Genomic DNA, 55939 nt, shown 5'->3' on the forward strand with positions numbered 1-55939 from the left:
CGCGCGGCGCATCGCGAGCTGCGCTCGCTCCTACGTTTGTTTCGGGCCAGTTAGGCCTGTGCCATTGGCGTGCTTGCCGTCACTTCACACTTTTCTGAACTGATTATTTGCCATCAGGGATTTTTCACGTCGCTGCGCCCCACCAGAATCGCCTGACCACAATCACAATAACCGTGAGGCCACTTCCGTGGACCATAACGCCCAGGTGCGGCAAGCCGCCGCCAACCTCGTTGCCGCGTTCGCCAGCAACGACACCGATCGCTACTTCGCCTGCTTCAGCGAAGACGCCACGTTTCTGTTCCATACCCTCCCCCACCCGCTGCTCAGCCGCCATGCCTATCAGACGCTGTGGGCCCAGTGGCAGGCTGAAGGTTTTGCCGTCCTCCGTTGTGAGTCGAGCAACACCCAGGTCAGCCTGCAGGGTGAGGTGGCAATCTTCATGCACGATGTTGCCACGCATATACGAATCGCCAACGAGGAGCACGCCCTGAGTGAACGGGAAACCATCGTCTTTCGCCGCCAGGACGAAGCATGGCTGGCCTGCCACGAACACCTGTCGGTGATCACGCCCAGCTGATTTTTTTGCGGCGCTGCCGCACTGCCATCGCACCCACAAAAAGGCCCGCGCACTGCGCCGGCCCACAACAACCGCGCTGGAGCACCACCATGAGCCACACGACCGGGATAGAAACCAACGGTGTCGAACAGATACCCGACGATCAACGCCACGCAACACCGCTGGACCTGTTCCGCCTGATCTTCGGCGGCGCCAATACCTTTGCCACTGCCGTGCTGGGCAGTTTCCCGGTGCTTTTCGGGCTGTCGTTCCAGGCGGGGTTATGGGCGATTTTGCTGGGTGTTGGGGTGGGTGCGCTGATCCTGGCCCCCATGGGCCTGTTTGGTGCGCTGAACGGCACCAACAACGCGGTATCGTCGGGTGCGCACTTTGGCGTGCACGGGCGTATCGTCGGCTCGTTTCTGTCGCTGCTCACCGCAGTCGCGTTCTTTTCGCTGTCGGTGTGGAGTTCGGGCGATGCCCTGGTGGGCGGCGCCAAACGCCTGGTGGGCCTGCCCGAGAACGACCTGACCCTGGGCCTGGCCTATGGCCTGTTCGCCGTGCTGGTGCTGGTGGTGTGCATCTTCGGCTTCCGCTTCATGTTGTGGGTGAACAAGGTGGCGGTATGGGCCTCCAGCCTGCTGTTCCTGCTGGGTATCGTCGCCTTCGCCGGGCCGTTCGACGCGGGCTATGCCGGTAGCGTCAACCAGGGCCAGGCAGGCTTCTGGGCGGCGTTCGTCGGGGCGGCGATCCTGGCCATGAGCAACCCGGTGTCGTTCGGGGCGTTTCTGGGGGACTGGTCGCGCTACATTCCCCGCCAAACGCCCAAGGCACGCATCATGCTGGCGGTGATCGCGGCCCAGGCAGCCACATTGATTCCGTTTCTGTTCGGCCTGTGTACCGCCACCCTGGTGGCAACCCAGGCGCCGGACTACATCACCGCCAACAACTACGTGGGCGGCCTGCTGGCGGTGGCGCCGGGCTGGTTCTTCCTGCCGGTGTGCCTGATTGCGGTGATCGGCGGCATGTCCACCGGCACCACGGCCTTGTATGGCACCGGCCTGGACATGTCCAGCGTGTTTCCGCGCCTGCTCAGCCGCGCAGCGGCCACGCTGCTGATCGGTGTACTGGCCATCGGTTTCATCTTCGTCGGCCGTTTCACCTTCAACCTGGTGCAAAGCGTGTCCACTTTCGCCGTGCTGATCATTACCTGCACCAGCCCTTGGATGGTGATCATGATCCTCGGCCTGATCACGCGTCGCGGCTTCTACCACGCAGACGATCTACAGGTATTCACCCGCGGGCAACGCGGCGGCCACTACTGGTTTTTGCATGGCTGGAACTGGCGCGGCATGGGTGCCTGGCTGCCCAGTGCTGCCGTTGGCCTGTGCTTTGTGAACCTGCCGGGGCAGTTCGTCGGGCCGCTGGGTGAACTGGCCGGCGGCATCGACCTGAGCTTGCCGGTAACGCTGGGGCTGGCAGCCGTGTTGTACCTGCTGCTGCTCAACCTGTTCCCTGAACCTGCGGGCGTATACGGCCCCAATGGCCCGCGCTGGGTGCGTTGCAAGACCGCCCCGCCCACCCCTGTAACCCACGCCAAAATGGCCTGACTGGATACCGAACATGACCGCTTCCAACTACATCGCCGGCCAGTGGGTCGCAGGCCAGGGCAGTGAATGCCTGCACGTCTATGAGCCGGCCTTGGGCCAACCGTTCGATGAACTGACGGCCGCCAGCGTGGCACAGGTGGACGCGGCCGTTGCCGCCGCCCGCCGCGCCCTGCCCGCCTGGAAATGCACCGACGCAAATGCCCGCGCGGCCTACCTGCGCGGCTTCGCCCGCGAACTCGGTACCCGCCGTGAGGCGCTCATCGGCCTGCAGATGCGCAACAACGGCAAGCCGCGGCACGAGGCAGAAATCGACCTGGATGATGCCATCGCCACCTTCGAGTACTACGCCGAACTGGCGCAGCAGTTGCCAACCCGGCAACAGGATGTGCCGCTGGCAGCTGCCGGCTTCACGTCACGCACGCGCCTGGAGCCGGTCGGTGTAGTTGGCTTGATCGTGCCGTGGAACTTCCCGCTGGTCACCAGTGCATGGAAGCTCGCACCGGCCCTGGCAGCAGGCTGCACCGTGGTGCTCAAACCCTCGGAAGTGACACCCTTGGTGGAACAGGCCTATGGCCATATCGCCGAGGCCCTGGGCCTGCCAGCGGGCGTGCTGAACATCGTCAACGGCAAGGCAGAAACCGGTGCAGCCCTCAGCAGCCATGCTGGCCTGGACAAAGTCTCGTTCACCGGCAGCAACGGCGTGGGCAGCCAGGTGATGCGCAGTGCAGCAGCGCAGTGCCGGCCTGTGACCCTGGAGCTGGGCGGCAAGTCGGCCATCGTGGTGTTCGACGATTGTGACCCGGACCAGGCGGTGGCGTGGATCATCGCCGGCATCACCTGGAACGCCGGGCAGATGTGTTCAGCCACATCACGTTTGCTGGTGCAGGAAGGCATTGCCGATACGCTGCTGCACCGCCTGCAGAGGGCGCTGCAAGCGCTGCGGGTCGGCAACCCGCTAGGCGAAGACGTGGACATGGGCCCGCTGACCAGCCAGGCGCAATGGTTGAAGGTAGCGGGCTACTTTGCCACCGCCCGGGAAGAAGGGCTGGCCTGCCTTGCCGGCGGCGAGGTGCTGGGCCGGGAGGGCTGGTTCGTCAGCCCGACGCTGTACACCGATGTGCCGGTGGAAAGCCGCCTGTGGACCGAGGAGATTTTCGGCCCGGTGCTGTGCGCCCGCCGCTTCGTCAGCGAGGCCCAGGCCATCGCCGAAGCCAACGACAGCCGTTTCGGCCTGGTGGGCACGGTGTGCTCGGCGGACCTGGCGCGGGCAGAACGGGTGGCCGATGCCCTGGAAGTTGGCCATGTGTGGATCAACTCGGTACAGGCGGTGTTCGTCGAAACGTCCTGGGGCGGCACCAAGGCCAGCGGCATCGGCCGCGAGCTGGGGCCGTGGGGGCTGGCGGGGTACCAGTCGGTCAAGCACGTGACGCGTTGCCTGGGCTGATGGCTGCCTGCACTTGGGGCCGAGCGTCGCAGGCGCGGCGTTCAGCCCCAAGGTCAACCATCAGGCCGGCTCGTTGGCCTGCCGCCCAGCCTCCTGCAGCAACACCATGCTTTGCGGCGACGACAGCGCGATACCTTCATCGCGCAACCGCCCAAGGATGGTGAACAGCAGGTCACTGCGCGCCCCGGACACCTGCCGCGGGCCCGCCACGTAGCCACTCACCCCGATCACCATGCCGCTGCTGGTCAGGTCCTTGAACGACACCGACGGCGCCGGTGCATCCAGAATGCCTTCGTGCTCCTGGTACGCCGTCAGCAGCAGCTCGCGCACGCGGTTGGCATCGGTGTCCAGTGGCAAGGTCAGGGTAATGCCGACAACGCCCAGCGCATTGCCCATGGTGACGTTGCGCACGTTCTGGGAAATGAACTGCGAGTTGGGCACGATCACCGTCGAGCGGTCAGACATCTGGATCTCGGTGGCGCGCACATTGATACGGCGGATGTCGCCCTCGACCCCAGCCAAGCTCACCCAGTCCCCCACCTTCACCGGGCGTTCGGTGAGCAGAATCAGGCCGGAGATAAAGTTCTGCACGATCTGTTGCAGGCCAAAACCGATACCCACCGACAACGCACTGACTACCCAGGTCAGGCTGGTGAGGTTGATGTGCAGGGTGGACATCACCAGCATGGCCAGGAACAGGAAGCCCAGGTAACCCACCAGCGTGACCAGCGAGGCCCGCATGCCGGCATCCATGTCGGTTTCCGGCAACAGGCGCTCACTGAGCCAGCGCTTGACCACGCGAATGGCCAGCATGCCGCACACCAGCATGGCCAGCGCCAGCAGGATGTCCTGGGGCACGATGTTCAGGTTGCCCAGCAGCTTGCCACCGGTACCGTCCCAGTCACCCAGGCTAAGCAGCAGCTCACTGGGGCTGGTGCCCGACGGCATCAGTGCCAGCAGCAAGGCCAGGAACAGCACCACGGTGCGCCCGATACCCGCCAGCACGGTGCTGGCCTGGGCCTGGTGACGCGGCGCCAGGCCCAGGCTGGCGGCCAGCGCCAGGCCACCCGGCTGACGGGGGGACAGCAGGGTTTCACACAGGTCGCCGAGGAAGGTGGTCAGCAGGTAGGCGCAGGTGACCACCATACTCACCCACAGCAACTTGGCGGTGAGGAAGTAGGCCAAGGTCAGGTAACCAGCCAACAACGCCAGCAGGATCGACGCCAGCCACACCACCATCACGAACGGGATCAACCCGGCCAGGCCAGTCGGGCGCTCCAGGCCATGTTCGCGCAAGGTGCGACGGTACGAAAGCAACGCGCCGCCGAAGATCATGGCCACCACCAGCGCGGTGAGGCCGTTGACCGCCACGGTCAGCGCCAGGCTCACACCAATCACGCTGTTGATACGCTCCATGGTCATCATGACCATCAGCGCCAATGCCAGCACTTTCGGGAACCAGCCCAGGGCACTGGCGACTTCGTCATGAATGGCTGGCAGCCGCCACGACGGGCGCTGCAGCATCAGCATGGCGCGGCCCAGGCCGGTGATGAAGGCGCTGAACACCACCAGGGCCAGCACGTGGTTAGTCAGGCTGGCCAGGTCGGTACCCAGCTCGGCGCTGCTCTCCAGCCCCCAGCGCAACAGCGACACGGAACCGGCAATGGTGCCCAGCGTGGCCAAGCTCACACCCAGCGCCAGGGCACTGCGACGTAGCCGGCCTTCAGGCAACCCACTGACCATGGCCCTGGCCAGCAGGCGCTCCAGCAGCCCGCGTACCAAGGTCCACACCAGGATCGCCGCCACCAGGCTGGTGATGAACAGCCAGCGGTGTTCGGCACTGAATGCGCTGCCCAGGGCGTCTGCAGCCTCCCCGCGCAGGTCGCGCAGGCGGGCCACGTCGTCCTGGGTGGGGCGGATGATGCTTTGCCAGAACGCCGGGCTGAGCGGTGAGGCGGCCCGGCTGGTGATCTGCGAGTTGAACAGGCTGCGCCGCAGGTTGACGATCTGGGTAGACAGGTCGCGGGCCGACTGGGTGAGCTTGGTCGCCTGATCCCTCTCGGCAACCAGCGCCTTTTTCTCAGCCTCCAGCGCTTTGCGCTGCTGGGTCAGGGTGGCGGCTTCGTCCGGTTGCACCGGGCCGATCACCTTGAGCTTGTCGTCGACCTTCTCGGCATCCGTGGTGCGCTGGGTGCTCAATGCATCGGCCTGGCGCTGGACCTGCACGGCGGCCATGCGCAACTGGGCCAGCAGGTCGTCGTTGGCGTCGCTGGTGACACCCTGGCGGATCTGGTCCAGGCGGTCGCTCAGTTGATCGACGCTTGCATTTTCATCCAGGGCCGGGGCGTCCGTGGCGGACAGGCTGGCGGCAGGCGCAGGCGCGGCAGGGGCCGACCAAGCCGGGCCGGCAAGGGCCAGCATCAACGCCAGCATGGCCATCAGGCCAGGGCAAAAACGGGCAAGGCTGACACGCCTCATCGAATATTCCTCTTTCAATTCGATCTGGCGGGGCATTCTACGCCGCTTGCAGCCTTCAGGAGAGTGCCGTTTCTCGTGCCAGCAACTGGCGCTTGCGCTCCACCCCCCAGCGGTAGCCGCTGATATCGCCATCCCGGCGTATCACCCGATGGCAGGGGATGGCCACCGCAATGCGGTTGGCCGCGCAGGCCATGGCTACGGCGCGCACCGCCTTGGGTGCGCCAATACGCTCGGCGATATCGCTGTAGCTGACCCGCGCACCTGCCGGCACCTCGCGCAGGGCCTGCCACACCCGTTCCTGGAACGCCGTGCCCTGCACGTCCAGCGGCAGGCCCAGGCCCAGTGCCGGTGCTTCAACAAAGCCGATCACCTCGGCGACCACCCGTTCATAGGCGCGGTCGCCACCGATCAGCTCAGCCTTGGGAAACTGGTCTTCGAGTGCGTGCAACAAGGCCTGCGGGTCGTCACCCAGCAGAATCGCGCAGATACCCTTGGCGCTCTGGGCCACCAGGATCGCCCCCAGCGAACACTGGCCGATGGCGAAGCGAATGCTGGCGCCTGCGCCCCCGGCGCGAAACTGCCCCGGGCGCATGCCCAGGCGCAGATCGGCACTTTGGTAGAAGCGGCTGTTGGAGTTGTAGCCGGCCTGGTAGATGGCATCGGTAACCGTGCACTGCCCCTGGCCCAGGCCAGTGCGCAGGCGCTGTGCGCGAAAGGCGCTGGCGTAGGCCTTGGGGGTCAGCCCGGTTTCGGCCTTGAACAGGCGGTGCAGGTGATAGGGACTCACCGCCAGCGCCTGGCCCAGCTGCTCCAGGCCAGGGGGCGGGTCACCCGCTTCGATCAGGCGGCAGGCGCGGGTAATCAGCTGGCGGATGCGCCCGGCACTGGCTGATGCCGCCAGGCAGCGTTTACAGGGGCGATAGCCGGCAGTTTCAGCAGCGAGCGGGGTGTCGAAGAACTCAACGTTGCCGCGCTTGGCCAGCCGAGAACGGCAGCCGGGGCGGCAATAGATGCCCGTGGTACGCACGGCGTAGAAAAACTGGCCGTCAGCCTCGCTATCACGGGTTTCCACGGCCTGCCAACGCTGTTCGGGGGTGTCGTAGGGTTTCATGATGTGTTCCCAGGTTAGGCTTCAGGCGCGCCACAGGTACCAGGCGGCCACCGTTCGGTAGGGGTGCCATGCCTGGCCCAGCACGCGCATCTGCCCGGGCGTCGGCGCCTTGGCCAGCCCCTTGAGCCGCCGATACCCCTCCCTGATGCCAAAGTCGTCGACCGGCAGGATGTCGGACCGTGCCAGGCTGTAGATCAGCAACATCTCCACCGTCCACCGCCCTACCCCACGCAATGTGATCAACTGTTCGATCAACGCGTCATCGGCCATACCCAAGGCTTCTGCCTGGGTGGGGACTACACCGTCCAGCCGGCCTTGCGCGATGCCCTGGACAGTCGCCAGTTTGCTGGCCGAAAAGCCGCATTCGCGCAGGGCAACCGGGCTCAGCGCCAGCAACTGGTGCGGCTGCGGAAATGCCTGATGCGGGAACAGTGCCAGCAGGCGCCCCAGAATCGCTTCGGCGGCGCGGGCGTGCAGTTGCTGGTAGGCAATGGCGCGCACCAGTGCCTCATAGGGCTCGCGCCCTGGCGTGGCGTGGTGCAGGCACGGGCCCACCGCAGCAATGTGCGCGGCCCAGTCAGCGTCCAGCGCCCGAAGGTGCTCGGCGGCTTCCCGGTAGGCCTGAGGGGAAAGATCGGCCAGGATCATGGCGCCTCCTAGGGGTTAGTGAAAGCCAGCTTAGCGCAGCCGTTCATCGGGCGAACGCCGGTTCTTGCGCAGGTAATTCCTGGTATGCCATTGCCGGCCGTAGGCACGCGCGAATAGAATTGAGAAATATTCACAATCACATCCATCATGGAACCGGGCCTTGGCGACGATGCAGTCCAACGACACGCTGAAACCGACCGAGGTCGCCCTGCTGTATCAATCCCACCACGCCTGGCTACGAGCCTGGCTAAACAGCCGGGTGGGTTGCAGCGAGCACGCTGCCGACCTGGCCCAGGACACGTTCGTGCGCCTGCTGCGGGCCCGCCAGGTATCACCGCTGCGCGAGCCCCGCGCCTACCTGAGCAGCATTGCCCGTGGCCTGATGATCGACCAGTTCCGCCGCCGGGCGCTGGAGCGTGCCTACCAGGAGAGCCTGGCGCACCTGCCCGAGGCCGAAATACCCAGTGAGGAACACCGCCTGGTGATTCTCGACAGCCTTGAACGGCTCGACCGCGCCCTGCATCAGCTCAAGCCACGCGCACGGCAGGCCTTTCTGCTCGCCCAGCTCGACGGTTTGAGCCTGGTGCAGATCAGCCAATGCCTGCACGTGTCCCGTGCCACCGTCGAGCGAGACCTGGCCAAGGCATTTCAGGTTTGCTACCGGTTGCGCTATGCCGATGCATGAGCACAAGCCTGCGCAGGCGCAGGTCGACCAGGCCATCGACTGGCTGGTGAAGCTGCGGTTCGGCAGCCCCAGCCCGCATGCGCAGGAACAGTTCCGGCAGTGGCTGGCCAGCCACCCGCACAACCCGCTGGCCTGGCAGCGGGTGAGCCACCTGGATGAAGAATGGGCGCAATTGCCCAAAGACCTCAGCCGGCGCACGTTGCAGGGCAGCCAACGCCAGCGCATCAGCCGCCGCGACCAACTGAAGTTGCTGGCGCTACTGGCAGTGGGCGGCAGCCTGGGCTGGGCGGCACGAGAGCCACTGGGGTTGCCGCAACTGCTGGCCGACAGCAGCACCGGCACCGGCGAGCGCCGCCAGCTGCAGAGCAGCGACGGCAGCCACATCCAGTTGAACACCGCCAGCGCCATCGACCTGCGATTCAGTGCCGGGCTGCGACAATTGGCGTTGATCCGCGGTGAGGTGAGCCTGGCCAGCAACCCGGACGACACCCGGCCCTTTCGCATCGATACACGCATCGGCCCGCTGCTTACCCTCGATGGCCAGTTGGTGCTCCGGGAAAACGACCAGGGCCTGCTGGTGGCGATACGCCGCGGCGAGGTGACGCTGTTCCCCGGATCGCCCGCGCAACTGCAGGTGCCCCCAGGGGAAACCTGGCAAGTCTGGGCCAACGGTCGCCATCAGGCCGTGCAGCCGCACAACGACCCCTGGGGCTGGACCGACGGGGTACTCAGCGTGCAGCAGATGGCGCTGGGCGAATTCATTACCGAGCTCGCCCGCTACCGCCCCGGTCTGCTGCGCTGCGCACCGCAGGTGGCGCAACTGAGGGTGTCCGGGACCTATCAACTGGCCGACACCGAGCAGATCCTGCGGCTGCTGGCCAGCAGCCTGCCTATTCGCGTGCACCACCGCACCCGTTACTGGGTGAATATCGACGCAGCCTGACTGCACGGGCAAAAAATAAATGAGGTGTAATCTCATTCTCGTTCGGCCTGAAGAAACACAGCCTTAAAAGTGGCCTTCGCAACCTTCAGGAGCGCTCATGATTGCCCCGTGTTTTTCCAGCCCCCACACGCTGCGCCGTGCAGTCGGCACCGCCGTATTGGGCCTTGGCCTGGCCGCCAGCAGCCTGTGCCCGGCCCTCGCCCTGGCAGCGGTGGCCAGCCAGAGCCCGCAAACCGAGTGGGCGATCCCAGCCGGCCCCCTGGCCCCGGCGCTGGACCAGTTGGCCCGCCAGGGCGGCCTGAACCTTGCCTTCCACGCCAACGCCTTGCAAGGCAAGACCACCCACGGCGTTCAGGGCCGGCATGACAGCGCCAGCGCGCTGGCGATCATGTTGCAAGGCAGCGACGTGCAGGCTCAGCAACAGGGCGACAACAGCTTCTTGCTGATGCCCGTGATGGATGCCGGCAATGCCCTGGAGCTGGGCGCCACCAGTATTTCCAGCGACCGGCTGGGCGAAACCACCGAACACAGCGGTTCCTACACCACTGGCGCCGTGACCATCGGCAAGATGCCACAGACCCTGCGGGGCACGCCGCAGTCGGTGAGCGTGGTGACGCGCCAGCGCATCGAGGACCAGAACATCACCAACCTCACCAGCCTGCTGGAGCAGACGCCCGGTGTGGTAGTGAACTACACCGACAGCGAGCGGGTGCAGTACTACTCGCGTGGCTTCCAGATAGACGCCATCCAGTATGACGGCGCCACCGTGGTGCAAAGCAGCGGCGGCGGCGCGTTCATCCAGTCCGATGCAGCCTTCATCGACCGTGCTGAAGTGCTGCGCGGGGCCACCGGCATGCTGCGCGGGGCGGGTAACCCTTCGGGCACGGTGAACCTGGTGCGCAAACGCCCCACCCACAGCTTCCAGGCTTCAGGCACCGCTACCCTGGGGTCCTGGAACGCCCAGCGTTACGTGGCGGATATCTCGGGCCCGCTGACCGACACCGGCAATGTACGTGGGCGGGTGATCGCCGTGCACGACGACCGCGACCTGTTCCAGCATTCGCGCAGCGAGCGCAAGGAGGCGTTCGGGGGTTCGCTGGCCTTCGACCTGGATGAGCGCACCACCCTGACCACCGGGCTGGAATGGACCAAGCTGGATGCCACCGGTGCCTGGGGCAACTTGCCCGCCGATGCCACGGGCGCGCCGTTGCCGTTTGGCCGCAGCACCTACCTGGGCGCCGACTGGAACCGCTGGAACCGCAGTAACCTGAATACCTTCGCCGAGCTGGAACACCGCTTCGACAATGACTGGACGCTGAAGCTGATGGCCCTGCGCTCACATTTCGAACTGGACGACCATGGCTTCAAGCAGACTTTCATGGAACGTGCCCCAGCCAGTCTCAACCCAACCGGTAACCCCTACCTGATGCAATACCAGGTTACCGAAGGTGATGGCGGTGAGAGCCTGCAAAACAACCTCAGCGCCACCTTGAACGGCCCCTTCAGCCTGCTGGGCCGTAGCCACGAACTGATGCTGGGGGTGGAGCGCATCCGCAACGACTCGTATGCCTCGGCCACCAACCGGGTGATCTCCGGGCTGTACGACATCCGCTACTGGAACCCGAAAACCAGCCTGGCCGAACCGGACATTGCCATCACCGCCCACCCCGTGCGCACCCGCACAACCCAGGAGGCGGCGCATGCCACCTGGCGCATTTCGCTGACCGACCCGCTGACCGCGATCATTGGCGCGCGGGCCAACTGGTACGACTACGAGCAGGAAAACAACACAGGGGCCAGCGGCCGTTTCAGCGTCGATCAGAAGATCGTGCCCTATGCAGCGCTGATCTACGACCTGAACGACAACTTCAGCGTCTACGCCAGCTACACCGAAATCTTCAACCCGCAAACCGTGGTGGACAAAACCAACTCGGTGCTCGACCCGGTGGTCGGCGAAGCCTACGAAACCGGCATCAAAGGTGAATTCTACGAAGGCCGCTTGAATACATCCCTGGCGTTCTTCCGCATCAACCAGGTGGGCACCCCGGTGGACGACCTCACGTCGGTCCCAGGCCAGTGCAGCACCTCGGCCCTGTGCAAGATCGCCTCGGGCAAGAGCCGCAGCGAAGGCATCGACCTGGAGGTTTCCGGCGAAATCCTGCCGGGCTGGCAGTTGACCGGCGGCTACACCTACAACACCACCGAGTACGTGAAGAACACCGCTGCCACCAATGGCAATGCGATCCGCACCACCGACCCGCAGCACATGCTGCGCCTGTTCACCCACTATCGGCTGCCCGGCGCACTGGATGCCTGGACCATCGGCGGTGGGGTGCAGGCGCAGAGCGATATCTACGCGCGCAGCGGCCAGGCCAAAGCCACCCAGGCGGGCTATGCGGTGTACAACGCCATGCTCAAGTACGATATCGACCGCAACTATTCGGTGCAGCTCAACGCCAACAACCTGTTCGACAAGGCGTACTACCGGCAGATCAACACCACCGCAACCGGCTACTACTGGGGTGAGCCGCGCAACGTCGCGGTGACCCTGCGCGCAAGCTTTTGACCGCAGCGCCCGTGCGGCCGGGACAGGTCAGTCGGCAACCGCCGACACCTGCCCTGCCCGCCGGTATGCCTGCCTGGCAAAGCACACGAACAACCCGGCCATAAGCGCCAGCGCCATGGGCAGGCCATGGGGCGCCACATCCATGGCCGCACCACTGACCAACGGCCCCACCAGGCTGCCTACCCCCCACAGCAGCCCGACGCTGGCATTGGCGGTGACCAGGTCCTGCCCCTTGAACCGTTGCCCGATCAGCACCAGCGCCAGGGTGTAGATCCCCCCCGCAACCGCCCCCAGCAGCGCCAGCAACGGCCACAGCAGCCAGACCATGTTGAGCAACCAGGGCAGGCCAATACCGATGGCCATCGCCACCAGCCCGCACAACAGATGCAGGCCGGTACGTTCCACGCGATCGGCCAGCCAGCCCAGTGGCAGCTGGAACAGCATGTCGCCGGCAAACACGACCGTCACCATCAGCGCCGCCACGCCCACGGCAAAGCCGTGGCTGGTGGCATACACCGGCAGCAGCGACAACACCACCGCATCGAAGAACGAGAAGAACAGCACGGCCACGCACAAGGCCGGCGCCACCCGGAAGAACCCGGCCAGGCCAAAACTCTTGTCGCCCTCTTCATGGGCCACGTAATCATTAGGCACAGTGAACAGGATGCACAGCAGTGCCAGGCCATAGCAGGCGGTGACCACACCGGTTATCCACGGGCTGCCGGCGCCCAGCACTGCGAGCATGGCCGGGCCCAATACCTGGAAGCCGGTGAAACTGGTGGCGTAAAGGGCCATGATCTTGCCGCGGTTGTGGTCGGGGCATAGCTCGTTGACCCAGGATTCGCCCAGAATGATGACGATCCCCATCCCAAGCCCGAGCCCCAGTCGCAGCAGCGCCAGCATCCACAGCGAGCCGAACGCAGGCTCGAGCAGGGCGATGCTGACGGTGCACAGGCCGAAGCACAGCAGGTAAAGGTTGCGCCGGCTGAGGTGCCGGCAACAGGCATCGACCAGAAACGCCGAGAGCATCATCCCCGCCGCCGGAATGGCCGAAATGACGCCGATTTCCAGGGTGCCGGCCCCGGCCTCATGCAGGCGCAACGACACCAGCGGCAGTGTGGCCCCCAGGCTGAAACCCACCACCGAAACGGCGAACAGCAGGCCCGCCAGCAAACGCATGTTCATGTACCACTCCTCGCAAACCGATAAGACGTGCACACACAGGCTCGCCCACCAGGGCGGCGGGCGATGCGCAAACGCAGATCAGTTCAGGTGTGGCGAGAAGGTGAAGGCAAACAGCACGCTGCGCCGGCGCTTGAGCACCGTGTCACTCGGCCACGCGCGGCGCAGGCCCTCAAGGGCTGGCTGACGGGTGCTGGGCAGGGACAGGAAACGGCGCATTGCTAGGGCTTCTACGCAGAGGTGACAGGAAGAGGCGGCACTCTAGGCCACCGCAGGCAATACCGTCAATTGCCCGCAGGCCTTGCCGCAGCGAAGGGGCTGCAACGCAGCCCCCTATCATCAGCGCTTGCCGGTGCTGGGCAACAGGATCGCCAGTACCCCGAACAGCGGCAGGAACGAGCACAGCCCGTACACATACTCGATACCGCGCAGGTCAGCCACATACCCCAGCAACGCCGCCCCGATGCCGCCGAAGCCGAACATCAGGCCGAAGAAGATGCCGGCGATCATGCCCACACTGCCGGGTACCAGTTCCTGCGCGTAGACCACGATGGCGGAGAATGCCGAGGCCAGGATGAAGCCAATCACCACACTCAGCACGGTGGTCCAGAACAGGTCGGCGTAAGGCAGCGCCAGGGTGAACGGCGCCACACCCAGGATCGAGAACCAGATCACGGCCTTGCGCCCGATGCGGTCGCCAATAGGGCCGCCGAAGAACGTACCCGCCGCCACCGCGCCCAGGAACAGGAACAGGTGCAGTTGCGAGCTGGCCACCGATACCCCGAACTTCTCGATCAGGTAGAAGGTGAAGTAGCTGGTGAAGCTGGCCATGTAGAAGTACTTGGAGAACACCAGCAGGCCGAGTACCACCAGCGCTGCAACCACCCGCCCGCGGGAAATGCCATGGGTAGCCTGCACCGGCTTGCGGGCCTTGGCCTGGTTGAGGTGCTCGGTGTACCAGCGGCGCAGCATCAGGGTGACGCCCAGGAAGAACAGCGCGGCGACGCCGAACCACGCCACGTGGGTCTGCCCGAACGGTATGACAATGGCGGCAGCCAGCAGCGGGCCCAGGGCAGAGCCCGTGTTACCGCCCACCTGGAAGGTCGACTGGGCCAGGCCAAACCGCCCCCCGGACGCCAGGCGCGCAATGCGCGAGGTTTCCGGGTGGAAGGTGGAAGACCCGATGCCCACCAGGGCAGAAGCCAGCAGGATCATCGGGAAACTGCCAACGAATGCCAGCATCACGATGCCGATCAGCGTGCACACAGTGCCCATGGGCAGCAGGTTGGGGTTGGGTTTGCGGTCAGTGAAAAAGCCCACCCAGGGCTGCAGCAGGGAGGCGGTGATCTGGAACGTGAGGGTAATCATGCCGATCTGGGCGAAGCTCAGGTTGTAATTGGCCTTGAGCATCGGGTAGATGGCCGGCAGCACCGACTGGATCAGGTCGTTGATCAGGTGCGCCAGGGCGCAGAAGCCGATGATGCGCATCACCAGCGGCGTGGCGTTGCTCGCCGGGGCTGGGGTGGACGCCGGGGTGGCGCTGGGGGTGGCCATGGCCTGGATCTCCGTCGGAATGCTGGGCTCCGATTATCGGGAAACAAATAGATACATAGCTACCTTTTTTTCCCCTCGTCGCCATGCACTTGTAAATGGTTCTCAATATAATTAGCATCTTTTGCCCTTGCCCCTGTCAACGTCGGGCGCCCGCGCCCCTCTCTTGAGCAGCCCTGTCCATGCGCCCGATGCCCGCCCAGCAGTTGCAGCCCGACCCACATGATGAAGCCATGCAATGGTTTGCACTGCTGCGCCAGCCTGGGTGCGATCAACCCCTTCAACACGCCTTCGCTGCATGGTGCCAGGTGCCACAAAACGCACAGGCGTATGCGGAGTTGCAGGCGGTGTTGCAACGCGTGCAGCCCCCTGCAGCCCGACCTCGCCCGCAGCTGGCGCAGGTGCGTCACGGGCATTTGGGCAAATGGCTAGCGCTGGTGTTTCTGCTCGGCCTGGCGATTGCTGCATGCCTGTACTGGCCGCTGTTGCAGCGCCTTGGCAGCGAATTGCACACCGAGGCCGGCGAGCGCCGGAGCACACGCCTCGCCGATGGCACTGCACTGCACCTGGACAGCGCCACAGCGATGAACGTCGACCTGCGCAGCCGCACCCGTCAATTGCAGTTGGTGCAGGGCCAGGTGTTGCTGGAGGTGATGCTGGACGGGCGGGCCATGCAGGTGGAGGTTGGCCAGGCACGTGTGGAAGTGCTCGGCACCCGCCTGCAAATCGCCCGTTTGGCCGGGCGCGATGAGCTGACGGTGTTCAACGGCAAGGCCATGGTTACCCAAGGCGGTGATCAACGCTTGGTCGCGGCCGGTGAACGTGTCAGCTTCGATGACACCCACATCGGCCAGGTGCAGAAAGCTGACCTGAAAACCGCCGACAGCTGGCGCAACGGTCATCTGGTCGCCAAAGACGCTCCACTGGACGAAGTGCTGGCGCGCCTCGCGGGTTACCAGGGCCGGCGCCTCTGGCTACTGGATGACCAAGCGGCGCAACGGCGGGTGAGCGGCAATTTCAACCTTGATCGCCCGGCAGAAAGCCTGGCCCAAGTGGCGGGCCCGCAACACCTGACGCTTCAAGGGCTCCCTGGGTGGCTGATAGTGCGCTGAACCGGAACTGGCTGCTAAGTTTTTGAAAGCGTGCAAATTTTTTTTGAAAGGAGTGTTGACAGGGGGGGCGTTCAAGAGAATAATGCGCGCCATCGGCTACATAGCTCAGTTGGTTAGAGCATAGCATTCATAATGCTGGGGTCCGGGGTTCAAGTCCCTGTGTAGCCACCAAATCCTGCTTCGGCCTGTCAATGACAGTTTACGAAGCAACCTGAAAAGCCCGCCTTGTGCGGGCTTTCTTGTTTCTGACGTTTGTTTCGAGCTTCAGCTGAGCTTGCCTGATTACTCAAACAGTGCCTGAACCCGGGCCAGAACGTCGTCCATTACAACCTCAGGCACTGCTTCTATGCGTTTGGCGCTGCGAGCCTCAAGGTCGACAGTACGAATCTGGTTGCACAGCACCACACCTTGCGTCTCAGCGCCGCTGCCACTCAAAGTGACGGCAAAGCCGGCGTAACGAGCGAAGTCGCCACCCTGAGTGATCGGCGCGATCACCGCCAACCCGGTTGCATTGTAAGCCGCAGGCGTAAGCACCAGCGCTGGGCGATAGTCGCCTTGTTGTTCTCGCCCCTCGGTGGGGTTGAGGTTCACGCGCACAATGTCACCACGATTGAATTTTGCTCTTCTCACGCTTCACGCCCCACCGGTGGCATCGCATTCCAAGCGGCAAGCTCTGCCGGCTCCGGGGCAGACAAATCACATTGCTTCATCAGATCGGCCAATTGGTAATGAGGCTTGGCTTTCGCCGGCTTCAGCGTCATGCCCTCAGCAGACACATCAAGCCTGAGAACGTCACCGCTGACCAAATTCATGAGCTTGAGCACCGCGGCTGGTAGACGAATCGCTGCGCTATTGCCCCATTGTTGAACTTTCACTTCCATAAGCACCTCCATAAAGTATCTTCATTGTAGATACATAAAATGCTTTGGCAAGCAGATATATGGGCGGTTGCCGTATAGCAGTCTCTTCATGTCTGCCAGAGGTCTTACCGCAACCCCACCCCACTCACCGCGACAGCTACCCCCAAACCCATCAGCGCCACCCCGATCACCCGGTCAGCCATCCGTTGCCGCTCAATCATCGCCCTGCGCAGCACCGGGCTTGAGAAGAACACTGCCACCAGGCTGAACCACGCCCAATGCGCCACCGACATGAAGGCGCCGTAGGCGAAGTTCAGCCACAGTGGGCTGCCCGGTTGTACAACCTGGCTGAAGGCACTGATCACGAACAGCATGGTTTTGGGGTTGAGGCAGTTGGTGAGGAAACCTGTGCGCAGCGCCTGCAACAGGCTGCCGGCCGTGGCGGCAGGTTGGTCGAGGTTGATGCGCTGTATGTTGGTAAATGACCGGTAACCCAGGTAGAACAGGTAGCCGGCGCCTAGCGCCTTCATGATCAGAAACAGGGAGGGACTTTGGCTGATGAGCACTGCGATACCGAAGACGGTATACAGCACGTGCACCTGCACCCCCAGCGCAATGCCCATTGCCGCCGCCAGCCCGGCCATCCGGCCCTGGGCATAGCTACTGCGGGTGACCATGGCGAAATCAGCCCCGGGGCTGACGACGGCAAGCAGGGTGAACAGGGCGACGGCGAAGAGTTCGGTCATGGGAGCGCTCCAGATGAGTGACGAAAATGCACTGACGGCGCTATTTTCGGGGGCTCTGAGGCTGGGGAAAATCGATTTATAGTTGAGGTTATCTGCTAGTTTAAGTCACAGATTTCTTGTTTAAAGTACCAACGCCATGAGCCTGCCTCCCCTCAACACCCTGCGCTATTTCGACATCGCAGCCCGCACGCAGAACTTCGTGCGCGCAGCCGAACAACTGCACGTTACCCACGGCGCCGTCAGCCGCCAGGTACGCCTGCTGGAGGAAAGCCTTGGCATAACGCTGTTCGAGCGCCGCAACCGGGCGATTTTCCTGACCCCGGCAGGCCGCGCCCTGCACGCCACTACCCGGGCGGTCTTCGAGCAGCTGGAAACCGCCGTGCAGCAGCTCACCCGCCACGACGATGTCACGTTGGTCGTGTCCTGCGAGCCGACTATCGCCATGCGCTGGCTGATCCCTCGGCTGCCCCGCCTGCACGCGGCCCATCCAGACTTGCAGCTGCAACTGGTGGCTGCTGGCGGGCCGCTGGACTTCGCACGAACCGGCGTCGACCTGGCGATCCGCCGCGACGACTTCCGCTGGCCCAGCCATCTGTACCAGCAAAAAATCTGCGATGAGTGGATCGGCCCGGTGTGCCGCCCTGGCGCGCCGTTGAAGCTGGAAGGCCAGCGCCTGCTGCACAGCGCCACACGCCCCGACGCCTGGGCTACCTGGCTGCACCTGAACGGCCAACCGCCCTGCCCCGGCGAACGCGGCGATTTCGAGCATTTCTACCTGTCGATTCAGGCAGCGGGCGCGGGTCTGGGCATGGCCATGGCCTCGGCATTGATGGTGGGTGACGAACTGGACAGCGGGCAGTTGCAGTCACCGTTTGGCTTTGTGCCGGACGGCTCTGCCTATTACCTGCTGAGCAACCACCGCCTCGATGACGGCGGTAAACGCCAGCGCTTCGCTCAATGGGTGACCGAGCAATGCCAGGGTTGCCTGGCTCACCTGGGCTTGGTGCAAAACGACGAACCCGCACTGCCGTCCCCACCCCAGGTGCGGTAGCCGGCGGTGTCCAAGTGAATGCGGCCGCTTGGGTAGCGGCCCAGGCCCATGTTCCACGCCTGACCATGCTGCTGCCAGAACTGGCACAGCGGGCCGGGGTTGGCCGCGGGCGGCAGCAGAATATCCACCGCAAAGGCCCGGGTATGAGCGCTGCCAGGAGCACCGCCGGCACAGCGGTTCAGGCCTGGGTCGCGATAGGCCGATACCACTTCGAAGGCCGGCAGGATGCCTTGACCATTCAGGGCCTTGAGCAGAGAGAGGGTTGAACGCACTGCAGGCCAGTTGCCCGGAGGGGGTACGGCAAAGGGCGCGGCGCGGCAGGGCTGCCAGTCGGACGCAGAACGCAGCAACTGGTGAATGGGCACCACCCCATAAAGGCGGGCATCTACCAGCATTTCCCGAAACGGCCGCGTCGGGTGGTCGCCCGCCCACTGGGCGAACATCCACACATCCCGTGTATCAGCCTGGGCTGCACTCGCCGCCAGCAGGCCCGCCATCAGCAACCGTGTGTTCACGCCGCCCTCCCCTGCCTGCCTGCAACAGTGGCCGGCGCGGGCTCAGTCTTCGAGCAGCGTGCAGGCCATCACCAGGGCATCCTCACGACCGCCCGCCACTGGATAATAGTCGCGCCGGCGGCCGATTTCGTTGAAACCGAAGCGCTCGTACAAGCGATAGGCCGGGTTGCTGGCGCGTACCTCCAGGAAGCACTCCCGGCCGTTGAGCTGGTAGGCGCGGGCCATCAGGTGTTCAAGCAGCCGCAAGCCCAGGCCCCGGCCTTGGTTTTCCGGCTTGACGGTGATGTTGAGCAGGTGCGCTTCGTCGATGATCACGTTGATCACGCCATGACCCACCTGCTGCTGGCCGTCGAACATCAGCCACACTTCATACGATTTGAGCGCATCCAGAAAAATCCCCCGGGTCCAGGGGTGGCTGAATGCGGCGTATTCGATTTTCAGCACGGCATCCAGATCCGCCTCGGTCATGGGGCGGAAACTGATCGAGTCACTCATTCAACGTGCTTCCAGCGCGCCATCAGCTGGCGCATGGCTTTCCAGACGTCCGCCTTGCGCTGCGGCTCGTCCATCAACAGTTCAAGGCCCGGCAAGGCCCAGGCATCGCCCAGGCCGCCGAGCGGGAGGGTTTGGTAATAGGCCTGCTCGTCGGCATTGGCGGCAAAACGCAGCGCGGGCAGCCCGACCAGCCACAGGCAGGTGCAGGGGGCGTCTTCCAGCCGCGCCTGGACGAAGCTCTGGACAAAATCCCGTGCGGCTTCGGGGCCCTGGTCCATGTTGCCGCGCACCAGCAGCGGCCAGCGTACCGGCTCGCCGATGATCTGCGGGGCATCGGGCAGGCCGGCTGCGCGCAGCATGTCCTTGAGCAGCAGGTAGGAGGGGTCGCGGCTCTGGAACGGCTGGCCGGTAGCAAGTTCAACCAGCAGCAGGCAACTGCCGGCGCGCAGCAGCTGCAGCGAGAAGCGCGGTGGCGGCACAGGGGCGGCGCGGGGCGCTGCGGGTTGCGCCTCGGGCTCGCTGGGCTTGGCGGCGGGTTTGCTGGTGCCCGGGCGCGGAACCTCGATTTTTGGCCGCTCGGCAACGCGGGCCTGGGCGATGACAGGTGCCTGCTCGCCCGGTGGGGCCGGCCTTGCGTCGAAGTCAATGTCTTCGACCGGCATGACCGGCAGCAACAGTTCGGGCCGCGACGGCGCAGCGAACGGCAGTTCGGCGCGCGGCAACCAATGCACCACTTGCATGGCGGAAAGGTAGGCGCGACGACGGGGTTCGGTGAGCAAGGGCGGGTATCCGAGGGGTGAAGGCGGTTGCGCATTCTAACGTGTACGGCGTCGTTTTTGCAGCGCCCATCAGACCGAGCGCCGCTCGATCTGCCAGGCGCCACTAAAACCGAGACATACACACCCCATTACAGACCAAGGGGTAAAACCCCAGGCCCCGGATGCAGTACAATCGCCCCCTTTTTCTTGGCAACGAGCCCAAGCCAATGATCGAACCCAAGCGCGTCCTGCGCGCCCTAGCCGAACACTGGGCCTTGATCGAGCCGCTGTGCGAGCGCTTCGACCAGGGCACCCTGAGCCTGGTGGAGCTGCGCCACCACGTGGCCCGCCAGCAGGTCGAAAGCACCCCGCAGGACATCACCCAGCTGCTTGATGTGTGGATCCGCCTGGATATTCTGGTGCCGGTGGCCAAGAGCCCCAACCGCTTCGAGCTCAACGCCCAGATCCACGACTTCCTGGCTTACCTGCGCCGCGAGCACCGGCTGGGCCTGTGCCTGGAAATCGAAGCCTACCTGCGCCACCTGGAGCGCCTGGCCGGGCACATCCAGGATGCCTTCGACAACCGTGACAGCGACGACCTGGCGCGCCAGCTGCGCCTGCTCGACATGCGCGTGCGCGATGTGCTGAAGAAGCTCGACAATGACGAGCAGGCCCTGGTGGCCGTGGCCGAGCGGGCCAAAACCAGCAACCGCCAGATCCCCCTGCGTCAGCGCTACGCCGAAGTACTGGCTACCTGGGACGAATACGTCGAGCCCATGATCCAGCTGGTGAACGCCGACGGCGCCTTCGAGCAGGGCGTGCGCAAGGTGGAAACCGTGCTGCTGAAACTGCTGGGCGAACAGGCGCGCCTGGGGCACCTGGTCGACGACGACATGCTGCTGCGCACCCACGCGCGCATCCTGGAAATGCAAACCAGCGCCCAGCTTACCCTGCGCCACGCCCGCGAGCTGCTGCTGCCGCTGCGTGAAGAGGCGCGCCGGCACAACGCCGTGACCCGGGGCGCGGCACTGGCACTCTCGGTGATCCGCCGCAAGGGCCTGGACGCCCTGCCGCAGGCTGCCATGCCACTGTTCACCCGGCCGCAGAGCACCTTCCTGGGCAGTGCCAGCCAGGTGGAGGCCTATGTGTATGCCCTGGCCCGCTTCGAGCCCAAACCGGCACGTTTCCCCAAGGCCCACAAGCCTTCCTCCGGCGCCCTGCCCCGTGCACCGCGTACGGTCAAGGAAATGACCGATCGCTGCGAGCAGGCGCTGCCACTGCCCGACCTGATGGTGTGGCTGCTGGAGCAGGAGCCCGAGGGCGCGACCGACGAGCTGCTGTACTGGTTCTCGCGCCTCTCGCGGGAGAAGCGCTTCAAGCGCCAACGCCTGGACCGCCGTGACTACACCACCCAGGAACACCGGGTCAGCCTGCGCTCGTTCGCCCTGACCTCCAGCCGCGAAGACGCCACCACAGCGCCTACCGATACCAACGCGAGCCCAGCCCATGCATCTTGATCTTTCCGAACTGTCCCAGCTCGCGCCGATCTTCCGCGAGCTGTTCAAAGGTTTTCACGTCAGCCGCCGCGACCCCGAGCTGTACGCCCAGTTGTCGAACTTCCAGGACCAGTACCGCACCCTGTTCAAGGCCCTGGGCTTCGAGCTGGTGTGCGATACCCGCGGCTTCTACTACTTCGTGCCGGACATGGCCGCGGCGCAGGTGAACAAGACCGCCCAGCGCCTGTCGCTGTTCACCTTCATCCTGGTCGAGCACCTGGCCGACCAAGGCCGTGACCCGATGGCCGTGCTGGACGGCGGCAGCCTAGGCCGTGACGAACTGCCCTCGCTGCTGGACAAGTACCGCGACCTGTTTCTGCAGGCCGAGGTACAGACGGTGGACGAGCTGGAGGAGAAGATCCTGCGGCGTATGACCCAGCTCGGCTTTGCCCACGAAGAAGGCGGCATCTACCGCTTTCTGCCACCCATGCACCGTTTTCTCGATGTGTGCCTGGCCGTGCAGCAGGACCGCGACCTGGCAGCCACCTTGCACAGCGACCTTCCCCTGCCGACCCCGGTCTTGGTCGAGGAAGAAAGCCCCGAAGCACTCAACCGCACCGACGACCCGCTGGACCTCAGCCCCTTCGAGGGCGAGGAAAGCGAGGAGCAGGCCTTGGCGCGGGCCATTCGCGAAGAGCAACAGGAGATTGACGCATGAGCCAGGAACGCTACGGTATCCGCCGCTTCGCACTGCTCAATACGGCTGGCTACAGCCTCGGCCTGTTCCCGCTGGAACACCCACTGTCGGTGTATGGCGCCAACAACCTGGGCAAGTCGGCGTCGATCAACGCCCTGCAGTTCCCCATTCTGGCGCGCATGTCGGACATGAGCTTCGGCAAGTACAGCCTTGAGCAGTCGCGCCGCTTCTACTTCGCCAGCGACACCTCGTACATTCTTTGCGAGCTGAGCCTGCCCCACGGCACCCACGTGATCGGCGTGGTCGGCCGTGGCCCGGGCGGTGGCTTCGGTCACCAGTTCTTCGCCTACAAAGGCGAGCTGGACCTGGCCCACTACCAGAAGAACGACACCTGCCTACGCCAGAAGGAGCTGTTCACCAACCTTGAACGCCTGGGCATCAAGGCCTACGAGGTGAAGCCCGACGAGCTGCGCCGGCTGCTGGTCGGCGGCCACACCTCGATACCGCTGGACCTCACCCTGATCCCGCTGCGCTCCACCAGCGAGCAGAGCCTGAAAACCTTCCGCGCCCTGTTCATCAACCTGTTGCACATGCGCGAGATCACTGCAGCCAAGCTCAAGCAGCTGTTCCTGGATGCCTTCGAACACAGCCTGCGCTCCGGCAGCGTCGACTACATTGCCGCGTGCGAGGAAGCCTTCCGCGACGTGCGCCGCATGGAGCAGGACTACAACGCCCTGGTCGCCGCCGGCCCCCTGGTGGAAGCCCTGGCCGGTGGCGTGGCCCAGCGCGACATCCTGCGCGGCAAGCTGCACCGCATTTCGCCGGTGCTCGACACCCTGCTGGGCACCTGGCAGGAATACGCCATGGCGCGCAAGGAAGAGCTGGTCATCCAGGCCGAGCACTACCGCGGCGAGCAGGACCGCCTGCAGAACGACCAGCGCGGCGGCACCCAGGAGCTGATGCGCCTGGAGCGGGAAATCACCGGCATCCAGCGCTGGTTGGGTGAGCTGTCGGTGCTGCGCCACCGCTTTGCCCTGGTCGACGACGTCAAGGTGCTGGAACAGCAACTGCTGGCGGCCAAGGACGCCCACGACGAGCTGGCCGGTGCCCTGGCCCAGTCTCGCCAGTTCAGTGCCGAAGACCTGGACGAGCGCGTGCGCGATCTGGAAAAACGCCTGAAACAGGTCAGGCAGCAGCTGGACCACGCCGACAACAACAGCTATGCCCGCCTGCGCGAAGAGTTTTCGCAGCAGGACGTCGACCGCCTGATGCGCCTGTTCAACGGCGCCCTGTTCAGCCTGCCGCTGGGCGAGCGCGGCATCGAGCTGGACGACAGCGACCTGTGGGTCAAATCGCTGGAAGCGGTGCTCGACGGTTTCAAGGGCGAGCGCTTCGAGGCCCCTGGCCTTTCCATCGACCTCACCCACATCGACCCGCCTGCGCTTCAGGCGTTGGCCGACCGCGCTGCATTGCGCGACCAGAAAGAGCGCCTGGACAAGGAGCTGCGGCAGCTGAAGACCCAGCAGGCCGTCAGCGCCGACCGCTCCGCCTCCAAGGCGCAGACAGAAGCCCTGTACCAGCAGGTGCTCGACGCCCAGAAGGCACTGGAAGACTTCCGCCGCAGCCAGACCCTGGCCGCCGAGGAACCCGAGAAGCTGGAGCAGCTGTCGCAGCTGGAAGCCGCCCAGGATGAGCTCAAGCGCTCCAGCGACGCCTTCACCGAGCGCGTCCAGCAGCTGTCTGCCAAGCTGCAGCTGGTCGGCCGCCAGATCGGCGACCTGGAGTCCCAGCAACGCACGCTCGACGACGCCCTGCGCCGCCGCCAGCTGCTGCCTGCCGACCTGCCCTACGGCACGCCGTTCATGGAAGCCGTCGATGACTCGATGGACAACCTGCTGCCGCTGCTCAACGACTACCAGGACAGCTGGCAGGCTTTACAGCGCGTGGACAACCAGATCGAGGCGCTGTACGCCCAGGTACGCCTGAAGGGCGTGGCCAAGTTCGACAGCGAGGACGACATGGAGCGCCGCCTGCAACTGCTGGTGAACGCCTATGCCCACCGCACCGACGAAGCGCTGACCCTGGCCAAGGCCCGCCGCGCGGCGGTTACCGATATCGCCCGCACCTTGCGCAACATCCGCAGCGACTACGACAGCCTGGAACACCAGCTGGCCTTGTTCAACCGCGAGATCAACCGGCGCCAGGTGTCCAACCTGGAAAGCTTCCGGGTGGTGCTGGCGCCCAACAAGGAGGCCCTCAAGCACATCGACCAGATCATCCACAGCGCCGGCCAGTACGAAGAAGGCGAGACCCTCTCGGTGTTCGACCTGACGCAAAGCGCCGAGCAGGACAACAAGAACGAAGAGGCCAAGGAATACTTGGCGCGGCTGGTGGCGGCCAACCACAACCAACTGGGGCTCAAGGACCTGTTCGAACTGGCGTTCGAGATCACCAAGGTCAATGGCCAGCCGGTGATCCACGCTGACATCGACGGCGCGGCGTCCAACGGCACCACCATGACCATCAAGGCGCTGACCAACATGTACCTGTTGCTGCACCTGATGGACCGCGACCTGGCCGGCCGCATTCGTCTGCCGTACTACCTGGACGAAGCTGCCGACATCGACGAACGCAACCAGGCAGCCCTGCTGGAAACCAGCCTGCAGCTGGGCTTCGTGCCGATTCTGGCGAGCGTGAAACCGCAGGTGTCGGCACGGGTGGCGATTGACCTGGAAGGGGGCAGCGGCCCCAATGGCATCTACATCGACGAGGCGGACTGGAAGTACATCAGCCGGCTGGATGAGGTGAAGGCGGTTGTGCGCGAGGGGCAGGCCGAAGAGTTGGCCTGACGGTGCACCCTGTGGGGCGGGGTTACCTGCTAATAATGCACTGCTGCAATTATTCGCGGGTGAACCCGCTCCCACAAGGATCGCGCCAGCATTCAGATTTTTGGCACACAGTTGCTTCTACGCTATCGCGCTGGGCGATGATTCAACGAGCAAACCCCACTCCCTGTGGGAGCGGGTTCACCCGCGAAGCAGGCAGCGCGGTGTATGGCACCGCCTTCGCCGGTGTTCGCGGCTGAAGCCGCTCCCACACGGTGGATTGCGCCAGCATTCAGATTTTGTGGAAGACAGTTGTTCCCACAGGATTGATGTTGTAGCAGCAGGGTTAGTGCTGCTACAGGGTTACTGCTGTGCCCAGGGCAGAATCGGGATCGCGGTCACGGCGTTCTGCGGGCTGCCTTCCACAATGCGGTCGCTGTATACCAGGTACACCAGCGTGTTGCGCTTCTTGTCCAGGAAGCGCACTACCTGCATGGTCTTGAACACCAGCGAGGTGCGCTCCTTGAATACCACGTCGCCATCCTTCAGGTCGCCCTTGAAGCTGATCGGCCCAACCTGACGACAGGCAATCGACGCTTCCGCACGGTCCTCCGCCAACCCCAGCCCACCCTTCACCCCGCCCGTCTTGGCTCGAGACAGGTAGCAGGTCACGCCCTCGACCTTGGGGTCGTCAAACGCTTCGACCACAATGCGGTCGTTCGGCCCCAGGAACTTGAAGACAGTGGATACCTGGCCGATCTCCTCGGCGCCGGCCAGCATGGGCAGCGCAAGCGCCGCCACGGCAAAGATCTTTTTCAGCGTAGTCATACCAGTACCAGATTGTCGCGATGCACCAGCTCAGGCTCGGCGCTGTAACCCAGTATCGTCTCGATGGCATCGGACGGCTGGCCAATAATCTTCTGCGCTTCCAGGGCACTGTAGTTGGCCAGGCCGCGTGCGACCTCCAGGCCATCGGGGCCCACGCACACCACCATTTCGCCGCGGCGGAAGCTGCCCTGCACGGTCTTGACGCCGACCGGCAGCAGGCTCTTGTTGGCCTGTCGCAGGGCCTGCACGGCACCGGCATCCAGCACCAGGGTGCCACGGGTCTGCAGATGCCCCGCCAGCCACTGCTTGCGGGCGGCCAGCATGCCACGCTCGGGGGACAACAGTGTACCCAGTTGCTCGCCGGCCTTGAGGCGGTCGAGCACACGCTCGATGCGCCCACCGATGATGATGGTATGGGCCCCGGAACGCGCCGCCAGGCGCGCTGCGCGCAGCTTGGTCTGCATGCCGCCACGGCCCAGGGCACCGCCGGTTCCACCCGCCACCGCATCCAGCGCCGGGTCATCGGCGCGGGCTTCGCTGATCAGCTGGGCATTTGGGTTGTTGCGCGGGTCGGCGTCGAACATGCCGTCACGGTCGGTAAGGATCACCAGCAGGTCAGCCTCTACCAGGTTGGCCACCAGCGCCGCCAAGGTATCGTTGTCGCCAAAGCGGATTTCGTCGGTGACCACGGTGTCGTTCTCGTTGATCACCGGCACCACGCCCAGCTCAACCAGGGTGCGCAGGGTGCTGCGGGCGTTCAGGTAACGCTTGCGGTCGGACAGGTCGTCATGGGTCAGCAGGATCTGTGCAGTGTGCTTGCCATGCTCGCCAAAGCTGGACTCCCAGGCCTGCACCAGGCGCATCTGGCCAATGGAAGCGGCAGCCTGCAGCTCGTTCATCGCACTCGGTCGCGACGTCCAGCCCAGCTGGCTCATGCCAGCCGCCACGGCCCCGGAAGACACCAGCACCAGCTCAACCCCCGCCTCACGCAGCGCGACCATCTGCTCGACCCACACGGCCATGGCACCGCGGTCGAGGCCTTTGCCATCGGCGGTCAGCAGCGCACTGCCAATCTTCACGACCCAGCGCCTGGCGCCCGTCACCTTGCTTCGCATCTTCTTCCAACCTATGTCGAATCTGTAGATACCGTGGATACAAAAACGCCGCTCCAGAGAGCGGCGTTTAGTGTACTGCAACCGGTCAGTCGCGCACGTAAATGATTTCCGGGCCGTCTTCGTCGTCCTCGAAATCATCGTCCCAGCCGTCGTCGTCGCCAATGTCGTGCACGCTCTTCACGCCAGTGCGGCGCAAGGTGCGGGCATCGTCCAGGGCCTGCAACTGGGCACGGGCTTCGTCTTCGATGCGCTGGTCGAGGTCGGCCAGTTCTTCGGCGTAGGCCGGGTCGTTGGCCAGGCGGTCGGCGCGGTCTTCGAGGTAGCGCATGAGGTCGTGGCTGAGCTTGTCGGTGCCTTGCTTGGAGATGGCCGAGATCACGTAGACCGGGCCTTCCCACTGCAGGCGGTCGATCACTTCCTGCACACGTTCGTCGCGCTCGTCGTCCATGACCATGTCCGACTTGTTCAGCACCAGCCAACGTTCACGTTCGGCCAGCGACGGGCTGAAGCGGGTCAACTCGTTGACGATGACTTCTGCGGCATCGGCCGGGCTGCTTTCGTCCAGCGGCGCGATGTCGACAAGGTGCAGCAGCACACGGGTGCGCGCCAGGTGCTTGAGGAAGCGAATACCCAGGCCAGCGCCCTCGGAGGCGCCTTCGATCAGGCCGGGGATGTCGGCGATGACGAAGCTCTTCCAGCGGTCGACACTGACCACACCCAGGTTTGGCACCAGGGTGGTGAACGGGTAGTCGGCCACTTTCGGCTTGGCGGCCGATACCGAGCGGATGAAGGTGCTCTTGCCAGCATTGGGCAAGCCCAGCAGGCCGACGTCGGCGAGCACTTTCATTTCCATCTTCAGGTCGCGCTGGTCGCCCGGCTTGCCTGGGGTGGTCTGGCGCGGCGCACGGTTGGTGCTGGACTTGAAGCGGGTGTTACCCAAGCCGTGCCAGCCGCCCTGGGCGACCATCAGTTTCTGGCCTGGGGTAACCAGGTCACCAATCACCTCCTGGGTGGAAGCGTCGATCACGGTGGTGCCCACCGGCACGCGCAGGAACAGGTCTTCACCCTTCTTGCCGGTGCAATCGGTGCTGCCGCCATTGGAGCCGCGCTGGGCTTCGTGGTGACGGGTGTAGCGATAGTCGACCAGGGTGTTTAGGTTCTCGTCGGCAACCATGTACACCGAGCCGCCGTCGCCGCCGTCACCACCGTTGGGGCCACCGTTCTCGATGAATTTTTCGCGACGGAAGCTCATGCAACCGTTGCCGCCGTCGCCGGCCTTGACCCGAATGGATACTTCGTCAACAAACTTCATTAAAACCGCCTCTCGTCGCTAGACGAGTTGAATGACTCAAAAACATGAGGCTCTTGCAAAAATGAGCGCGGCGGCCCCGTACGACCGTAGAAACCAACGCCGGCAACCCAGACAAACAGCTTTGCAAGAGGCTCACCACAAACGAAAAAGCCCCGTCGCATGACGGGGCTTCTGGAGCGACGTCGCGATTAAGCGGCGACGATGCTCACGTAACGGCGCATGAACTCGCCTTTCTTCTCGAACTTGATCACGCCTTCGATCTTGGCGAACAAGGTATGGTCCTTGCCCATGCCAACGCCGTAGCCAGCGTGGAATTCGGTGCCGCGCTGACGGACGATGATGTTGCCTGGCTTGATAACCTGGCCGCCATACATCTTCACGCCAAGGCGTTTCGATTCTGAGTCGCGACCGTTACGAGTACTACCACCAGCCTTCTTGTGAGCCATGGTTCAATTCTCCAAATAAATTCAGGGGATCTAGGGGATTAAGCCTGGATGCCGGTGATTTTGATCTCGGTGAACCACTGGCGGTGGCCCATACGCTTCATGTGGTGCTTACGACGACGGAACTTGATGATGCGAACCTTGTCGTGGCGGCCTTGCGAAACGACTTCGGCCACTACTTTAGCGCCAGCAACAACTGGAGCACCGATGGTGACTTCTTCACCGTTGGCGACCAGCAGGACGCGATCGAAGGTCACGGATTCGCCAGTGGCGACTTCCAGTTTTTCGATCTTGAGGAATTCACCTTCAGCGACTTTGTACTGCTTGCCGCCGGTAACGATTACTGCGTAAGACATGGTATTTCTCCGATAATCCTGCTCACCCAGCGCTTTATATGATGAGTATTGGCTGGCATGGCTGCACAGGGCTGGAACGGCCCGGCGCAATTGCGTAAGGCAGGTGCTGCCCAGGAAGTTAGGGTGCGCGATTGTACGCAACCCGGGTTTTGCTTGCAAGTACCGCCCCCGGCCGACTGGCACCGTGCCTTGACACACCGGGACCCGCAACCTAGCATGCCGCGCAACCTCACTGGAGCAGCCGATGCAACCCCAAACCTTCTACCGTGCGGTGGCTGACGATTTCAGCGCCGTCGACGAGATCATCAAGAAGCAGCTGACCTCGCGCGTGCCGTTGGTATCGAAGATCGGCGACTATATCACGTCCGCCGGTGGCAAGCGTCTGCGCCCGCTGCTGGTGCTGCTGTGCGGCAAGGCCCTTGGGCACCAGGGCGACGACCTGCGCCTGCTGGCCGCCACCATCGAATTTCTGCACACCGCCACCCTGCTGCACGACGATGTGGTCGACATGTCCGGCATGCGCCGCGGTCGCTCCACGGCCAATGCACTGTGGGGTAATGCCCCCAGCGTGCTGGTAGGCGACTTCCTTTATTCCCGCTCGTTCGAAATGATGGTCGAGCTGAACTCCATGCCGGTGATGCAGATCCTGTCCAAGGCCACCCGCGTGATCGCCGAGGGCGAAGTGCTGCAGTTGTCGCGGGTGCGCGATGCCAGCACCACCGAGGACGTCTACATGGACGTCATCCGTGGCAAGACCGCCATGCTGTTCGAAGCGTCCACCCACAGCGCCGCCGCGCTGGCCCAGGCCACCGACGCCCAGCGCGAGGCGCTGCGCACCTTCGGTGACCACTTGGGCGTGGCCTTCCAGCTGGTGGACGACCTGCTCGACTACGAAGGCGATGCAGAGGCCCTGGGCAAGAACGTGGGCGACGACCTGGCCGAAGGCAAGCCGACCCTGCCGCTGATCTACACCATGCGCGAAGGCACCGCCGAGCAGGCTGCGCTGGTGCGCAAGGCTATCCAGAAAGGCGGCCTGGAAGACCTCGAGCAGATCCGCGCAGCGGTGGAGGCATCCGGCGCCCTCAAATACACCGCTGAAATGGCGCGCAGCTACGTGAAACGCGCCATCGAATGCCTCGAAGTGCTGCCGGCCAGCGAGTACCGGGACGCACTGGTGGAGCTGAGCGAGTTCGCGGTAGCGCGCACTCACTGACAGGCCGCATCGCCTCTGTCGCGGGCGAGCCCGCTCCTGCATCGGTGCCGTTGTGGGAGTGGGTTTTGCCCGCGCCTGCATTTGTCCGGACAAAATCACTTCTGCAGCAATACCTTTTACAATGTGGGTTTTTAAACACCCGCCTGTTAGAGGAACCGAAGTGAGTACTTTGCCACCCTGCCCGAAATGCAACTCCGAATACACCTACGAGGATGGCACTCAGCTGATCTGCCCAGAGTGCGCCCACGAGTGGTCGGCCAGCGGCGACGCCGAGACGGCCAGCGACGAGGTGGTGAAAAAGGATTCGGTGGGCAACGTCCTGCAGGATGGTGATACCGTCACCGTCATCAAAGACCTCAAGGTCAAGGGTTCCTCCCTGGTGGTCAAGGTCGGCACCAAGGTCAAGAACATTCGCCTGTGCGACGGCGACCATGATATCGACTGCAAGATCGACGGCATCGGCGCCATGAAGCTGAAGTCCGAGTTCGTGCGCAAGGTCTGATTTCACAAGAATCCGCCAATTGGTTCTTGCTATTTTGATAATAAGAATTATTCTCATTGGAAAGCTATCCAAGGAGAATGGTCATGACTTATCTGATAGACGCCTGGCTGGACCGCCCTCACCCCTACCTGCGCATCCTTCATCGGGAAACCGGTGAGGTGTGCGCGGTGCTCGAGGAAGAAGCACTGGACGAATTGCGTGACCAGGGCGACCTGGACATGAACGGCCTGAACTCGAGCGAGCCCGGGGTGCTGAAGGAGCTGGTGCGCAACCTGTTTCTGTTCTGCTATGCACGGGCCTTGCGCCCAGGCGGAACAGACTGGAATTGACCTCTGTGGAGCCACTGTCGCCCACACAGTCTGAGCGTTGGCGCAACCACTGTGGGAGCGGCTTCAGCCGCGAACACCGGCGAAGCCGGTGCCATGCACCGCGCTGCCTGCTTCGCGGGTGAACCCGCTCCCACAAATGCGGCCCTCAGGGCATTACAGAACGTCCAGCAGCTCGACGTCGAACACCAGCACGCTGTGCGGCGGGATGCTGCCCACACCTTGCGCGCCGTAGGCCAGCTCGCTCGGTACATACAGGCGCCATTTGCTGCCGGCATTCATCAGTTGCAGGGCTTCGGTCCAGCCAGCAATCACACCACCCACCGGGAATTCAGCCGGCTGGCCACGATCGTACGAGCTATCGAACACGGTGCCGTCGATCAGGGTGCCATGGTAGTGGGTGCGCACGCTGTCTTCGCGGGACGGCTTGGCGCCTTCACCTGCGGTGAGCACTTCGAACTGCAGGCCAGAGGCCAGGGTAGTGATGCCATCACGCTTGGCATTGTCGGCCAGGAACTGCTTGCCAGCGCCAGCAGCGGCTTCTGCCTTGGCAGCCGCTTCGGCCTGCATCACTTCGCGGATAACCTTGAAGCTGGCCGACAGATCGGCTTCGCTGACGCGGCTGTCTGCACCGTTGAACGCGTCGGTCAGGCCGGCCAGGATGGCTTCCAGGCTGACGCCCGGTGGCGGGTTGTCACGCAGCTGGCCACCCAGCTGACGGCCGATGCCGTAGCTGACGCGGGTTTCGTCGGTAGACAGGTTGAGTTCGGACATTGTCATGCTCCGCAGCAGGGCGCAGCGAAGCCGCGCCCTTGGTGAAAAGGGCCAGCAGCCTAGCACACTGCTGGCTGCCAGCGGCAAGCGGCTCAGTGCTTGGTGAGCTTGTCCAGGTAACCCATGCAGAACGCCGACAGCACGAAGGTCATGTGAATGATCACATACCACATCAGGTATTCGGTGGAGATGTTCTGGGCGTCCATGAACACTCGCAGCAGGTGGATGGACGAAATGGCCACGATCGAGGCGGCGACCTTCATCTTCAGCGACGAGGAGTCCATCTTGCCCAGCCAGTTGAGCTTTTCCTTGCTCTCATCGATGTCGAGCTGCGAGACGAAGTTCTCGTAGCCGGAAATCATCACCATCACCAGCAGGCCGCCTACCAGCGACATGTCGATCAGCGACAGAATCACCAGGATCAGGTCGGCTTCGCTAAGGGCGAAGACATTGGGCAGGACGTGAACCACTTCCTGGAAAAACTTCAGCGCTAGCGCCAGCAGGCCCAGGGACAGGCCGAAGTAAATGGGAGCGAGCAGCCAGCGAGAGGCATACATCGCATTTTCAAGAATACGTTCCATGGAGGGTTGGGGCTCGTAGGTGACTGGAAAAACGACGGCGAGTATAGCCAGCCACCTGTTACAGCAAAAGCCCGGGCCCTTGCCTCAACTCTCAGGATGAAACTGGTAATCGCCCAGGTTCCTGCACCGCTCGCCGTTGATCCGCCGCAACTGCGCCTGCAGATGCAGGCACCAGATCTGCGGGTCTTCGCTCAACTGGTAACCGTGCAGGGTCAGGCTGTCGACAATGGCATTCAACACCGATTCTGCCACCACAGGCCCGTGAAACGGCCCTTGGGCCTTGATGGCCGACGGTTGCTCGCCGGCCATGCCGGCAGCGAACAGCAACGTCCACATGCCGGTATCGCCGGCCAGCGGACGAATGCTGCATTCGATTCGAGTCACCAGGCCCAGGCACTGGCGAGTGAGGCTGAGGTTGCGCATGGCCGCGTCCCCCTAGAGCCGAGATCGGCCTGAACACCAGGCCGTTTCCATCCTGAACCTTGATGCTGTCCCTAAGTTCCAGCATAGAGGAACAGCGAGAAAAGATGGAAAACCGGCGCCGAACGGTAGCACATGGCCGCCAGCGCCGGTTTATTGACTCAAGCCGGCTTGGCTTGGGCGATCACCTCTTCGAGGCGTTCTTTTTCTGCCTTCTCGATGTCTTCCTCGCTGATCATCTCGGCGATCTCCCGCAGCCGTTCGACCACACGCGCGTTGACACTGCCTTCGGTGAACTGGCCTTTGTCGTCGGGCGCCCCGGCTTCCTCGCCCACCAGCAGGCTAAGGGCCTCGTCTGCCTGGCTCACCGCATACACGTGGAACACGCCGTTCTCCACTGCCTGCAGCACGCGCTCGTCGAGCATCAGGGTGGCAACGTTGGCGCGCGGGATGATCACACCCTGCTCGCCCGTCAGGCCACGTGCCTCGCACAGGCGGAAGAACCCTTCGATCTTCTCGTTCACCCCACCCACTGCCTGCACCTCACCAAACTGGTTGATGGAACCGGTGATGGCAAAGCATTGTTTGAGCGGCGTGCGCGACAGGGCGGAAATCAGCGTGCAGGCCTCGCCCAGCGAGGCGCTGTCGCCGTCCACGTAACCGTAGGACTGTTCCAGGGCAATGCTGGCAGAGATGGCCAGTGGGAACTCCTGGGCATAACGGCTACCCAGGTACCCGGTGAGAATCATCACCCCCTTGGAGTGGATCGGCTGGCCCAGGTTGACCTCACGCTCGATGTCGACGATACCGCTGCCGCCCGGGTACACGGTGGCGGAGATACGCGCCGGCATGCCGAAGGCCGAGTCGCCGACTTCCAGCACGGTCAGCCCGTTGCACTTGCCGATGGCTGCGCCCTGGGTGTCGATCAGGATGATGCCGGCAAGCATGTCGTCCAGCACCCGCTGCGAAACACGCCCGGTACGCGTGGCCTTGGCCTTGAGCGCACGCTCGATGTGGCCGGCATCGGTCATCTCGTCACTGGCCAGCTGGCGGATGAAATCCGCTTCGCTCACCAGCTGGAACAGGTCGCCGATACGGGCAGAAAGGCGCGACTGGTTTTCCGCCAGCCGGGCGCTGTAGGTAGCCAGCCGCGCCACGGCGTCACTGGTCAGCGGGGCCATGCCCTCCTCGTTGGTGCGGGTGCGCAGCAGCTGGGCGAACTGCTCCAGGTTTTCGTCGACCATGGGCATGTCTTCGTCGAAGTCCACCAGCACCCGGAACATCTCTTGGAAGTCCGGGTCGTGGTCTTGCAGCGCGTAATACAACTGGCGCGAGCCGATGATGATCAGCTTCACGTTCAGCGGGATCATCTGCGGGGTCAGGCTGACGGTGGCGACACGGCCCAGCTCGCCCAACGGCGATTCCATCTTCAGCTTGCGCGACTGCAAGGCACGCTTGAGGGCATCCCATACAAACGGCTCGCCGAACATCTTCTCGGCTTCAAGAATCAGGAAGCCGCCATTGGCACGGTGCAACGCGCCGGGGCGCAGCTGGCGGTAGGAGGTGTACAGCGCGCCCTGGTCGGTGCTGTATTCGATGCGGCCGAACAGGTTGTCGTAGGTGGGGTGCGGTTCGAACACCACCGGCGCGCCGCCATCGACATGATGGCCAACCATCAGGCTCGGCGCGTACTGCTCCTCGAGTAGCTTGCGCGCCACGGCGTCGGTCTTGCTGTCATCGACCAGTTGCTCGACCACGGTGCGCAGCAGGTTCAGCTGCACCGACTGCAAGTAAGCGCACACGGCCGCATTTTCGGCGTATTTCTCCGACAATGGCGCCAGCAGTGGCTGCAGCGCCAGGGTAATGGTTTCTTCATTGAGCTGGCGCAGCTGGTTGTTGGACTCGCGCTTCCACTGCGGCAAGCTGGCGAGCTCCTCGTTCAGCTGCTCCTCGAGCAGGGCGATGTCTTCGTGGAACTGCTCGCGCACCTCTTCTGGCAACTGGGCGAATTCAGCTTCGTCCAGCGCCTTGCCGTCGGCCATCGGGGTAAAGGCGACGTTGCTGGCGTCGCGGTACAGGGCCACGTCCTTTTCCAGCGATGCACGCTCGATCACATCCAGGGCGCGGTCATAGCGCTGGTTGAAGGCGCGGTCGATGGCGCCTTTTTTCTGCTGGTAGGAAGGGTGTTCGAACACTGCCGGGAAGGTTGCCAGCAGGTTGTCGATCAACCCGCCCATGTCGGCGATGAATTCACCGGCCGTGCCCGAGGGCAGCTCAAGGGCGCGGGGCTCACGGTTATCGTCGAAGTGGTTGACGTACACCCAGTCGGCCGGCGTCTGCTGACGCTTGCCCTCGGCCTTGAGGTAACGTTTGACGAACGAGAAACGCCCGGTACCGGGCTCGCCCATGACGTACACGTTGTAACCAGGGCGCGGCATGGCCACGCCGAACTGCAGGGCCTCGACAGCACGTTCCTGGCCCAGGACTCCGCGAAACGGCTCCAGATCGTCGGTATTGGCAAAGGCAAACTGCTCGGGGGAGAAACGCCGGGTCAGGGCTTCAGGCGCAAGACGCAGGCGCGCAGCGACAGGATCGGGCATTGGGTTTCCTTACTTCGGCGGGGCAGATGGCAGCATTCTGGCGCCGCCTGCGCGAGGGTTGCAAGGCTATAAAAACTTTATGTCGCAGGTGCGACGGTGTCTTGTGCAGGCAAATTTTTCGCAATCAGTGACGCAACCTTTAGATCGCGCCTAAACTCCAAGCTGCGCGGGTGGGTGAAATGCTTTCCCGACCTGGCAATCGAGTTGCCAGAAACCTGACCCTTGGTTTAAGTCAAATAGAGAATAAAGCTATGAAACGGATTCTTCTGGGTACTCTGTTCACCGTGGCCTCGCTCAACGCAATGGCCGATGCGCCAGGCGGCCCGAACTGCGGCTGGGGCAACATGCTGTTCGAAGGCCAGCGTGGCACCCCTGCGCACTTCCTGGCTTCCACCACCAACGGCACTTCCGGTAACGCCACCTTCGGCATGACCTCCGGCACCAACGGCTGCTCCACCAAGGCTTCGCTGACCTACGGCGGCAAGTCCTGGTTCGCCATGAACGGCATGATGAATGAGCTTTCCGAAGACATGGCCATGGGCCAGGGTGAAGCGCTGACCACCTACGCCGTGGTACTGGGCGTGGCACCGGAAGACCGCGGCTACTTCGCATCGGTCACCCACGACCACTTCAACCAGATCTTCAGCAGCGCCGACGTCAACGCTGAAACCGTACACAGCAACACCCTGGCCGTTCTGAAGAACGACCCACGCCTGGCCAAGTACGCTACCGAGGCGTAATTGCCGCTTTTCCCGCCCCGGCCCCGGGGCGGGTTTCGCCTTCTCTTCGGCATCGTCTGGAAGTAGTTGCCCCCTATGCTCAAACGCCTCGCTTCCCTGGCGCTGTTAGCCTGCGCCCCTGTTCATGCCGCCCCGCACATCGACCAGGCTCGCCTTCAGCAACTGGCAAACACCCCCTACTGGATAGCCCTTGGTCATTATGAAACGGGCAAGCTGGGTGGCTGGCGCAGCTATGTGGACGACGATGCGTTTTTCCTGGCGCAGGACGGCGCACACCACCCGGACCGCGAACTCAAGGCCACCGTAGAGGCCCTGTACGCACCGGCAAGCCTTGGCGACAAGCATGCTCAATGCGTGTTCCCGGCCCGCACCCGCTGGCTGCGTGAGCAACTCGGCCTGCAAGGCCTGCCACAGCCGGACTGCCAGGAATTCAAGACCTGGTATCAGTCGATCGACCCACACAGCGCGGCGCTGATCTTCCCGGCGGCTTACCTGAACAGCCCCTCGTCCATGTTCGGCCATACCCTGCTGCGCATCGACCAGTCCACCACCCGCAGCGACGACACCACGCTGCTCAGTTACGCGATCAACTTCGGTGCCTACATCGAAGGCAGCGACAACAGCATCCTGTATGCCTGGAAAGGCCTGGCGGGCGGCTACCCTGGCCTGTTCGCACTGATGCCCTACCAGGAAAAGCTCTCCGAATACCGCAGCCTGGAAAACCGCGACCTGTGGGAGTACCAACTGGACCTGACCCCGGAAGAAACCGGGCGCATGGTGGAACATGTGTGGGAACTGAAGCAGATTCAGTTCGACTATTTCTTCTTCGACGAGAACTGCTCCTACCGCCTGCTGGAATTGCTGCAGGTGGCGCGCCCAGGCCTGGACCTGACCTCGCAGTTCCCGCTTACGGCCATCCCTACCGACACGGTCAAGGCGGTAAAGCAGTCCGGCCTGGTGGCCAGCGAAATCTACCGCCCCTCGCGCGAACGTGAACTGTTGGCGCGGGCAGCACCGTTGGATCATGACGAAAAACGCCAGGTGCTGGCCGTGAGTGCCGACACCGCGCAACTTCAAAGCCCCGAGTTCAAGGCACTGCCCCGGGAGCGTCAGGCACTGGTGCAGGACGCTGCCTATCGCCTGGAGCGCTACCGGGCCAACGGCCAGGAGCGCGACCCCGGCCAGGCCAAGCGCAGCTTCGAGCTGCTGCGCGCGATCAATACCAACCCGCCGCCACCCTTGCAGATTGAGCGCCCGGGGCTCCCCGAAGACGGCCACGATTCGCGTACCTGGCAGCTTGGGGTAGGTACCCGGGAAGACCGTGCCTTCGCCGAGTACGGCCTGCGCATGGCCTACCACGACCTCAACGACAACGCTTATGGCTTCCCGCTCGGCGCCCAGATCGAGATCCTGCAGTTGAAGGTGCGCCAGTACGAAGGCAATGACTGGCAGGTGCAACGCCTGGACCTCGCCACCATCCGCTCGCTGACACCGCGCAACGAGCTGCTAAAACCCTGGTCCTGGCAGGTGGCCGGTGGCCTGGAGCGGGTACCGGGCAAGCATGACGACGAGGTGCTGGTCAGCCACGTGAACGGTGGCGCCGGCGGCACCTGGCAACTGGCCGACGGTTTGCTGGGCTTTGCCCTGGGCACAGTGCGGGTGGAGCACCACAACGATTTTGCCCAGTTCATTGCACCGGCGGCGGGGTTCAACGGCGGGCTGCTGTGGCGCAACGGGCTGGGCAACATGACGCTCGAAGCCAAGGGGGACTACTTCACCAACGGCGAAGTGCGCCGCAGCCTGAGCTTGAACCAACAGTGGGAGATCAGCCAGAACCTGGGGCTGCGTCTAAGTGCCTCACGCGGGTTCAGCCACCTGGCCACGGCACAGAACGAGGTGATGCTCGAAGTGAAGTGGTACCACTACTAGCTCTCGCTGTAAAACCCGCGACTCTTTGACACTGTTTTGACAGCACCGCGACAAATCGCCCTCTAGACTGGATATCAACATTTGGAGGGTGGGTGGCCATGTGGCGGTACGGGTTGGGCTTGTGCGTTGCGTTGCTGCTGGCGGGGTGCGAAAGCACCCACGAGCAGATGGTCGGGCGCGGGTACCCTCCTGCCTATGCCGACGGCTTTCAAGATGGGTGCAGCAGTGGTCGGCAGGCCGCCGGTGTGATGGTGGGCGACTTTCGCAAGAACGTGCCGCGCTACCTGCACGAGCCGCAGTACGAAACTGGCTGGGACGATGGTTTCCGCCAGTGCAAGGCCACGCAGGACAGCGCCGAGCAGCAGCAATACCACCAGCGCTTCTGGGACCAACGAGACCGTGACTGGCAGCAGGAAAAGGACCGCGGTGCAGCCAGGGCCTGGCGCCCCGACTGAGTCGCTACTGGGCATTCGTTGAAACCCTCAGCCTGCCATGATGGTCTTCTGTACAAGGAGGCCGCCATGAGCCGAGCATTCGTCAACGAAGACCAAGCCGCTGCCCAGGCAGATCAACCGGTAGAGCGGCATGTGAGTGAACAACCCAACTATGTAACCGCCAGTGGCATGCGCCAGTTGCAGGCCCGCGTGGCCACCCTCAACACCTTGCGCAGTGAGCTGGCGGCGCAGGGTGAGCGCGGTGACAAGCAGCGGTTGGCCGACACGGAGCGTGACCTGCGTTACTTTACCCTGCGCGTGCAGAGCGCCCAGGTGATGCCCCCTGCCCAGTCATCCAGCAAGGTCGCCATCGGCAGCCGCGTTACATTTGCAGATGAGGATGGGCTGGAGCAGACCGTGCAGTTGGTGGGTGAAGACCAGGCCGACGCGGGGCGCGGGCTGATCAACTGGGGCTCGCCCCTGGGGCGGGCGCTGCTCGGTGCTGAGCCTGGGGACGAGGTAGCGTGGCACCGACCAGCGGGTGATCGGGTGATCGAGGTTGTGCGGATCGACGGTGAAGCAGACTAGGGCCGCGACGCGGCCCTGATAGCGGGCGGGTCAGACTACGCCTTGGGCCAGCATCGCATCCGCTACTTTCACGAAGCCTGCGATGTTTGCACCCTTGACGTAATTGACGCGGCCGTCGGCCTCTTCGCCGTAATGCACGCACGCATGGTGAATCGACTGCATGATGCCGTGCAGCTTGTTGTCCACTTCGCCGGCCGTCCACAGAAGGCGCATGGCGTTCTGTGACATTTCCAGGCCCGACACGGCCACCCCGCCGGCATTGGAGGCCTTGCCAGGGGCATACAGAATGCCTGCCTCCAGGAAGATATCCACAGCCGCAAGCGTGGTAGGCATGTTGGCGCCCTCGGCTACACAGATGCAGCCATTGCTCAACAGCGCCTTGGCATCGTCCACATCCAGCTCGTTCTGGGTGGCGCAAGGCAACGCGATATCGCACACCAGGTTCCACGGGGTTTGGCCCTTGCGGAATTCCAGGCCAAACTGCGCGGCCAATTCGCTGATGCGCCCCCGCTTGACGTTTTTCAGCTCCATCAGCGCATCCCACTGGGCATCAGTGAGGCCCGCTTCGGCGTACAGCGTGCCTTCGGAGTCAGACAGCGAAATAACCTTGCCGCCCAAGTCCATGACCTTGCGCGCCGCGTATTGAGCAACGTTGCCCGAGCCCGAAATGGCCACACGACGGCCATCAATGCGCTGGTTCTGGCGTTTGAGCATTTCTTCGGCGAAATACACGCAGCCGTAGCCAGTTGCCTCCGGGCGGATCAGGCTGCCGCCATAGGTCATGCCCTTGCCGGTGAGCACCGACGTGAAGTGGTTGGCCAGGCGTTTGTACTGGCCGAACATAAAGCCAATCTCGCGGGCACCCACACCAATATCGCCGGCCGGCACATCGCAATCAGCGCCGATGTGGCGATACAGCTCACTCATGAACGCCTGGCAGAAGCGCATCACTTCAGCGTCGCTCTTGCCCTTGGGGTCGAAGTCCGAACCGCCCTTGCCACCGCCCATGGGCAGGGAGGTCAGGGAGTTCTTGAATACCTGCTCGAACGCCAGAAACTTCAGCACGCTGAGGTTCACCGACCGGTGGAAGCGCAGGCCGCCCTTGTACGGGCCGATGGCGCTGCTCATCTGGATGCGGTAGCCGCGGTTGACCTGCACCTTGCCCTGGTCATCCACCCAGGAAACCCGGAACAACACCGCGCGCTCAGGCTCCACCATGCGCTCCAGAATGCCCGCCTGCAGGTAATGGGGGTTGGCTTCAAGGAACGGCCAGAGGGTGCGCAGCACCTCTTCCACGGCCTGGTGGAATTCCGGTTGGCCGGGGTCACGCTGCTGCAGGCGTGCGAGGAAATCGTCGACGGATTCGATCATGGTAGACATCTCACCAAGAGGATTGGACTTATTGGTTTTCTCTGGAATGTACCAAGAAGCAATCGCCCTGCAACAGGGCACGATGTCGTTTTAATGAAATTATTTGGTGCGTTTTATATAAATGTATACAAAATAAAGCGCTATTTGCCGATTACAGGCATAAAAATGGGGCCTTGAAGGCCCCATCGTTGTGCAGCTGAAAGCGGCTTACTGGGCCAGCTTCTTGTGGCGCACACGGTGCGGCTGGGCAGCTGCATCACCCAGGCGCTTCTTGCGGTCGGCTTCGTACTCGGTGTAGTTGCCTTCGAAGAACACCACGTTGGAATCGTCTTCGTAAGCCAAAATGTGCGTGGCTACACGGTCCAGGAACCAACGGTCGTGGGAAATCACGATGGCGGCGCCAGGGAAGTCCAGCAAGGCTTCTTCCAGCGAACGCAGGGTTTCAACGTCGAGGTCGTTGGACGGTTCGTCGAGCAGCAGCACGTTGCCGCCCTCTTTCAGGGTGAGGGCCAGGTGCAGGCGCCCACGCTCACCACCGGACAGGTCCTTGACGAACTTCTGCTGATCACCGCCCTTGAAGTTGAAGCGGCCAACATAGGTACGCGACGGGATCTCGTAGTTGCCGATGCGGATCTGGTCGGAGCCGTCGGAAACCTGCTGGAACACGGTTTTGCCACCGTCCAGGTCTTCGCGGCTCTGGTCCACGCAGGCCAGCTGCACGGTTTCGCCAATCTCGATGCTGCCCGAGTCCGGTTGTTCCTTGCCCATCAGCATGCGGAACAGAGTCGACTTACCGGCACCGTTACCGCCGATCACGCCCACAATGGCGCCCTTGGGCATGGCAAACGACAGGTTGTCGATGAGTACGCGGTCACCATAGCCCTTGGTGACGTTCTTGAACTCGATGACCTTGTCACCCAGACGCGGGCCAGCCGGGATGTAGATCTCGTTGGTTTCGCTGCGTTTCTGGAATTCCTGCGACTGCATTTCTTCGAACCGCTGCAGGCGCGCCTTGGACTTGGACTGGCGGGCCTTGGCGCCTTTGCGCACCCATTCCAGTTCTTCCTTCATGGCCTTCTCGTGGGCGCTCTGCTGCTTGGACTCTTGCGCCAGACGATCGGACTTGGCTTCCAGCCAGCCAGAGTAGTTGCCTTCGTACGGGATACCCGCACCACGGTCCAGTTCCAGGATCCAGCCGGCAACGTTGTCGAGGAAGTAACGGTCGTGGGTAATGGCTACCACGGTGCCCGGGAAGTCGTGCAGGAAGCGCTCCAGCCAGGCGACGGAATCGGCGTCCAGGTGGTTGGTCGGTTCGTCCAGCAGCAGCATGTCGGGGGCCGACAGCAGCAGGCGGCACAGCGCTACACGGCGCTTTTCACCGCCGGACAGGTGTTCGATGCGCGCATCCCAGGCCGGCAGGCGCAGGGCGTCGGCCGCCACGTCCAGCTGGCGCTCCAGGTTATGGCCGTCGGCGGCCTGCAGGATGGCTTCGAGCTTGGCCTGTTCGGCAGCCAGCTTGTCGAAGTCGGCATCGGGCTCGGCGTAGGCCGCGTAGACCTCGTCCAGACGGGCCTGGGCATCCTTGATTACGCTGACCGCTTCTTCGACCACTTCGCGCACCGACTTGGTGGGGTCCAGTTGCGGCTCCTGCGGCAGGTAACCCACGTTGATGTCGGGCATCGGGCGGGCTTCGCCGTCGAACTCCTTGTCGACACCCGCCATGATGCGCAGCAGTGTCGATTTACCCGCGCCGTTCAGGCCGAGTACACCGATCTTGGCGCCCGGGAAGAACGACAGGGAAATGTTCTTGAGAATTTCCCGCTTCGGCGGCACGACCTTGCTCAGCCGATGCATGGTGTAGACGTATTGAGCCAAAACCAAGCCCTCTCATTCAGATAAGTAAGGACATCGACGAGCGCCCCGGCGATGGCCCGGGGAGTCACGGTCGGGTGTCGTTGAACAAAGTGGACCATTCTACGCCAACGCGCAGCGTTGCATAGGCGTGGCTAATGGTCGAGAAAAGGCGGCGCTGGCCTGCAGGTACTGCGGCCAGCGCGGGGTCAGACGTGGCGCTGCCTGGCCTTGCCGCGTGGCAAGCGGCAACGGTCACCTTGCTCGGCAAGGCGCGAAGCCCAGGCCGACTTGACGCTGAAACCACCGCTGCGCGCTGGCTGTACAGGGGCCACAGGTGCCGACGTGGTGGAAGGCGTGGCGACCGGCTTGGCCACAGCCACAGGTGCCGGTTGCGCAGCTGCCCTGGCGCTGGTACGCAACTCGGCCAGCGACGGCGCCTTGGCCTTGGTGGCTGCGGCGGGTTTTACCAGCGAGCGCTGGCAAGTCTTGCAGGATACGTCCTCGGTCACGGCAGTGCTGACAAGGGTCTGACTGCTGCGCCCACAGGCGGAATCGAGGCCATTGGTGGAAAAGTGAGTAACCAAAACCGAACATCTCCGATGCGTTGTCATGTGAAGCGGGCGGCATTCTCGCACAGGTTGCAGGGGCTTGCCGAACCAAGGCCCAACGGCACACGGCGAACAGCGCTGGCACTTTGCCACAATGCTAGGCATGCTAGCCGGTTTCGAGTGTCCGGCTTATAGTGCGCCACCGCGGTATGGCAGCCAGACACCGGCAGCCGCCGCGCATGACCCTACCTGCCATCGCCAGCCCAATCGCAGGATCGACGCTTGACCAATCACACGCTACCGCCTTCATCGCGTTCCGCGCCCCAGGCGCCCGCTACCAGCATGCGCGGGTCGATCAAGGGTGCGTTGGCGTTGCTGGCCTTGCTGCTGCTGGGCCTGTTGTTGTGGCAGCTGTTCGCCCAGTTCAACAATACCCAGGCCGAGCTGCGCAAGAAGAGCCTGGATGCCACCACGGAACTGGCCGACCACCTGAGCCTGAACATGGCGTTCAAGGCGCAGCAGGCCATCAATGTGATGCAGCCCTATATCAAAGCGCCGGCCCCGGCTGCGGTCAGTGCGCTGGTCGGCGTGCTGCGCGAACGGATACCCGCATTGCAGAGCGTGGCGTGGCTGGACAGCGCGGGCCGTTCGCGTGTCGACAGCCTGCCGGGTGCGGGCGACCGCGCCTTGATCGACGAATTGCTCAAGCTCAACCAGGGCCGCCCGTACTTTTTCACCAACGCCGCCGACAACCGCACGCTTTACCTGCTGCTGCGCCAGGCGCCCGAGCAGGACCGCGGCTACTGGCTGCTGCGCCTGTCACCTGACTACTACAGCACCCTTACCGAGCGCCTGAACGGCGCCAGCCACCCGCAATGGCTGCTGGAAAACAGCCGCAGCGGCGATGTACTGCAACGCCACCTGTCCTCACACAGCAGCCAGGCGCCTTTGCAAAGCGTGATGCTGGCGTTCATCGACAACAGCACCTGGCAGTTGCGCGGGCAATTCGACGCGCATCTGGCGCGGCAGAAGCTGCTGCCCGCGCTGATCGGCAAGTGCGTGCTGGTGCTGATCTGCGCCCTGCTGCCGCTACTGGCCCTGATCAACATGCGCCGCCGCCAGCGCGCATTGCAGGAAGACCGCCGGCGCTACCAGGAAATTTTCGAAGGCACTGGCGTAGCGCTGTGCGTGCTGGACCTCTCCAGCCTTCCCGGGCAACTGGACCGCTACCACGTGCGTAACCGCGCAGCGCTCAAGCAAAGCCTGGCCCTGGAGCCAAACCTGCGCCGCGCACTGCTGCAGCAACTGAAAATCACCGAGGTCAACCAGGTTGCCCGCCAGTTGCTGAACATCGACAGCCATGAAGGAGCCTGGCAGCGTCTGTTCGAAGAAAGCGGCAATGGCCGCGACAGCGTCGGCATGCAACTGATCGATGCCTTGATCGAGCAACGCGCCTTGCTGGAGCTGGAAGTGCGCCTGCCCTCCCCCCTCGGTGGCGAGCTGCACCTGTGGCTGATGGCACGCCTGCCGCAGCAGCGCCGGGACTACCAGGCCGTGATCCTGAGCATCAGCGACATCACCAGCCGAAAGAAGGTGGAATTGTCACTGCTGGAGCGCGAAAGCTTCTGGTCGGACGTGGTCCGCACCGTGCCAGACCAGCTGTACGTGCAGGATGTGCACAGCCAGCGGATGATCTTCAGCAACCGTCACCTGGGCCAGACACTGGGTTACGACCGCACCGAGCTGGCGCAGATGGGCGACCGCTTCTGGGAGCTGCTGCTGCACCCTGAAGATGCCGAACACTACAAGGCCTTGCGCCAGCAGCAACGTGAAACCGGGCACGACCAGCCGCTGCACTGCCAGTTGCGCTTCCGCCACCGCGACGGCAACTGGCGCTGCTATGACATCCGTGAGCAGGTGCTGGCCCGTGACGCAGACGGCCAGGTGACACGCATCATCGGGGTGGGCAAGGATGTTACCGTGCAGATCGAAGCCAGCCAGTCGCTGCGCGACAGCGAACAACGCTACCGCATGCTGGCCGAGAGCATCAGCGATGTGATCTTCTCCACGGACAGCCAGCTCAAGCTGGACTATGTGAGCCCTTCGGTGCAAAGCGTGCTGGGCTACCAGACCGACTGGATCTTCGCCAACGGCTGGCAGTCGATCATCGCCAACCCGGCCCAGCTCACCGGCATTTACGGCCTGATGGAGCGCGTCAGCAAGGCCATGGACGACCCGGCCCAACTGGCCGAGTTGCGCAACCATCTGCCAATGCAGTTATTCCTGTTCGACTGCCTGCGCGCCGATGGCCGCAAGATCCCGATCGAACTGCGCCTGGTGCTGGTGTGGGACGACGACCAGCGCTTTGAAGGCGTACTGGGTGTGGGCCGCGACATCAGCCAGCAACGCCGCGCCGAAAAAGACCTGCGCATGGCCGCCACGGTATTCGAGCACTCCACGTCGGCGATCCTGATCACCGACCCGGCTGGTTACATCGTGCAGGCCAACGAAGCGTTCAGCCGTGTCAGTGGCTATGCGGTCAGCGAGGTGCTGGACCAACTGCCGGGCATGCTGGTGATGAACGAGCAGCAGCAAGCGCACCTGGGCTACATCCTCAAGCAGCTGAACCAGCGCGGCAGCTGGGAAGGCGAAGTGTGGCTCAAGCGCCGCGATGGCGATCACTACCCGGCCTGGGTGGGCATCACCGCCGTGCTGGATGACGAAGGCGACCTGGCCAGCTACGTGTGCTTCTTCACCGACATCAGCGAGCGCAAGGCCAGCGAACAGCGCATTCACCGCCTGGCCTACTACGACGCCCTCACCCACCTGCCCAACCGCACGCTGTTCCAGGACCGCCTGTACAACGCCCTGCAGCAAGCCGAGCGGCAGAAGGCGTGGGTGGTGCTGATGTTCCTCGACCTGGACCGCTTCAAACCGATCAACGACTCCCTGGGCCACGCCGCCGGCGACCGCATGCTCAAGGACATGGCCCAGCGCCTGCTGGCCTGCGTAGACGACGACGATACCGTGGCGCGCATGGGTGGCGACGAGTTCACCTTGCTGCTGCAGCCACGGGCCACCCGCCAGCTGGCCCTGAACCGCGCCATCCATGTGGCGGAGAACATCCTTGGCAGCCTGGTGCGTCCGTTCGTGCTGGAAAACCGCGAGTTCTTCGTTACCGCCAGTATCGGCATCGCCCTCAGCCCGCAAGATGGCAGCGAGCTCAGCCAGCTGATGAAGAACGCCGACACAGCCATGTACCACGCCAAGGAGCGGGGCAAGAACAACTTCCAGTTCTACCAGGCCGAGATGAACGCCAGCGCCCTGGAGCGCCTGGAGCTGGAAAGCGACCTGCGCCACGCGCTGGAGCAGAACGAGTTCATTCTTTACTACCAGCCGCAGTTCAGCGGCGACGGCAAGCGCCTGACCGGCGCCGAGGCGCTGCTGCGCTGGCGGCACCCAACCCGAGGCCTGGTGCCGCCGGGCGACTTTATCCCGGTGATCGAGGAACTGGGCCTGGTGGTGGACGTGGGCGACTGGGTGCTGCGCGAAGCCAGCCGTCAGCTCAAGGCCTGGCACAAAGCCAAGGTGCGGGTGCCCAAGGTGTCTGTGAACATCTCGGCGCGGCAGTTCTCCGACGGCCAACTGGGCACCCGCATCGCCAACATCCTGGATGAAACCGGCCTGCCACCGGCGTGCCTGGAGCTGGAGTTGACCGAGAGCATCCTGATGCGCGAGGTGAACGAGGCGCTGCAGATTCTCGCCGGCCTGAAGAACCTAGGGCTGAGCATTGCGGTGGATGATTTTGGTACCGGTTATTCATCGCTCAACTACCTCAAGCAGTTCCCCATCGACGTGCTAAAGATCGACCGTACCTTCGTCGATGGCCTGCCCGCTGGCGAGCAGGATGCGCAGATCGCCAGGGCCATCATCGCCATGGCTCACAGCCTGAACCTGGCAGTGATCGCCGAAGGTGTCGAAACCCATGAGCAGCTGGAGTTTCTGCGTGAGCACGGTTGCGACGAAGTGCAAGGTTACCTGTTCGGGCGGCCCATGCCGGCCCACCAGTTCGAAGCCCAGTTCGCCAACGAAACGCTGTTCATGTTCGACTGACGTTTCCAGAGGGCGGCACGCGATGCGCTGCACCTGTTGAAACCGGACTTTCAGGTCAACTACCGCCCACCTCCAGCCCACAAACGGCGCGGCCTGCAACATGAGGCCCTTTGGTCCGCGACTTGATGCCACTTCATATGCCAGCTGCGGAGCAATCGGTTAGAATGCCCCCCCAATTCACCCCGATCCTTGAGGACCGCCATGTTCAGCCGTGATTTGACCATTGCCAAGTACGACGCCGAGCTCTTCGAAGCCATGCAGCAAGAAGAACTGCGCCAGGAAGAGCATATCGAGCTGATCGCCTCGGAAAACTACACCAGCCCGGCTGTCATGGAAGCCCAGGGCTCGGTGCTGACCAACAAGTACGCCGAAGGCTACCCAGGCAAGCGCTACTACGGCGGTTGCGAGTACGTCGACGTGGTCGAGCAACTGGCCATCGACCGTGCCAAGCAGCTGTTCGGCGCCGACTACGCCAACGTTCAGCCACACGCAGGTTCCCAGGCCAACGCTGCGGTCTATCTGGCGCTGCTGTCGGCCGGTGACACCATTCTGGGCATGAGCCTGGCCCACGGCGGCCACCTCACCCACGGTGCTTCCGTCAGCTCCTCGGGCAAGTTGTACAACGCCATCCAGTACGGCATCGACGGCAACGGCCTGATCGACTACGACGAAGTCGAGCGCCTGGCGGTCGAGCACAAGCCGAAAATGATCGTTGCCGGCTTTTCGGCCTACTCGCAGGTGCTGGACTTCGCCCGCTTCCGCGCCATCGCCGACAAGGTCGGTGCCTACCTGTTCGTCGACATGGCCCACGTGGCCGGCCTGGTGGCTGCGGGTGTTTACCCGAACCCGGTGCCGTTCGCAGACGTGGTCACCACCACCACCCACAAAACCCTGCGCGGCCCACGCGGCGGCCTGATCCTCGCGCGCAAGAACGAAGAGATCGAGAAGAAGCTCAACTCTGCCGTATTCCCGGGTGCCCAGGGTGGCCCGCTGGAGCACGTCATTGCCGCCAAGGCCATCTGCTTCAAGGAAGCCCTGCAGCCTGAGTTCAAGGCCTACCAGGAGCAAGTGGTGAAGAACGCCCAGGCCATGGCCAGCGTGTTCATCGAGCGCGGCTTCGACGTGGTGTCTGGCGGCACCAAAAACCACCTGTTCCTGCTGTCGCTGATCAAACAGGACATCTCGGGCAAGGATGCAGACGCCGCCTTGGGCAAAGCCTTCATCACCGTGAACAAGAACTCGGTACCGAACGACCCACGCTCGCCGTTCGTCACCTCGGGCCTGCGTTTCGGCACCCCGGCCGTTACCACCCGTGGTTTCAAGGAAGCCGAGTGCCGTGAACTGGCCGGCTGGATCTGCGACATCCTGGCTGACCTGAACAACGACGCGGTGATCGACGCCGTTCGCGAGAAGGTCAAGGCCATCTGCAAGAAGCTGCCGGTTTACGGCAACTGATCGCAGCGTTGAGCTGAAGAAGCCCGGTTTGATGCCGGGCTTTTTTGTGCCTGCAGGCATCCCGGAATCGGTTCCAGATAGGCCCCAGCCAGGGTTCACCTTAGCCTCCTGCCTCCGTTGAACACATTGGAGGCGCCCCCTGATGACCCACAAAGCCCGTTCCTTTATTGCAACCCTGCAAGTAAAGGGTTGCCCAGTGAATACTTTCGACAGCATGACCCGCGGTGAGGTGGTGCTTGAAAGCCCACTGACCTATCCTGCACAAGCCCTGGACGGGGCATCGGTGCTTGGCATGCTCAATTGCTCGGATGAGGACTGGCAGCACGGCCAGGACTTGGGGCTTATCACCTTCGACCGGGTGGCTGCGCCTGCCCCGTTGTTGTTGTACTTCCGCCACAGTGACGAGGGTTATCGGCTTTACATTCGCAATGGCCCGCATTTTGGCCACGGTGTATTTGCCAGGAAAAATGGTCTGGTTGGAATAAAACCTATTGAACGACAAGACCCTACTGCCTGGTCCATCATCACTGCAGCTTCAGATAAAGCTTTGGACATCAGCAGGGTCGAAGCGGACGAAATAGATGTATCACTGACCAGCGGTCATGATCCTTTCGGCCTCCATGGGTTGTACCCCGTAGGTGGCTACGCGACGTGCCACCCAGCGGCGAGCAAATGCACGCTCAGACTGGTGATCAAACAGCGCGATGTGGATTGGTACAAACCTGCCTGAGCAAGCACGCCGCTCAGGCGCGTACAAGCAGCCGCACAGTAAGAGCGCCATATACACGCCTCGGCAGTCGGCTGCACTTCAGGTTAATCTGTGGCTTTAGCTCACCGCCACAGGCAACCGTGACCAGAGACCAACTCGAAACCCACCAGACCCCGATCTACTTCGCCGCCGTGCTGGCGGCCATTGTGTTTGGCTTGCTGTCCAGCACCGCCGCGCGCCATCTGGATGCACTGGCCACGCCCGCCATTGCCGTACTGATGTACGCCATGTTCCTGCAGATTCCGTTTCTGAGCCTGCGCGAGGGCCTGAGCAACCACCGCTTCATGGCTGCCTTGCTGCTGGCCAATTTCATCCTGGTGCCGTTGTTGGTCGCGGCCATTACCCGTGGCCTGGTGCACCACCCAGCACTGCTGGTGGGCGCATTGCTGGTACTGCTCACGCCCTGTATCGACTACGTGGTGGTGTTCACCCACCTGGGCAAGGGCGATGCACGGTTGACCCTGGCGGCCACGCCCGTACTGCTGTTGCTGCAACTGGTGCTGCTGCCGGTTTACCTGGCGGTATTGCTGGGGGACAGCGCACAGATAGACCTGGCGATCAGGCCGTTTCTGCAGGCATTTCTGTTAGTGATCGTGATGCCGCTGGGGCTGGCGGTGCTGACCAGCGCGAGCGTCAAACGGTCCAGTGCGGTGGCTGCCTGGAACCATGCCTGGGCCTGGATGCCAGTGCCGGCAATGGCGCTGGTGCTGTTCGTGGTGATCGCACCGCAGATCAGCGTGGTGCTGAGGGACTTGGGCCAGTTGCTACCCGTGGTACCGGTATACCTGGCCTTCGCAGTGCTGGCACCGCTGATCGGCTGGGCAACTGCACGGCTGATGCGGCTGCCGGTACCCCAGCAACGCTCGGTGATGTTCAGTGCATCCACCCGTAATTCACTGGTGGTGCTGCCATTGGCACTGGCCTTGCCAGAGCAGTTACGCACCCTGGCAGCGGCGGCCGTGATTACGCAAACACTGGTGGAGCTGGTGTGCGAGCTGATCTACGTGCGGGCGATCCCGAGGCTCTCCCGCACGTAACGGGCTCAGCTGACCACGTGCAGGTAGTGCAGGTGGCGCTCGTACTGGTCCAGGATGTCGCCTATCACATCTTCACGGCTCCAGCCCATGACGTCGTAGTCCTGGCCACCTTCACGCAGGTACACCTCGGCGCGGAAGTACTTGCGCGCATCGTTGTTGTCGTCCGACTCGCGGATGACAAAACTGGGGGTATTGAACGCGCGGGGGCGAACTTCATATTTGAAGCGGCCTTCACCCGCATGGGACAACTCCAGGGTGACACGGCCGTCGTCGCGTTCATCTACCGTGACGTCGTAACCCTGCTTGCGCAGTTCCTGGGCCACTTCCTCACAGGCGGGTTTCACCACATCGTTGATGAAGCGGGTCACGTGAGCCCGGCGCGGCATCATGGCAATGTTGCGCAGGCGCCGCTGCCAGCCGCCGTGGTTCTGCCGGTGCTGGCGCTGGCCTGGCAGGGCCTGGGTGCGCAGGCCGCGCCGGGTGGCATCCAGGCCAAGCGCCTTGAACAGCCCCCAGATTGCCACCAGCAGAATGACCGCAAACGGCAAGGCGCTGGCGATGGTGGCCGCCTGCAACGCTTTGAGGCCGTTGGCCAGCAACAGGGCGATTGCCACGGCGCCCATGGTGACCGACCAGAACACCCGCTGCCACAGCGGCGAATGGCCTTTGCCCGACGAGGCAAGCATGTCGACCACCAGTGCCCCGGAGTCGGCAGAGGTCACGAAGAACACCACCACCATCAGCACCGCCAGCATCGACACGGCCGTTGACCACGGGAAGTGCTCAAGGAATGCGAAGAGCGCCAGCGAACTGTCCTGGTCGACGACCGTGGCCAGGTCCTTGATGCCGCCGTGCAGGATCATGTGAATGGCGGTATCGCCGAACACGGTCATCCACAGCAGGGTGAAGCCGGCCGGTACGAACAACACGCCGCAGACGAACTCGCGAATGGTGCGGCCGCGGGAAATACGCGCGATGAACAGCCCGACGAAGGGCGACCAGGACAGCCACCAGCCCCAGTACAGCAAGGTCCAGCCACCGATCCAGTCGGTGGGCTCGTAGGCGAACAGGTTGAAGGTTTTATTGACGATATCGGACAGGTACGCGCCCGTGTTCTGTACGTAGGCCTGCAGCAGGAACACGGTCGGGCCCACAATCAGCACGAACAGCATCAGGATCACCGCCAGGCCCAGGTTGAGCTCGGAGAGGATACGGATGCCTTTATCCAGCCCACTGGCCACCGACAGGGTGGCAAGCGTACAGGTGACGGCAATCAGGATGACCTGGATAGTGGTGCTGATGGGCAAGCCGAACAGCTGGTGCAGGCCGCTGTTGATCTGCAGCACGCCGTAGCCCAGCGAAGTGGCGACACCGAACACCGTGCCCAGAATGGCAAAAATATCCACCGCATGCCCAATGGGGCCGTAGATACGCTCGCCAATCAACGGGTACAGCGCCGAACGCAGGGTCAGCGGCAGCCCGTTGCGGAAGCTGAAGTAGGCCAGGATCAGCGCCACGATGGCGTAGATGGCCCAGGCATGCAGGCCCCAGTGGAAGAACGTGATGTTCATCGCTTCGCGCGCTGCCGCGATGGTGTTGGGCTCACCCACCGGCGGGTTGATGAAGTGCATCACCGGCTCTGCAACGCCGAAGAACATCAGGCCGATGCCCATGCCTGCGGAGAACAGCATGGCGAACCAGCTTTTGTTGGGGTAATCCGGCTCGCTGTGGTCCGGGCCCAGCTTGATGTCGCCGTAACGGCTGACCGCCAGGAACACCACGCTGATGAGTACCAGCGCCACGGTGAGGATGTAGAACCAGCTGGCGTTGGTGATGATCCATTGCTGGACGTGTTCGAACACCTGCTGGGCGTGTTCCTGGAAAACAGTGGCATACAGCACCAGCAACAATACGAGTATGGCACTGGTGAAGAAGACGGGCGGGTTGATGGTGCTCCTGCGTTTTTGCTCTGCAGTCATAGGCAGTATTACTCCTGGCGTTCAGCGCTGCGCATCGTGAATGGGTGGTCAGGACACGACCACCCTCGGCGCGTGATGAATGAGAGATGCTGAAACCTTACCGTCAGTTCCGGCATTTCCCAAACTTAACCGCTGTGTTTTACCGCCAGGCATTCGCCAGCAGGTCAGCCCAGGTCGCGTTTGAGCGCGGCAATGTGCTCCGGGCCGATGCCGCAGCAGCCACCTACCATGCTGGCACCCCGCTCGCGCCAGTCGGTGGCCCAGGCCAGGTAGCCCGGTGGGTCGAGGTCTTCACGCAGTTCATCCAGGCCGTCGTTGGCCGTGGCCTCCTTGGGCTGCGGCGGGAAGGCGTTGGCGTACGCCCCTATTGCCACCTCGGCCCCGTGCTGCTCGATCACCTGGCGGGCCACATCGATTGCAGCGCCAATCACTTCGGGCTGGCTGCAGTTGAACAGCACCGCAGCAGCACCGAGGGCAAACACGGCCTCGATGGCATCGGCTACCGGTTCACCGGAGCGCAGGCGTGGCACGGCGTCCACGTCTTCGTCCTGCAAGGTGAACGACACCCAGAACGGGCGGCCGTCTTCAGGCAGGTGCTGATGAATGGCCCGCACTTCGGCAATGGCGCTTTGGGTTTCTGCCAGCCACAGGTCCACATGGGGTGACAGGCCTTGCAGCAGTGGCAGCAGCACCTCGGCCACGCGCGCTGGCTGGAACAGGTCGGGGCGGTAGGAGCCGAACAGCGGTGGCAAGGAGCCTGCCACCTTCACCGGGTGCGCACCGCTGTCGGCGGCGTGACGGGCCAGTTGCCCGGCAATATTGGCGAGCTGTCGCCCCTCTTCAGCGAAGCGCGCTTCGCCAATATGGAAAGGCACCACCGCGTAGCTGTTACTGGTGATCACCTGGGCACCTGCAGCAATGAACGCCGCATGCACACCCACCACGGCCTCCGGCGCTTCGCTCAGGGCCAGTGCCGACCACTCGGGCTGGCGGAACGGCGCCCCGCTGCGTTGCAGCTCACGGCCCATGCCACCGTCAAGAATCACCATCGCTCGCTGTTTCATATAACTACTCTAAAGGTGCTTATGAATAAAATTCATTATGTTGACCACATATATAACTATTAAATACCCAATCCCTTTTTTGGCCAACTTTTCAGGTATGAACATGCGATTTTCTGCATTGCTCGGCGCGGGCCTCGTGCTGCTTGCCACCGCCTCCCAGGCTTTTGCCGGTGCCACGCTGGAGCGAGTCGAATCGCGCAAAGAACTGGTCAATGTGCTGATGGAGAGCTACCCGCCGTTTTCCTTCCTGAACGACCAGAACCAGCTGGATGGCTTCGACGTGGATGTGGCCAAGGCCGTGGCCGCCAAGCTGGGCGTGAAACTGCGCCTCGAAACCCCGTCCTGGGACGTGATCGCCGCAGGGCGCTGGAGCGGCCGCTACGACATCTGTATCTGCTCCATGACCCCGAGCAAGGCCCGCGCCGAGGTGTTCGACTTCCCGGTTGAATACTACGCATCGCCTGCGGTGATCGTGGTCAACGCCAAGGACGATCGCATTCATGGCGCCAAGGACCTGGACGGGCGCAAGGTAGGCCTGACCAGCGCCTCCAGCTACGAAAGCTACCTGAACAAGAACCTGGTGATTGAAGGTGACGAGGGGCGCAAGATCGAATACCCGTTCGACTTCGTGCAGATCGCGCCCTACGACACCGACAACGTCGCCTTCCAGGACCTGGGGCTGGGCGCCGGCGTGCGCCTGGACGCCATCCTCACCAACCTGGTAACCGCACAACCGCGCCTGAACCAGGACAAGCGCTTCAAGCTGGCCGGTGCACCGCTTTATGAAGAGCCGAACGCCGTAGCCATCGAAAAAGGCGACGCCGAGTGGGATGCCAAGGTACGCCAGGTATTCGCCGAGCTGAAAGCGGATGGCACCCTGAGCAAGCTGTCGCAGAAATGGATCGGCGCCGATATCAGCAAATGAGTACCTTCCCTTCCGCCCCCAAACCCACGGGCCCCCGTCTGCTGGGCTTCAAAACCCGGTTGCTGCTGACCTGGCTGGTGATGTTCGCGCTGTTTATCGGGTTCTTTCTCAGCTTTGACCTGAAGTTCTCGATCATTGTGGAGAAGTTTCCCAACCTGGCGGGCTTCACGCTTGGGCCAAACGGGTTTCTGCAAGGGGCGGCACTGACGCTGTTCCTGTGCCTGTGCTCGATGGTGGTGTCGGTGCTGCTGGGCTTCGCTGCGGCCCTGGCCAGGCTGTCGGGCAGCGCGGTGCTGGTGGGCGTGGCCAGCTTCTATACGTCGTTCTTCCGCGGTACGCCGCTGCTGATCCAGATCCTGCTCATCTACCTGGGCCTGCCCCAGGTGGGGCTGGTGCCAGGCGCCATCAGTGCCGGCATCATCGCCTTGTCTCTGAACTACGGCGCCTACCTCAGCGAAATCTTCCGCGCCGGCATTCTGGGCGTGGCCCGGGGCCAGCGTGAGGCCGCACTGGCCCTGGGCATGCGCCCGCCGCAAATCTTCAGCAGCATCGTGCTGCCCCAAGCCATGCGCGTGATCATCCCGCCCACGGCCAACCAGTTCATCTCGATGCTGAAGGATTCGTCGCTGATCTCGGTGATGGGGGTATGGGAAGTCATGTTCCTTGCCCAGTCCTACGGCCGCTCCAGCTACCGCTACCTGGAAATGCTGACCACGGCGGCGGTGATCTACTGGGTGCTGTCGATAGTGTTGGAACTGGTGCAGGCGCGGTTGGAGGGGCATTACGGGAAGGCGTATCAGCGTTGAGCCAGGCAGCCATCGCCACGCAGGTGTTCCGACGCGTGGCGATGGCCAGGCAGGTGTTGGAAAAACAGCGCCTTAACGCCCCACGTCCGCCACCAACTTCGAAGAAAACTGCCCCACCGCCGTCACCACCTGCTGCGCCCCGGACTGGATCTCGCTGATCACGCTTCCAGCCTGCTGGGCCAGGCTCAGGCCAATTTCTGCCTGTTTTCGGCTCTCCCCCATGCTGACCACCGCCTCTTCCACCAAGGCGTTGTTCTTCTGCACCACTTCGACGATTTCCTGGGTGGCGGCGCTGGTGCGGCCAGCCAGCTTGCGTACTTCGTCCGCTACCACCGCGAACCCACGGCCCTGGTCGCCGGCACGTGCCGCTTCGATCGCGGCGTTAAGCGCCAGCAGGTTGGTTTGCTGGGCAATGCCACCGATGGTGGAAACGATGGATGTGATCAGGTGCGACTGGTGCCCCAGCGCCTCGACGCCCGTGGACACACTGGTGACCTGGGTGACGATGCGGTTCATGGTGTCGACCGT

At 63.4% G+C, this 55939-nt stretch carries 51 protein-coding genes and 1 tRNA gene (1 of these 52 cut by a window edge); 25 read left to right on the forward strand and 27 right to left on the reverse strand.

Features of this window, described 5'->3' with window-relative positions; genetic code table 11:
• Window positions 1-187: 187 nt before the first annotated feature.
• From IAE36_RS10155 to IAE36_RS10165, 3 genes are all read left to right on the forward strand, one after another.
• Window positions 188-577: a YybH family protein gene (locus tag IAE36_RS10155; RefSeq protein WP_201212173.1), complete on the forward strand. Its 390-nt coding sequence runs from the start codon at window positions 188-190 to the stop codon at window positions 575-577.
• 89 nt (window positions 578-666) lie between these two features.
• Window positions 667-2166: a purine-cytosine permease family protein gene (locus IAE36_RS10160; protein WP_201212175.1), complete on the forward strand. Its 1500-nt coding sequence runs from the start codon at window positions 667-669 to the stop codon at window positions 2164-2166.
• A 13-nt stretch (window positions 2167-2179) separates the two neighbouring features.
• Window positions 2180-3610: an aldehyde dehydrogenase family protein gene (locus tag IAE36_RS10165; RefSeq protein ID WP_201212177.1), complete on the forward strand. Its 1431-nt coding sequence runs from the start codon at window positions 2180-2182 to the stop codon at window positions 3608-3610.
• Between the two features lie 60 nt (window positions 3611-3670).
• Here IAE36_RS10165 and IAE36_RS10170 read toward each other — a convergent pair whose 3' ends face one another.
• From IAE36_RS10170 to IAE36_RS10180, 3 genes are read right to left on the reverse strand one after another with little or no spacing between them, the layout of a single operon-like run.
• Window positions 3671-6088 carry a DUF3772 domain-containing protein gene (locus IAE36_RS10170; RefSeq protein WP_201212179.1) on the reverse strand — a complete coding sequence of 806 codons (2418 nt, stop codon included), beginning with the start codon at window positions 6086-6088 and terminating at the stop codon, window positions 3671-3673.
• A gap of 55 nt (window positions 6089-6143) precedes the next feature.
• Complete coding sequence (gene ada / locus IAE36_RS10175) at window positions 6144-7199, reverse strand: bifunctional DNA-binding transcriptional regulator/O6-methylguanine-DNA methyltransferase Ada (RefSeq protein ID WP_201212181.1); 1056 nt, start codon at window positions 7197-7199, stop codon at window positions 6144-6146.
• A gap of 21 nt (window positions 7200-7220) precedes the next feature.
• Window positions 7221-7847 carry a DNA-3-methyladenine glycosylase family protein gene (locus IAE36_RS10180; RefSeq protein WP_201212183.1) on the reverse strand — a complete coding sequence of 209 codons (627 nt, stop codon included), beginning with the start codon at window positions 7845-7847 and terminating at the stop codon, window positions 7221-7223.
• Window positions 7848-8016: 169 nt separating this feature from the next.
• Here IAE36_RS10180 and IAE36_RS10185 point away from each other — a divergent pair, with 169 nt between their 5' ends.
• The 3 genes from IAE36_RS10185 to IAE36_RS10195 all read left to right on the forward strand — a co-directional run bounded on the left by IAE36_RS10185 (window position 8017) and on the right by IAE36_RS10195 (window position 12041).
• The gene (locus tag IAE36_RS10185) at window positions 8017-8532 is read left to right on the forward strand and encodes a sigma-70 family RNA polymerase sigma factor (RefSeq protein WP_201212322.1); all 516 of its coding nucleotides are present in this window, start codon (window positions 8017-8019) and stop codon (window positions 8530-8532) included.
• Window positions 8519-9475, forward strand: coding sequence for a FecR domain-containing protein (locus IAE36_RS10190; RefSeq protein ID WP_201212185.1), 957 nt, complete (start codon window positions 8519-8521; stop codon window positions 9473-9475). The genes IAE36_RS10185 and IAE36_RS10190 overlap by 14 nt, the downstream gene beginning before the upstream one ends.
• A gap of 97 nt (window positions 9476-9572) precedes the next feature.
• A complete protein-coding gene (locus IAE36_RS10195) occupies window positions 9573-12041 on the forward strand; it encodes a TonB-dependent siderophore receptor (RefSeq protein WP_201212187.1) in 2469 nt (822 codons plus the stop codon).
• A gap of 27 nt (window positions 12042-12068) precedes the next feature.
• On the opposite strand, the gene IAE36_RS10200 is transcribed toward IAE36_RS10195, so the two are convergent.
• The 3 genes from IAE36_RS10200 to IAE36_RS10210 all read right to left on the reverse strand — a co-directional run bounded on the left by IAE36_RS10200 (window position 12069) and on the right by IAE36_RS10210 (window position 14777).
• Window positions 12069-13226 carry an MFS transporter gene (locus IAE36_RS10200; protein WP_201212189.1) on the reverse strand — a complete coding sequence of 386 codons (1158 nt, stop codon included), beginning with the start codon at window positions 13224-13226 and terminating at the stop codon, window positions 12069-12071.
• Between the two features lie 78 nt (window positions 13227-13304).
• On the reverse strand, window positions 13305-13442 hold the full coding sequence (locus tag IAE36_RS10205) for a hypothetical protein (protein WP_201212191.1): 138 nt from the start codon (window positions 13440-13442) through the stop codon (window positions 13305-13307).
• Window positions 13443-13562: 120 nt separating this feature from the next.
• On the reverse strand, window positions 13563-14777 hold the full coding sequence (locus IAE36_RS10210; protein WP_201212193.1) for an MFS transporter: 1215 nt from the start codon (window positions 14775-14777) through the stop codon (window positions 13563-13565).
• 188 nt (window positions 14778-14965) lie between these two features.
• Between IAE36_RS10210 and IAE36_RS10215 the strand changes: the two genes are divergently transcribed.
• Together IAE36_RS10215 and IAE36_RS10220 are read left to right on the forward strand one after the other, a co-directional pair.
• Window positions 14966-15886, forward strand: coding sequence for a FecR family protein (locus IAE36_RS10215; protein WP_201212323.1), 921 nt, complete (start codon window positions 14966-14968; stop codon window positions 15884-15886).
• A 94-nt stretch (window positions 15887-15980) separates the two neighbouring features.
• A tRNA-Met gene (locus IAE36_RS10220) sits at window positions 15981-16057 on the forward strand.
• A gap of 111 nt (window positions 16058-16168) precedes the next feature.
• Here the strand turns inward: IAE36_RS10220 and IAE36_RS10225 are convergent.
• The 3 genes from IAE36_RS10225 to IAE36_RS10235 all read right to left on the reverse strand — a co-directional run bounded on the left by IAE36_RS10225 (window position 16169) and on the right by IAE36_RS10235 (window position 17492).
• The gene (locus tag IAE36_RS10225; protein WP_028631709.1) at window positions 16169-16516 is read right to left on the reverse strand and encodes a type II toxin-antitoxin system ChpB family toxin; all 348 of its coding nucleotides are present in this window, start codon (window positions 16514-16516) and stop codon (window positions 16169-16171) included.
• Window positions 16513-16767 carry an AbrB/MazE/SpoVT family DNA-binding domain-containing protein gene (locus tag IAE36_RS10230; protein ID WP_201212196.1) on the reverse strand — a complete coding sequence of 85 codons (255 nt, stop codon included), beginning with the start codon at window positions 16765-16767 and terminating at the stop codon, window positions 16513-16515. The genes IAE36_RS10225 and IAE36_RS10230 overlap by 4 nt, the downstream gene beginning before the upstream one ends.
• A 104-nt stretch (window positions 16768-16871) precedes the next feature.
• A complete protein-coding gene (locus IAE36_RS10235) occupies window positions 16872-17492 on the reverse strand; it encodes a LysE family translocator (RefSeq protein ID WP_201212198.1) in 621 nt (206 codons plus the stop codon).
• Between the two features lie 136 nt (window positions 17493-17628).
• Between IAE36_RS10235 and IAE36_RS10240 the strand changes: the two genes are divergently transcribed.
• Window positions 17629-18543, forward strand: coding sequence for a LysR substrate-binding domain-containing protein (locus tag IAE36_RS10240; protein ID WP_201212200.1), 915 nt, complete (start codon window positions 17629-17631; stop codon window positions 18541-18543).
• Here the strand turns inward: IAE36_RS10240 and IAE36_RS10245 are convergent.
• The 3 genes from IAE36_RS10245 to IAE36_RS10255 are packed head-to-tail and all read right to left on the reverse strand — an operon-like array spanning window position 18483 to window position 20332.
• Window positions 18483-19040, reverse strand: coding sequence for a D-Ala-D-Ala carboxypeptidase family metallohydrolase (locus IAE36_RS10245; RefSeq protein ID WP_236408798.1), 558 nt, complete (start codon window positions 19038-19040; stop codon window positions 18483-18485). The genes IAE36_RS10240 and IAE36_RS10245 overlap by 61 nt on opposite strands.
• Window positions 19041-19100: 60 nt before the next feature.
• Window positions 19101-19553: a ribosomal protein S18-alanine N-acetyltransferase gene (gene rimI / locus IAE36_RS10250; protein WP_028631714.1), complete on the reverse strand. Its 453-nt coding sequence runs from the start codon at window positions 19551-19553 to the stop codon at window positions 19101-19103.
• Window positions 19550-20332, reverse strand: coding sequence for an energy transducer TonB (locus tag IAE36_RS10255; protein ID WP_201212204.1), 783 nt, complete (start codon window positions 20330-20332; stop codon window positions 19550-19552). Before IAE36_RS10255 ends, rimI begins: the two co-directional genes overlap by 4 nt.
• 206 nt (window positions 20333-20538) lie before the next feature.
• Between IAE36_RS10255 and mksB the strand changes: the two genes are divergently transcribed.
• The 3 genes from mksB to mksF are packed head-to-tail and all read left to right on the forward strand — an operon-like array spanning window position 20539 to window position 25353.
• A complete protein-coding gene (mksB, locus tag IAE36_RS10260; RefSeq protein WP_201212206.1) occupies window positions 20539-21828 on the forward strand; it encodes an Mks condensin complex protein MksB in 1290 nt (429 codons plus the stop codon).
• Window positions 21818-22525, forward strand: a complete 708-nt coding sequence (gene mksE, locus IAE36_RS10265; protein ID WP_201212208.1) for an Mks condensin complex protein MksE — start codon at window positions 21818-21820, stop codon at window positions 22523-22525. The genes mksB and mksE overlap by 11 nt, the downstream gene beginning before the upstream one ends.
• Window positions 22522-25353 carry an Mks condensin complex protein MksF gene (gene mksF, locus IAE36_RS10270; RefSeq protein WP_028631718.1) on the forward strand — a complete coding sequence of 944 codons (2832 nt, stop codon included), beginning with the start codon at window positions 22522-22524 and terminating at the stop codon, window positions 25351-25353. Before mksE ends, mksF begins: the two co-directional genes overlap by 4 nt.
• Window positions 25354-25692: 339 nt before the next feature.
• On the opposite strand, the gene IAE36_RS10275 is transcribed toward mksF, so the two are convergent.
• From IAE36_RS10275 to rplU, 5 genes are all read right to left on the reverse strand, one after another.
• Window positions 25693-26157: a CreA family protein gene (locus IAE36_RS10275; RefSeq protein WP_201212210.1), complete on the reverse strand. Its 465-nt coding sequence runs from the start codon at window positions 26155-26157 to the stop codon at window positions 25693-25695.
• Complete coding sequence (proB, locus tag IAE36_RS10280) at window positions 26154-27272, reverse strand: glutamate 5-kinase (protein ID WP_201212212.1); 1119 nt, start codon at window positions 27270-27272, stop codon at window positions 26154-26156. Before proB ends, IAE36_RS10275 begins: the two co-directional genes overlap by 4 nt.
• Window positions 27273-27357: 85 nt before the next feature.
• Window positions 27358-28584, reverse strand: a complete 1227-nt coding sequence (cgtA, locus tag IAE36_RS10285; protein WP_028631721.1) for an Obg family GTPase CgtA — start codon at window positions 28582-28584, stop codon at window positions 27358-27360.
• Between the two features lie 188 nt (window positions 28585-28772).
• Window positions 28773-29030: a 50S ribosomal protein L27 gene (rpmA, locus tag IAE36_RS10290; protein ID WP_003247464.1), complete on the reverse strand. Its 258-nt coding sequence runs from the start codon at window positions 29028-29030 to the stop codon at window positions 28773-28775.
• Between the two features lie 38 nt (window positions 29031-29068).
• Complete coding sequence (gene rplU, locus IAE36_RS10295) at window positions 29069-29383, reverse strand: 50S ribosomal protein L21 (protein ID WP_003247466.1); 315 nt, start codon at window positions 29381-29383, stop codon at window positions 29069-29071.
• Between the two features lie 244 nt (window positions 29384-29627).
• On the opposite strand from rplU, the gene IAE36_RS10300 reads away from it, so the two are divergent.
• The 3 genes from IAE36_RS10300 (at window position 29628) to IAE36_RS10310 (ending at window position 31427) form a co-directional block, all read left to right on the forward strand.
• Window positions 29628-30596 carry a polyprenyl synthetase family protein gene (locus IAE36_RS10300; protein WP_060482422.1) on the forward strand — a complete coding sequence of 323 codons (969 nt, stop codon included), beginning with the start codon at window positions 29628-29630 and terminating at the stop codon, window positions 30594-30596.
• A 160-nt stretch (window positions 30597-30756) separates the two neighbouring features.
• A complete protein-coding gene (locus IAE36_RS10305; protein WP_201212214.1) occupies window positions 30757-31098 on the forward strand; it encodes a zinc ribbon domain-containing protein YjdM in 342 nt (113 codons plus the stop codon).
• A gap of 83 nt (window positions 31099-31181) precedes the next feature.
• A complete protein-coding gene (locus IAE36_RS10310) occupies window positions 31182-31427 on the forward strand; it encodes a PA4570 family protein (protein ID WP_028631724.1) in 246 nt (81 codons plus the stop codon).
• 153 nt (window positions 31428-31580) lie between these two features.
• On the opposite strand, the gene IAE36_RS10315 is transcribed toward IAE36_RS10310, so the two are convergent.
• The 4 genes from IAE36_RS10315 to IAE36_RS10330 all read right to left on the reverse strand — a co-directional run bounded on the left by IAE36_RS10315 (window position 31581) and on the right by IAE36_RS10330 (window position 35799).
• A complete protein-coding gene (locus tag IAE36_RS10315) occupies window positions 31581-32198 on the reverse strand; it encodes an FKBP-type peptidyl-prolyl cis-trans isomerase (protein ID WP_201163574.1) in 618 nt (205 codons plus the stop codon).
• A 92-nt stretch (window positions 32199-32290) separates the two neighbouring features.
• Window positions 32291-32779 carry a TIGR00645 family protein gene (locus IAE36_RS10320; RefSeq protein WP_028631726.1) on the reverse strand — a complete coding sequence of 163 codons (489 nt, stop codon included), beginning with the start codon at window positions 32777-32779 and terminating at the stop codon, window positions 32291-32293.
• A gap of 84 nt (window positions 32780-32863) precedes the next feature.
• The gene (locus IAE36_RS10325; RefSeq protein ID WP_201163573.1) at window positions 32864-33202 is read right to left on the reverse strand and encodes a PA4575 family protein; all 339 of its coding nucleotides are present in this window, start codon (window positions 33200-33202) and stop codon (window positions 32864-32866) included.
• Between the two features lie 158 nt (window positions 33203-33360).
• Entirely contained in the window at window positions 33361-35799 is a 2439-nt protein-coding gene (locus tag IAE36_RS10330) for a Lon protease family protein (protein WP_201212216.1), read from the reverse strand.
• Between the two features lie 251 nt (window positions 35800-36050).
• On the opposite strand from IAE36_RS10330, the gene IAE36_RS10335 reads away from it, so the two are divergent.
• From IAE36_RS10335 to IAE36_RS10350, 4 genes are all read left to right on the forward strand, one after another.
• Window positions 36051-36539 carry a DUF3015 domain-containing protein gene (locus IAE36_RS10335; protein WP_028631729.1) on the forward strand — a complete coding sequence of 163 codons (489 nt, stop codon included), beginning with the start codon at window positions 36051-36053 and terminating at the stop codon, window positions 36537-36539.
• A 75-nt stretch (window positions 36540-36614) separates the two neighbouring features.
• Complete coding sequence (locus IAE36_RS10340) at window positions 36615-38468, forward strand: Lnb N-terminal periplasmic domain-containing protein (protein WP_201212218.1); 1854 nt, start codon at window positions 36615-36617, stop codon at window positions 38466-38468.
• A 98-nt stretch (window positions 38469-38566) separates the two neighbouring features.
• Window positions 38567-38923: a hypothetical protein gene (locus IAE36_RS10345; RefSeq protein ID WP_201163597.1), complete on the forward strand. Its 357-nt coding sequence runs from the start codon at window positions 38567-38569 to the stop codon at window positions 38921-38923.
• Between the two features lie 66 nt (window positions 38924-38989).
• Window positions 38990-39490: a GreA/GreB family elongation factor gene (locus IAE36_RS10350; protein WP_201212220.1), complete on the forward strand. Its 501-nt coding sequence runs from the start codon at window positions 38990-38992 to the stop codon at window positions 39488-39490.
• 30 nt (window positions 39491-39520) lie between these two features.
• Here the strand turns inward: IAE36_RS10350 and gdhA are convergent, their stop codons facing one another.
• The 3 genes from gdhA to IAE36_RS10365 form a co-directional block, all read right to left on the reverse strand.
• A complete protein-coding gene (gdhA, locus tag IAE36_RS10355; protein WP_201212222.1) occupies window positions 39521-40861 on the reverse strand; it encodes an NADP-specific glutamate dehydrogenase in 1341 nt (446 codons plus the stop codon).
• A gap of 207 nt (window positions 40862-41068) precedes the next feature.
• Complete coding sequence (gene ettA / locus IAE36_RS10360; protein WP_028631734.1) at window positions 41069-42736, reverse strand: energy-dependent translational throttle protein EttA; 1668 nt, start codon at window positions 42734-42736, stop codon at window positions 41069-41071.
• A gap of 185 nt (window positions 42737-42921) precedes the next feature.
• Window positions 42922-43299, reverse strand: coding sequence for a hypothetical protein (locus tag IAE36_RS10365; RefSeq protein ID WP_201212225.1), 378 nt, complete (start codon window positions 43297-43299; stop codon window positions 42922-42924).
• Window positions 43300-43605: 306 nt separating this feature from the next.
• Between IAE36_RS10365 and IAE36_RS10370 the strand changes: the two genes are divergently transcribed.
• The 4 genes from IAE36_RS10370 to IAE36_RS10385 all read left to right on the forward strand — a co-directional run bounded on the left by IAE36_RS10370 (window position 43606) and on the right by IAE36_RS10385 (window position 50637).
• Window positions 43606-47376, forward strand: a complete 3771-nt coding sequence (locus IAE36_RS10370) for a sensor domain-containing protein (protein WP_328822861.1) — start codon at window positions 43606-43608, stop codon at window positions 47374-47376.
• 201 nt (window positions 47377-47577) lie between these two features.
• A complete protein-coding gene (gene glyA, locus IAE36_RS10375; protein WP_201163567.1) occupies window positions 47578-48831 on the forward strand; it encodes a serine hydroxymethyltransferase in 1254 nt (417 codons plus the stop codon).
• A 142-nt stretch (window positions 48832-48973) separates the two neighbouring features.
• Window positions 48974-49561, forward strand: a complete 588-nt coding sequence (locus IAE36_RS10380; RefSeq protein ID WP_201212229.1) for a hypothetical protein — start codon at window positions 48974-48976, stop codon at window positions 49559-49561.
• Between the two features lie 119 nt (window positions 49562-49680).
• On the forward strand, window positions 49681-50637 hold the full coding sequence (locus IAE36_RS10385; RefSeq protein WP_201212231.1) for an arsenic resistance protein: 957 nt from the start codon (window positions 49681-49683) through the stop codon (window positions 50635-50637).
• Between the two features lie 5 nt (window positions 50638-50642).
• Here IAE36_RS10385 and IAE36_RS10390 read toward each other — a convergent pair whose 3' ends face one another.
• Both IAE36_RS10390 and IAE36_RS10395 read right to left on the reverse strand, forming a co-directional pair.
• Window positions 50643-52616: a BCCT family transporter gene (locus IAE36_RS10390; RefSeq protein WP_201212233.1), complete on the reverse strand. Its 1974-nt coding sequence runs from the start codon at window positions 52614-52616 to the stop codon at window positions 50643-50645.
• 164 nt (window positions 52617-52780) lie between these two features.
• Complete coding sequence (locus IAE36_RS10395; RefSeq protein ID WP_201212325.1) at window positions 52781-53665, reverse strand: homocysteine S-methyltransferase family protein; 885 nt, start codon at window positions 53663-53665, stop codon at window positions 52781-52783.
• Between the two features lie 118 nt (window positions 53666-53783).
• Between IAE36_RS10395 and IAE36_RS10400 the strand changes: the two genes are divergently transcribed.
• Together IAE36_RS10400 and IAE36_RS10405 are read left to right on the forward strand one after the other, a co-directional pair.
• Window positions 53784-54605 carry an ABC transporter substrate-binding protein gene (locus IAE36_RS10400; protein ID WP_060482400.1) on the forward strand — a complete coding sequence of 274 codons (822 nt, stop codon included), beginning with the start codon at window positions 53784-53786 and terminating at the stop codon, window positions 54603-54605.
• A complete protein-coding gene (locus IAE36_RS10405) occupies window positions 54602-55411 on the forward strand; it encodes an amino acid ABC transporter permease (protein WP_201212235.1) in 810 nt (269 codons plus the stop codon). The genes IAE36_RS10400 and IAE36_RS10405 overlap by 4 nt, the downstream gene beginning before the upstream one ends.
• Before the next feature lie 72 nt (window positions 55412-55483).
• On the opposite strand, the gene IAE36_RS24045 is transcribed toward IAE36_RS10405, so the two are convergent.
• Window positions 55484-55939, reverse strand: partial view of a methyl-accepting chemotaxis protein gene (locus IAE36_RS24045; RefSeq protein WP_442967448.1) — the 3' portion only. The gene runs 120 nt beyond the window's last position; 456 of the gene's 576 nt are visible here — the last part of the coding sequence; its start codon lies beyond the right edge, outside the window; it ends in the stop codon at window positions 55484-55486.

The sequence above is a fragment of the Pseudomonas sp. S36 genome (assembly GCF_016647875.1).
GTDB classification, from domain to species: Bacteria; Pseudomonadota; Gammaproteobacteria; order Pseudomonadales; family Pseudomonadaceae; genus Aquipseudomonas; species Aquipseudomonas parafulva.

What these genes read in the sequence shown, in the direction of transcription:
- IAE36_RS10215 (WP_201212323.1), top strand. Translation starts at nt 14,966, where the DNA reads ATGCCCGCCCAGCAGTTGCAGCCCGACCCACATGATGAAGCCATGCAA.
- IAE36_RS10275 (WP_201212210.1), bottom strand. Translation starts at nt 26,157, where the DNA reads ATGACTACGCTGAAAAAGATCTTTGCCGTGGCGGCGCTTGCGCTGCCC.
- IAE36_RS10300 (WP_060482422.1), top strand. Translation starts at nt 29,628, where the DNA reads ATGCAACCCCAAACCTTCTACCGTGCGGTGGCTGACGATTTCAGCGCC.
- IAE36_RS10350 (WP_201212220.1), top strand. Translation starts at nt 38,990, where the DNA reads ATGAGCCGAGCATTCGTCAACGAAGACCAAGCCGCTGCCCAGGCAGAT.
- IAE36_RS10230 (WP_201212196.1), bottom strand. Translation starts at nt 16,767, where the DNA reads ATGGAAGTGAAAGTTCAACAATGGGGCAATAGCGCAGCGATTCGTCTA.
- IAE36_RS10210 (WP_201212193.1), bottom strand. Translation starts at nt 14,777, where the DNA reads ATGGCCACCCCCAGCGCCACCCCGGCGTCCACCCCAGCCCCGGCGAGC.
- rpmA (WP_003247464.1), bottom strand. Translation starts at nt 29,030, where the DNA reads ATGGCTCACAAGAAGGCTGGTGGTAGTACTCGTAACGGTCGCGACTCA.
- IAE36_RS10320 (WP_028631726.1), bottom strand. Translation starts at nt 32,779, where the DNA reads ATGGAACGTATTCTTGAAAATGCGATGTATGCCTCTCGCTGGCTGCTC.
- IAE36_RS10205 (WP_201212191.1), bottom strand. Translation starts at nt 13,442, where the DNA reads ATGCGCCGTTTCCTGTCCCTGCCCAGCACCCGTCAGCCAGCCCTTGAG.
- IAE36_RS10315 (WP_201163574.1), bottom strand. Translation starts at nt 32,198, where the DNA reads ATGTCCGAACTCAACCTGTCTACCGACGAAACCCGCGTCAGCTACGGC.
- IAE36_RS10380 (WP_201212229.1), top strand. Translation starts at nt 48,974, where the DNA reads ATGACCCACAAAGCCCGTTCCTTTATTGCAACCCTGCAAGTAAAGGGT.
- glyA (WP_201163567.1), top strand. Translation starts at nt 47,578, where the DNA reads ATGTTCAGCCGTGATTTGACCATTGCCAAGTACGACGCCGAGCTCTTC.
- proB (WP_201212212.1), bottom strand. Translation starts at nt 27,272, where the DNA reads ATGCGAAGCAAGGTGACGGGCGCCAGGCGCTGGGTCGTGAAGATTGGC.
- IAE36_RS10330 (WP_201212216.1), bottom strand. Translation starts at nt 35,799, where the DNA reads ATGCCCGATCCTGTCGCTGCGCGCCTGCGTCTTGCGCCTGAAGCCCTG.
- mksB (WP_201212206.1), top strand. Translation starts at nt 20,539, where the DNA reads ATGATCGAACCCAAGCGCGTCCTGCGCGCCCTAGCCGAACACTGGGCC.
- rimI (WP_028631714.1), bottom strand. Translation starts at nt 19,553, where the DNA reads ATGAGTGACTCGATCAGTTTCCGCCCCATGACCGAGGCGGATCTGGAT.
- mksE (WP_201212208.1), top strand. Translation starts at nt 21,818, where the DNA reads ATGCATCTTGATCTTTCCGAACTGTCCCAGCTCGCGCCGATCTTCCGC.
- IAE36_RS10325 (WP_201163573.1), bottom strand. Translation starts at nt 33,202, where the DNA reads ATGCGCAACCTCAGCCTCACTCGCCAGTGCCTGGGCCTGGTGACTCGA.
- IAE36_RS10390 (WP_201212233.1), bottom strand. Translation starts at nt 52,616, where the DNA reads ATGACTGCAGAGCAAAAACGCAGGAGCACCATCAACCCGCCCGTCTTC.
- IAE36_RS10405 (WP_201212235.1), top strand. Translation starts at nt 54,602, where the DNA reads ATGAGTACCTTCCCTTCCGCCCCCAAACCCACGGGCCCCCGTCTGCTG.
- IAE36_RS10170 (WP_201212179.1), bottom strand. Translation starts at nt 6,088, where the DNA reads ATGAGGCGTGTCAGCCTTGCCCGTTTTTGCCCTGGCCTGATGGCCATG.
- IAE36_RS10165 (WP_201212177.1), top strand. Translation starts at nt 2,180, where the DNA reads ATGACCGCTTCCAACTACATCGCCGGCCAGTGGGTCGCAGGCCAGGGC.
- rplU (WP_003247466.1), bottom strand. Translation starts at nt 29,383, where the DNA reads ATGTCTTACGCAGTAATCGTTACCGGCGGCAAGCAGTACAAAGTCGCT.
- gdhA (WP_201212222.1), bottom strand. Translation starts at nt 40,861, where the DNA reads ATGATCGAATCCGTCGACGATTTCCTCGCACGCCTGCAGCAGCGTGAC.
- IAE36_RS10395 (WP_201212325.1), bottom strand. Translation starts at nt 53,665, where the DNA reads ATGGTGATTCTTGACGGTGGCATGGGCCGTGAGCTGCAACGCAGCGGG.
- IAE36_RS10310 (WP_028631724.1), top strand. Translation starts at nt 31,182, where the DNA reads ATGACTTATCTGATAGACGCCTGGCTGGACCGCCCTCACCCCTACCTG.
- cgtA (WP_028631721.1), bottom strand. Translation starts at nt 28,584, where the DNA reads ATGAAGTTTGTTGACGAAGTATCCATTCGGGTCAAGGCCGGCGACGGC.
- IAE36_RS10245 (WP_236408798.1), bottom strand. Translation starts at nt 19,040, where the DNA reads ATGGCGGGCCTGCTGGCGGCGAGTGCAGCCCAGGCTGATACACGGGAT.
- IAE36_RS10190 (WP_201212185.1), top strand. Translation starts at nt 8,519, where the DNA reads ATGCCGATGCATGAGCACAAGCCTGCGCAGGCGCAGGTCGACCAGGCC.
- IAE36_RS10180 (WP_201212183.1), bottom strand. Translation starts at nt 7,847, where the DNA reads ATGATCCTGGCCGATCTTTCCCCTCAGGCCTACCGGGAAGCCGCCGAG.
- IAE36_RS10235 (WP_201212198.1), bottom strand. Translation starts at nt 17,492, where the DNA reads ATGACCGAACTCTTCGCCGTCGCCCTGTTCACCCTGCTTGCCGTCGTC.
- IAE36_RS10340 (WP_201212218.1), top strand. Translation starts at nt 36,615, where the DNA reads ATGCTCAAACGCCTCGCTTCCCTGGCGCTGTTAGCCTGCGCCCCTGTT.
- ada (WP_201212181.1), bottom strand. Translation starts at nt 7,199, where the DNA reads ATGAAACCCTACGACACCCCCGAACAGCGTTGGCAGGCCGTGGAAACC.
- IAE36_RS10160 (WP_201212175.1), top strand. Translation starts at nt 667, where the DNA reads ATGAGCCACACGACCGGGATAGAAACCAACGGTGTCGAACAGATACCC.
- IAE36_RS10400 (WP_060482400.1), top strand. Translation starts at nt 53,784, where the DNA reads ATGCGATTTTCTGCATTGCTCGGCGCGGGCCTCGTGCTGCTTGCCACC.
- IAE36_RS10185 (WP_201212322.1), top strand. Translation starts at nt 8,017, where the DNA reads ATGCAGTCCAACGACACGCTGAAACCGACCGAGGTCGCCCTGCTGTAT.
- IAE36_RS10370 (WP_328822861.1), top strand. Translation starts at nt 43,606, where the DNA reads ATGCGCGGGTCGATCAAGGGTGCGTTGGCGTTGCTGGCCTTGCTGCTG.
- IAE36_RS10345 (WP_201163597.1), top strand. Translation starts at nt 38,567, where the DNA reads ATGTGGCGGTACGGGTTGGGCTTGTGCGTTGCGTTGCTGCTGGCGGGG.
- IAE36_RS10335 (WP_028631729.1), top strand. Translation starts at nt 36,051, where the DNA reads ATGAAACGGATTCTTCTGGGTACTCTGTTCACCGTGGCCTCGCTCAAC.
- IAE36_RS10240 (WP_201212200.1), top strand. Translation starts at nt 17,629, where the DNA reads ATGAGCCTGCCTCCCCTCAACACCCTGCGCTATTTCGACATCGCAGCC.
- IAE36_RS10195 (WP_201212187.1), top strand. Translation starts at nt 9,573, where the DNA reads ATGATTGCCCCGTGTTTTTCCAGCCCCCACACGCTGCGCCGTGCAGTC.
- mksF (WP_028631718.1), top strand. Translation starts at nt 22,522, where the DNA reads ATGAGCCAGGAACGCTACGGTATCCGCCGCTTCGCACTGCTCAATACG.
- IAE36_RS10200 (WP_201212189.1), bottom strand. Translation starts at nt 13,226, where the DNA reads ATGAACATGCGTTTGCTGGCGGGCCTGCTGTTCGCCGTTTCGGTGGTG.